38 protein-coding genes (1 of these 38 running past the window's edge) are annotated in these 57671 nt (G+C 58.0%); 19 read left to right on the top strand and 19 right to left on the bottom strand.

What is annotated here, in order from left to right; translation table 11 throughout:
- Positions 1-231 precede the first annotated feature (231 nt).
- Complete coding sequence (locus tag FJD38_RS21695; protein WP_122783900.1) at positions 232-1545, bottom strand: MFS transporter; 1314 nt, start codon at positions 1543-1545, stop codon at positions 232-234.
- Between the two features lie 159 nt (positions 1546-1704).
- Between FJD38_RS21695 and FJD38_RS21700 the strand changes: the two genes are divergently transcribed.
- The 5 genes from FJD38_RS21700 (at position 1705) to FJD38_RS21720 (ending at position 6236) form a co-directional block, all read left to right on the top strand.
- Positions 1705-2820, top strand: coding sequence for a sugar diacid recognition domain-containing protein (locus FJD38_RS21700; RefSeq protein ID WP_146387458.1), 1116 nt, complete (start codon positions 1705-1707; stop codon positions 2818-2820).
- 78 nt (positions 2821-2898) lie between these two features.
- Positions 2899-4035, top strand: a complete 1137-nt coding sequence (locus FJD38_RS21705) for a glycerate kinase (RefSeq protein WP_122783902.1) — start codon at positions 2899-2901, stop codon at positions 4033-4035.
- Positions 4036-4128: 93 nt separating this feature from the next.
- Complete coding sequence (pssA, locus tag FJD38_RS21710) at positions 4129-5472, top strand: CDP-diacylglycerol--serine O-phosphatidyltransferase (protein WP_146387460.1); 1344 nt, start codon at positions 4129-4131, stop codon at positions 5470-5472.
- 203 nt (positions 5473-5675) lie between these two features.
- A complete protein-coding gene (locus tag FJD38_RS21715; RefSeq protein ID WP_122783904.1) occupies positions 5676-5930 on the top strand; it encodes an HP1242/YdcH family protein in 255 nt (84 codons plus the stop codon).
- Positions 5931-5939: 9 nt separating this feature from the next.
- Positions 5940-6236: a putative quinol monooxygenase gene (locus FJD38_RS21720; RefSeq protein ID WP_146387462.1), complete on the top strand. Its 297-nt coding sequence runs from the start codon at positions 5940-5942 to the stop codon at positions 6234-6236.
- Positions 6237-6341: 105 nt separating this feature from the next.
- Here FJD38_RS21720 and FJD38_RS21725 read toward each other — a convergent pair whose 3' ends face one another.
- Positions 6342-7964 carry an acyl-CoA synthetase gene (locus FJD38_RS21725; protein WP_146387464.1) on the bottom strand — a complete coding sequence of 541 codons (1623 nt, stop codon included), beginning with the start codon at positions 7962-7964 and terminating at the stop codon, positions 6342-6344.
- Positions 7965-8379: 415 nt separating this feature from the next.
- On the opposite strand from FJD38_RS21725, the gene FJD38_RS21730 reads away from it, so the two are divergent.
- Positions 8380-19893: an autotransporter-associated beta strand repeat-containing protein gene (locus FJD38_RS21730; RefSeq protein WP_146387466.1), complete on the top strand. Its 11514-nt coding sequence runs from the start codon at positions 8380-8382 to the stop codon at positions 19891-19893.
- 154 nt (positions 19894-20047) lie between these two features.
- Here the strand turns inward: FJD38_RS21730 and FJD38_RS21735 are convergent, their stop codons facing one another.
- Positions 20048-20905, bottom strand: coding sequence for an SDR family oxidoreductase (locus tag FJD38_RS21735; RefSeq protein ID WP_146387468.1), 858 nt, complete (start codon positions 20903-20905; stop codon positions 20048-20050).
- Positions 20906-21203: 298 nt separating this feature from the next.
- On the opposite strand from FJD38_RS21735, the gene FJD38_RS21740 reads away from it, so the two are divergent.
- The 3 genes from FJD38_RS21740 (at position 21204) to FJD38_RS24615 (ending at position 22516) form a co-directional block, all read left to right on the top strand.
- Complete coding sequence (locus FJD38_RS21740) at positions 21204-22049, top strand: site-specific integrase (RefSeq protein ID WP_146387470.1); 846 nt, start codon at positions 21204-21206, stop codon at positions 22047-22049.
- Positions 22050-22115: 66 nt separating this feature from the next.
- Positions 22116-22346, top strand: coding sequence for a PLD nuclease N-terminal domain-containing protein (locus tag FJD38_RS21745; protein WP_122786043.1), 231 nt, complete (start codon positions 22116-22118; stop codon positions 22344-22346).
- Positions 22346-22516, top strand: coding sequence for a hypothetical protein (locus FJD38_RS24615; protein WP_167654297.1), 171 nt, complete (start codon positions 22346-22348; stop codon positions 22514-22516). The genes FJD38_RS21745 and FJD38_RS24615 overlap by 1 nt, the downstream gene beginning before the upstream one ends.
- Positions 22517-22525: 9 nt before the next feature.
- Here FJD38_RS24615 and FJD38_RS21750 read toward each other — a convergent pair whose 3' ends face one another.
- A complete protein-coding gene (locus FJD38_RS21750) occupies positions 22526-22975 on the bottom strand; it encodes a GNAT family N-acetyltransferase (protein ID WP_146387472.1) in 450 nt (149 codons plus the stop codon).
- A 345-nt stretch (positions 22976-23320) separates the two neighbouring features.
- Here FJD38_RS21750 and FJD38_RS21755 point away from each other — a divergent pair, with 345 nt between their 5' ends.
- Positions 23321-24868, top strand: a complete 1548-nt coding sequence (locus FJD38_RS21755) for a TerC family protein (protein ID WP_122786041.1) — start codon at positions 23321-23323, stop codon at positions 24866-24868.
- A 55-nt stretch (positions 24869-24923) separates the two neighbouring features.
- Here FJD38_RS21755 and FJD38_RS21760 read toward each other — a convergent pair whose 3' ends face one another.
- Positions 24924-27344, bottom strand: coding sequence for a glucose/quinate/shikimate family membrane-bound PQQ-dependent dehydrogenase (locus FJD38_RS21760; protein ID WP_146387474.1), 2421 nt, complete (start codon positions 27342-27344; stop codon positions 24924-24926).
- Between the two features lie 463 nt (positions 27345-27807).
- Here FJD38_RS21760 and FJD38_RS21765 point away from each other — a divergent pair, with 463 nt between their 5' ends.
- The gene (locus FJD38_RS21765) at positions 27808-28296 is read left to right on the top strand and encodes a hypothetical protein (protein ID WP_146387476.1); all 489 of its coding nucleotides are present in this window, start codon (positions 27808-27810) and stop codon (positions 28294-28296) included.
- A gap of 2 nt (positions 28297-28298) precedes the next feature.
- On the opposite strand, the gene FJD38_RS21770 is transcribed toward FJD38_RS21765, so the two are convergent.
- Positions 28299-28502, bottom strand: a complete 204-nt coding sequence (locus FJD38_RS21770) for a hypothetical protein (protein ID WP_146387478.1) — start codon at positions 28500-28502, stop codon at positions 28299-28301.
- 428 nt (positions 28503-28930) lie between these two features.
- Here FJD38_RS21770 and FJD38_RS21775 point away from each other — a divergent pair, with 428 nt between their 5' ends.
- Positions 28931-29437, top strand: coding sequence for a GNAT family N-acetyltransferase (locus FJD38_RS21775; RefSeq protein WP_146387480.1), 507 nt, complete (start codon positions 28931-28933; stop codon positions 29435-29437).
- A 253-nt stretch (positions 29438-29690) separates the two neighbouring features.
- Here the strand turns inward: FJD38_RS21775 and FJD38_RS21780 are convergent, their stop codons facing one another.
- The 11 genes from FJD38_RS21780 to FJD38_RS21830 all read right to left on the bottom strand — a co-directional run bounded on the left by FJD38_RS21780 (position 29691) and on the right by FJD38_RS21830 (position 42730).
- On the bottom strand, positions 29691-30806 hold the full coding sequence (locus FJD38_RS21780; RefSeq protein ID WP_146387482.1) for an aromatic ring-hydroxylating dioxygenase subunit alpha: 1116 nt from the start codon (positions 30804-30806) through the stop codon (positions 29691-29693).
- Between the two features lie 245 nt (positions 30807-31051).
- Positions 31052-33463, bottom strand: a complete 2412-nt coding sequence (locus tag FJD38_RS21785; protein ID WP_122786000.1) for a glucose/quinate/shikimate family membrane-bound PQQ-dependent dehydrogenase — start codon at positions 33461-33463, stop codon at positions 31052-31054.
- A gap of 281 nt (positions 33464-33744) precedes the next feature.
- Positions 33745-35025 (bottom strand): C4-dicarboxylate TRAP transporter large permease protein DctM, encoded by a 1281-nt coding sequence (gene dctM, locus FJD38_RS21790; RefSeq protein ID WP_146387484.1) that lies wholly within the window; start codon positions 35023-35025, stop codon positions 33745-33747.
- The gene (locus FJD38_RS21795) at positions 35022-35660 is read right to left on the bottom strand and encodes a TRAP transporter small permease (protein ID WP_122785998.1); all 639 of its coding nucleotides are present in this window, start codon (positions 35658-35660) and stop codon (positions 35022-35024) included. The genes dctM and FJD38_RS21795 overlap by 4 nt, the downstream gene beginning before the upstream one ends.
- A 116-nt stretch (positions 35661-35776) precedes the next feature.
- On the bottom strand, positions 35777-36769 hold the full coding sequence (locus tag FJD38_RS21800; protein WP_122785997.1) for a TRAP transporter substrate-binding protein: 993 nt from the start codon (positions 36767-36769) through the stop codon (positions 35777-35779).
- Between the two features lie 63 nt (positions 36770-36832).
- Complete coding sequence (locus tag FJD38_RS21805) at positions 36833-37660, bottom strand: HpcH/HpaI aldolase/citrate lyase family protein (RefSeq protein ID WP_146387486.1); 828 nt, start codon at positions 37658-37660, stop codon at positions 36833-36835.
- A gap of 35 nt (positions 37661-37695) precedes the next feature.
- On the bottom strand, positions 37696-38904 hold the full coding sequence (locus FJD38_RS21810) for a CaiB/BaiF CoA transferase family protein (RefSeq protein WP_146387488.1): 1209 nt from the start codon (positions 38902-38904) through the stop codon (positions 37696-37698).
- Positions 38901-40283 carry an MmgE/PrpD family protein gene (locus tag FJD38_RS21815; protein WP_146387490.1) on the bottom strand — a complete coding sequence of 461 codons (1383 nt, stop codon included), beginning with the start codon at positions 40281-40283 and terminating at the stop codon, positions 38901-38903. Before FJD38_RS21815 ends, FJD38_RS21810 begins: the two co-directional genes overlap by 4 nt.
- The gene (locus FJD38_RS21820; RefSeq protein ID WP_146387492.1) at positions 40280-40672 is read right to left on the bottom strand and encodes a VOC family protein; all 393 of its coding nucleotides are present in this window, start codon (positions 40670-40672) and stop codon (positions 40280-40282) included. Before FJD38_RS21820 ends, FJD38_RS21815 begins: the two co-directional genes overlap by 4 nt.
- Positions 40673-40716: 44 nt before the next feature.
- A complete protein-coding gene (locus FJD38_RS21825) occupies positions 40717-41880 on the bottom strand; it encodes an acyl-CoA dehydrogenase family protein (protein ID WP_146387494.1) in 1164 nt (387 codons plus the stop codon).
- Positions 41881-41902: 22 nt separating this feature from the next.
- Positions 41903-42730 (bottom strand): HTD2 family dehydratase, encoded by an 828-nt coding sequence (locus tag FJD38_RS21830; protein WP_146387496.1) that lies wholly within the window; start codon positions 42728-42730, stop codon positions 41903-41905.
- Positions 42731-42873: 143 nt separating this feature from the next.
- On the opposite strand from FJD38_RS21830, the gene FJD38_RS21835 reads away from it, so the two are divergent.
- A complete protein-coding gene (locus FJD38_RS21835) occupies positions 42874-43785 on the top strand; it encodes a LysR family transcriptional regulator (protein ID WP_146387498.1) in 912 nt (303 codons plus the stop codon).
- Between the two features lie 251 nt (positions 43786-44036).
- Positions 44037-44558 (top strand): superoxide dismutase family protein, encoded by a 522-nt coding sequence (sodC, locus tag FJD38_RS21840; protein WP_146387500.1) that lies wholly within the window; start codon positions 44037-44039, stop codon positions 44556-44558.
- Positions 44559-44724: 166 nt separating this feature from the next.
- On the opposite strand, the gene nirD is transcribed toward sodC, so the two are convergent.
- Positions 44725-45084, bottom strand: coding sequence for a nitrite reductase small subunit NirD (gene nirD, locus FJD38_RS21845; RefSeq protein WP_122785988.1), 360 nt, complete (start codon positions 45082-45084; stop codon positions 44725-44727).
- A complete protein-coding gene (gene nirB, locus FJD38_RS21850) occupies positions 45084-47636 on the bottom strand; it encodes a nitrite reductase large subunit NirB (protein ID WP_146387502.1) in 2553 nt (850 codons plus the stop codon). Before nirB ends, nirD begins: the two co-directional genes overlap by 1 nt.
- Positions 47637-48264: 628 nt before the next feature.
- On the opposite strand from nirB, the gene FJD38_RS21855 reads away from it, so the two are divergent.
- The 5 genes from FJD38_RS21855 to FJD38_RS21875 all read left to right on the top strand — a co-directional run.
- Positions 48265-52410 carry a bifunctional nitrate reductase/sulfite reductase flavoprotein subunit alpha gene (locus FJD38_RS21855; protein WP_146387504.1) on the top strand — a complete coding sequence of 1382 codons (4146 nt, stop codon included), beginning with the start codon at positions 48265-48267 and terminating at the stop codon, positions 52408-52410.
- A gap of 261 nt (positions 52411-52671) precedes the next feature.
- Positions 52672-53865: a CmpA/NrtA family ABC transporter substrate-binding protein gene (locus FJD38_RS21860; RefSeq protein ID WP_122785985.1), complete on the top strand. Its 1194-nt coding sequence runs from the start codon at positions 52672-52674 to the stop codon at positions 53863-53865.
- A 15-nt stretch (positions 53866-53880) separates the two neighbouring features.
- Positions 53881-54456 (top strand): ANTAR domain-containing response regulator, encoded by a 576-nt coding sequence (locus tag FJD38_RS21865; RefSeq protein ID WP_122785984.1) that lies wholly within the window; start codon positions 53881-53883, stop codon positions 54454-54456.
- A gap of 349 nt (positions 54457-54805) precedes the next feature.
- Complete coding sequence (locus tag FJD38_RS21870) at positions 54806-56020, top strand: nitrate/nitrite transporter (protein WP_146387506.1); 1215 nt, start codon at positions 54806-54808, stop codon at positions 56018-56020.
- Positions 56021-56030: 10 nt separating this feature from the next.
- A protein-coding gene (locus tag FJD38_RS21875) for a bifunctional protein-serine/threonine kinase/phosphatase (protein ID WP_146387508.1) crosses the window boundary here: on the top strand, positions 56031-57671 show its 5' portion. Its footprint extends 27 nt past the window's final position; 1641 of the gene's 1668 nt are visible here — the first part of the coding sequence; its start codon is at positions 56031-56033; its stop codon lies beyond the right edge, outside the window.

Consider the following 57671-nt stretch of genomic DNA (forward strand, 5'->3'; position numbering starts at 1 on the left):
CCCGCGTACGGCCCTCGCTGCGCTCAGGTGTCCCTCGCTCCGGTCCCGCTCCGTGGGCACGCTGCGACGGGCCATCCATGGCCCGATCGCAGCTCTCCCGGCATCCATGCCGGTCGACCCACTCCGCGAAACCTCCACTCGGCCTCCCGAAGGGGCGGCAGATCAAGATCAAAAGCAAGATCAAAAGCCAAGATCAAGATCACAAGCAAGATCAAGATCACAAGCGCGCTGTTAGGCGTTACTCATTCCTCGTGTCATCCGTAATGCCAATACGCTGCCAGCGACGATTACCGCCGCAAGGACGTACAAGGCCACATCCGTCGAGCCCGTTGCGTCTTTGACCCATCCCACCAAATACGGACTAAGAAATCCAGCCATCTGGCCCATCGAGTTGATCAACGCCAAGCCACCTGCCGCAGCTCCCGCACTGAGCATCGCGGTCGGCACCGGCCAGAACATCGGCAAACCGGTAAGAGCACCCATCGTGGCGATGGTCAGGCCAAGAATCGCAATGGCTGGCTGTGTCGCAAAGTTCACAGCAATCACCAACCCAATCGCACCCATCAACATGGGCACTACCAAATGCCAACGACGCTCTTTACGCAAGTCCGCCGAACGCCCCACCAGTAACATGAAGACAGCCGCCAGCAGGTAAGGAATCGCACTGATCCAGCCAATTACCAGCGTGTCGCTGAAGCCCAGGTTCTTGATGATCGATGGCAGCCAGAAGTTGATCGCGTAGACGCCACTCTGGATGCAGAAGTAAATCAGGCCAAAGGCCCAGATTGCCGGGTTCTTGAACACAGCCAGCAGGGAATCGGTCGCCGTAGAGGGTTTGTTGGCAGCATCCAGATCATGGTCGGCTTGCAACACGGCACGTTCATGGGCTCCCAGCCATTTGGCATTGGCAAAGCTGTCGCTCAGCAAGAAAATCGCCAGGGCGCCCAGTATGACCGTGGGAATGCCTTGCAGCAGAAACATCCACTGCCAACCCGCGAGCCCACCCTGGCCTGCGGCGAAGTGGCTGAGAATCCAACCCGAGAAAGGCCCGCCAATCAAGCCGGAAACCGGGATGGCGCACATGAACAAGGCCATGATGCGGCCACGGCGAAAGGTCGGAAACCACTGCGAGAGATACAAGACTACGCCCGGGAAGAATCCCGCCTCAGCAGCACCGGTTAAAAAACGCAGGGTGTAAAAACCGGTCGGTGTGGTCACGAACATCAGGCAGGTCGACAGCGCGCCCCAGCCGATCATCATTACGGCAATCCAGCGCCGTGGGCCAAAACGGGTCAGGGCCAGGTTGCTCGGCACGCCGCAGAGCACGTAGCCGATAAAGAAAATTCCGGCACCCAGACCGTAAACTGTCTCGCTGAATTTCAGCGCATCCAGCATTTGTAGTTTGGCAAAGCCAACGTTGACCCGGTCAAGGTAGTTGAACAGGTAGCAGATGAAGATAAAGGGAATCAGGCGCAGTGTAATGCGCTTGTAGATGGCGTTTTTATCGTCATCGCTGATCAGCGAAGCGGTGGCGCTCTGTGACATTGTATGTCTCTCTTTATTATGTTTTTTCACGATCCGGGGTTAACGTTGATCGCGGCCTGAGTTTCGACCACCTTAAGGCCGCTGTCTTTGTGCCTGAGCACAGGGAATATCTGCTAGCGCTGTGCCCATGAACAAAATTTCCAAAGGATTGTCGTCCCCATGTTTGAGTTGGATCATGATTTGGCGCAGGACATTGTCGATCGCGCGATGGCCATTCTGCCTTACAACGTCAACGTTATGGACAGCCAGGGGCTGATTCTGGGCAGTGGCGAGCCTGAGCGTATCAACACCCGGCACGAAGGGGCGCAGTTGGTGCTGGCCAATGGACGAGTGGTGGAAATCGACGCACAGACAGCCACCTGCCTGAAGGGGGTTCAGCCCGGAATCAATTTGCCGCTGTTGCTGGATGAGCGCCTGGTCGGTGTACTGGGGCTGACCGGTGAGCCGGAAATGCTTCGCACCTACGCTCAGCTGGTACGCATGACCGCCGAAATGCTGGTCAGGCAACGTTACCAGCAAGCCGAACAGCAGTGGCGCCGTCAGCGTTGCGACGACCTGGTGGCATTACTGCTCAGTGAAGGCGGCGATTCCCCGCGCCTGATCGATGAAGCCCAGCAGTTAGGATTAAAACCGCAGTTGTCGCGTATCCCTTATCTGTTCGAGTTGGGCAAAGGCCAAGGCGCTGAAGCCTTGAGTGGCTGGTTGCAATCGCGCTACCCGGACAGTTGGTGCGTGACCCCGGCGACCGGCTCGCTGCTGTGGTGCCGGCCTGCAACGGTTGCGCTGGATGATCAGCGCCTGCTGGAAAAACTGGATGCTCAGGGCTGGAAGGTGCTGCGCATTGCGGCGGGGGGCCAGGCGGATGCACTCAAGGGCTTGCGTCGCTGCTATCGCCGGGTCGCGGACTTGCTTGCTTATGGGCGCGACGTGCTGCCCCAGACCCGCGTGCTGGAGCTTGATCGCTACCGCTTGCCGGTGATGCTATGGCGCCACCGTCATGATGATGCACTTGAAGAACTGCTGGGGCCGTTGCACAAGGTTGTGGCTAAAGACACTAATGGTCAATTGATTGCCACACTTCGCAGTTGGTGTGAGCACGATGGCCAGAGCCAGCTATGCGCTGACGCACTGGGTATTCACCGCAACAGCCTGCGTTACCGCATGGAACGCATCGCTGAATTGAGTTCAGTGGACCCGCTGAGCCTGAACGGCATGCTGGCGCTGTATTTGGGCGTGCAATTGTTGCCTTGTCAGAATGAACAACAAACACTGTGATTGCTTGTGCGGCTGACTGGCGTGTTTGCAGCCCGTTGATGGCAGCATGGTTGGCATAAGACCTGGAGATGCGCCCCTATGAAAATCGTGATTGCCCCCGACTCGTTCAAAGACAGCCTGAGTGCCGAAAAAGTCGCCGATGCCATCGCTGCCGGCCTGGCAGATGCGCTGCCCCATGCGCATCTGGTGAGCTGCCCGATGGCCGATGGCGGCGAAGGCACCGTGGAGGCCATCGTTGCCGCGGGCAATGGCCAGTTGCGCCGCAATCACGTTCAGGGCCCGCTGGGCGAATCGGTCGAGGCTCATTGGGGCTGGTTGCCGGACAGCCATACGGCCATTATCGAGATGGCTGAAGCCAGCGGCTTGCAACGCGTACCGGTGTCGCAACGGGATGCACGCATCAGCAGCACCTTCGGCACTGGTGAACTGATCCGGGCAGCCCTTGATGCGGGAGCGCAGCGCATTATTCTGGCCATCGGCGGCAGCGCCACCAATGACGCGGGCGCGGGGGCTTTGCAGGCACTGGGGCTGGGTCTGTTCGACGCTGAACGGCAACCTTTGGCACCCGGAGGGCTGGCGCTTTCCAGGCTGGCACACATCGAGCTTTCGGGGCTTGACCTGCGCTTGGCGGACGTTCGATTTGAAATTGCCGCTGACGTTAACAACCCTCTGTGTGGTGAGCACGGCGCTTCTGCCATCTTTGGCCCGCAAAAGGGCGCAACACCTGAGCACGTTCGCTTGCTGGATCAGGCGCTGGGACACTTTGCCGATCATTGCGCGACTGTATTACCCAAGGATGTGCGTGATGAACCCGGCTCGGGAGCCGCAGGCGGGCTTGGTTTTGCGGCCAAGGCGTTTTTTGGCGCAGAGTTTCGCGCCGGAGTTGAAGTGGTGGCGGAATTGGTAGGGCTGGCAGAAGCGGTTAAAGACGCCGATCTGGTGATTACCGGTGAAGGCCGTTTCGATGCGCAGACATTACGCGGCAAAACCCCCTTTGGTGTGGCGCGCATTGCTCAGGCTCAGGGTGTGCCGGTCGTTGTGCTGGCTGGCACGTTGGGCGAGGGGTATCAAACACTCTATGCGCACGGCATCAACGCCGCATTCGCCGTGACCAGCGGGCCAATGAGCCTCGAAGACGCCTGTGCCAACGCAGCACAACTGCTCACCGACAGGGCGCGCGACATTGCGCGGCTGATGGCTATTTACGCGGTTTGATGCGCGCCGGCCGCCGCCTTCGCGGCGGCTACAGCTTCAAAGCTCAATCGTGTAAGCTTTGCGGTTCTTCGCATTCGACCCTTAGCGAGCCCTATGCCGTCGCTCTTCAAACGTTCTTTGCTGCCTAAACTGCGCAGTTTTCCTTTGTCCGCCGATGCAATCAGCATCTTGCCCAGCGCGGCGCAATTTCGTCAGTGCCTGCTCGAACACATCGCCAGTGCACGTCAGCGCATCACGCTGGTGGCCTTGTACCTGCAGCAGGACGAAGCCGGACAGGAAATTCTCGATGCCTTGCACGCTGCCAAAGCCGCACGTCCAGAACTGGAAATCGTGGTGGTGGTGGATTGGCTACGGGCCCAGCGCGGCTTGATCGGTGCAGGCAAACAGCCGGGCAATGCCGCTTGGTACCAGGCCCAGACCGCCGCTCACAGCAGCGAAGTGCCTATTTATGGCGTGCCGGTTCAAACCCGCGAGCTGTTCGGCGTTTTGCACCTCAAAGGTTTTATTGTTGATGACTGTGTGATCTACAGCGGCGCGAGCCTGAACAACGTGTACTTGCACAAGTTCGATAAATACCGCTTCGACCGTTATCACCTGCTGCACAACAAACCTCTGGCGGATGCCATGCAGCGCTTTGTGGTGGAGGACTTGATTACCACCAAGGCGGTGCATCGTCTGGATGTGCCTCAGTTACCGTCTACCCGCAGCTTGCGCAGCGCCATTGGTGATTTGCGCAGCAGCCTGAAAAAGGCCGTTTACGACACCCGCGAAGCGACAACCGCGCATTTTGGCCTGTCGGTGAGTCCGCTGCTGGGGGTGGGCAAAAATAACCCGCTGAGCCGGGTGATTTGCGAGTTGATTGCCAGCAGCCAACAGCAATTGACCATTTGCACGCCGTACTTCAACTTGCCATTGCCCGTGACCCGTGAAATCAATCGGGCGCTGGAGCGCGGCGTGAAGATTGATATTGTGGTCGGTGACAAGACGGCCAATGATTTTTACATTCCGCCCAGCGAACCTTTCAAGGTGATTGCGGCACTCCCGTATCTGTACGAGTTGAGTCTGCGTCGGTTTGCCAAAAAGCATCAGCGCATGATCGATAGCGGTTTACTGAACCTGCATTTATGGCGCGAGGGCGATAACACCTTCCACCTTAAAGGCATGTGGGTCGATGACCGTTACACGCTGCTAACGGGCAACAACCTCAATCCGCGAGCGTTCCGCCTGGATCTTGAAAACGGGCTACTGATTGATGACCCGCGCCGCGAATGGCTGGAGCCTCGACGTCAAGAGCTGGAGTCGATTTTTGCCAATACCCGCCGCATCGAGAGTTACAAGATTCTGGAGACGCTGGAGGAGTACCCGGCGAGCGTCGCCAAGTTTCTGCGCAGGGTGAGCCGAGTGAGAATTGAGCGGTTGTTGTACCGCATTTTGTGAGTCCCCCGCCCAGTGCTAAAGCGAACATTTTGCGCTCTTTGGGATGGATGTTTGACGAGGGCCTGACGGTGAATATTCACCCGTGACTTTCGAGGTGGTCGGTTGCGTGCTATTGCTTAGGGAAGTTTTATTGCGACACAACCTTGCTCGGGGTTCATCACACCAGCCCTGGGCGACCACCGAAACTTCCACGAGGTGCCGATATGCCTGTCAAACACGATTTGCTCAAAGACCTGAGTGTGACCCCTGAGTTGGCCAGCAAGCTGCGCAACGAAAACCCTCATCTGGATCGCTTGTTTGCGGAATACAAGGACAAGGATGACCAGATTGTTGCCGCTGAAAAAGACAATGCGCTGGGCATATCCGATGAGGCATTGCTCAAGCTCAAAGAGCAAAGGCTTTTGATCAAAGATAAGATCGCCAGCTATTTTTCGGAATCAAGTGCCAGCAAGGTCTAGGAAGTCGATATGTCCAAAGTCATCAAGATTGTCGCCACATTGCGCGCCAAGTCCGGCTTTCGTGCCGAGGTTGAAAAGGCGCTGCGTGCCTGTGTGCAAGGTTCACGGGCTGAGGCAGGCTGCATTGCCTACGCCCTGCATGTCGATATTGACGATCCAGACCGCTTTGTCTTTATCGAGGCGTGGGCGAACAGGGAGGCCATAGAGCAGCATAAAACCACGGCGCACTATCTAAAGATGGCTGGGGCGGTCAAAGAACTGCTCGCGCATCGTGAAGTGCTGTTACTGGAAGAGCTGGAGGACTGAGTTCGTTCTGCCCGCACGCCCGACGGCGGCCCGTAAAGGCCGTCGTTTTTATTGGCGGGTTGAACATGTGCAGGATGTGTATGGATGACGGATTGAACGTGTGTTCTATAAAGCCTTGGCCATATCCCGCAGCACGAACTTCTGAATCTTGCCGGTCGAGGTTTTGGGCAACAACGTGAACACCACCGTGCGCGGTACTTTGAACCCGGCCAGGTGCTCGCGGCAAAACGCGATGATCTCGCTCTCACGCACGTGTTGGTGATCGGCCTTCAGGGTAATAAATGCACAGGGTGTCTCGCCCCAACGCTCATCCGGCCGGGCAACGACCGCCGCTTCCATCACCCCCGAATGTCGATACAACACGCCTTCGACTTCGATCGTTGAGATGTTCTCGCCCCCAGAGATGATGATGTCTTTGAGTCGGTCGCGGATTTCGATATAGCCATCCGGGTGGCACACGGCCAGATCCCCGGTATGAAACCATCCCCCCTCAAAAGCTTCGGCCGTGGCGCTTGGGTTTTTCAGGTAACCCTTCATCACGGTGTTGCCCCGCATGAAGATCTCACCCATGGTTTCGCCATCACGAGGTGTCGGCGCCAAGGTTTTAGGATCGGCCACCATCACGCCCTCCAGCGTCGGGTAACGCACACCTTGACGCGATTTGATTTGAGCGCGCTCAACCAGTGACTGCTTGTCCCATTTGTCATGCCAGGCACATATGGTCACCGGGCCATAGACCTCGGTAAGGCCATAGACGTGGGTCACATGGATGCCCATTTCTTCCACCGCACCAATGACTTTGGCGGGAGGGGCCGCTCCGGCGACCATAGCCCTGACCGGGTGATCGATGGCGGCTTTGGCCGACTCAGGCATATTGACCAGAGCATTGAGCACTATTGGGGCACCGCACAGGTGGGTGACCTGATGCTCTCGGATAAGCGTCAGGATTTTTTGCGGATCTACCCGGCGCAAAAAGACGTGTACACCCGCCAGCGCGGTAATGATCCACGGGTAGCACCAGCCATTGCAGTGGAACATCGGCAGCGTCCACAGGTACACCGGGTGGTTGCCGATGGCCCAGACCATCTGGTTGCCCAGCGAATTGAGATACGCCCCACGATGGTGATACACCACGCCCTTGGGGTTGCCTGTGGTGCCTGAGGTGTAATTGAGCGTGATCGCTTGCCATTCATCAGTCGGCCACTGCCAGTCAAACTCAGGGTCGCCCTCTGCCAGCAGCGCCTCGTAATCCAACCTGCTGACCGGTTGGCCTTCGCCATACTCCGGGTCGTCGACGTCGATAATCAGCGGCGGATGGTCAAGCATGGCCACTGCGGCGTGGATCACATCATGGAACTCACGGTCGGCAATCAACACTTTTGCTTCGCCGTGGGCCAACATAAATGCAATGGTTTCGGCGTCGAGCCGCACGTTCAAGGCGTTGAGCACAGCGCCGGTCATTGGCACGGCAAAATGCGCTTCGAGCATGGCCGGGATATTCGGTAGCATCACCGCCACGGTATCGCCTTTGCCTACGCCGCGACCGGTCAGGGCACTGGCCAATTGACGGCAGCGATTATAAGTTTGCACCCATGTTCGGCGAATCGAGCCATGAATGACGGCAGGGTAGTCGGGGTAGACGCTGGCCGTGCGCTCGATAAAGCTGAGCGGCGACAGGGCAATATGATTGACAGCACTTGGCTCGAGGCCTTGCTCAAAGATCGACATAGGGAGTTGTTCCGGTGGCTGATTGTTAGCTCTATGGCTGCCCGCAGTGCCGATGGCGCACAGGTCAGTTTTATGTCCGGCCCTATTTATAGCCCACCCTGTATTTGACAGGGAAGTACGACCTTAGATGCACAAGGCTCACTCAGGCTAGCCCAGTTGGCCACGGGTCCATTCGGCGTCAGCGACAACATTGAGCCCAATGTTTTCGGCTAAACGAACAATTTACAACGACCTCAGAATCAGCAAGTGCTCTATCTTGCGGATTTCAAGAGGGGCCGTCTAAAACAGCAAAATAAATGGCTAAGTGCCATTATTTTTAGGCTCTGATTGTACTATTGTTGGGCAATGTTCCAGCCGGCTCTGCGTCCGGGGCGCTTGGGCGCAGCAACGTTCAAATAACAAGGAAGTTATCGCAATGAACCGTGTATATGCGCTGGTTTGGAATGCCTCTTTGGGCTGCTGGGCGGTCACTCACGAATTCAGTAAACGCTGCCGCAAAGGCTCGCGTTGTTCGGGTAAGTTGGCATTGGCTGCCATATTGCTCGGACCGGTATTCAGTTCGATGGCATTTGCAACCTGCAGCACGGCTGGATCGACAGTCACTTGCACGGGCGTGCCACCGCAGCCATTGATTCCCAATGACTTTGCCAGTACTGACGACAATCTGACAGTCAACGTCAACAGCGGCGCGCAGATGGATGCGACGCTCGGCGGCCATGCCATAGACCTGACTGGGATTAACATCACTCTGAACAACTTCGGCATCATCGACCCCGCAGTCCTGGGTCCGGTGGCGGTATTGAGTGGCGGTGCGTTCATCGGTACTGGCGCGACCAGCACCGTCAATGTTCTCAATCAGACTGGCGCTATTATGCGCGGAACCGGGATGCTCCTCGGGCTCAACTTGACAAGCATCAACGGCCTGGCGATCGGCGTGAACAACGCCGCGTCCGGTACCACTACCATCACCAACAACGGCACCATTACGTCGACTGGGCTCTCGATGGGCGGCATGACTCTGGCCGACACGCCTGTGGTGGGGATCTATGGTGGCTCGCAGATCAACATGACCAACAGCAGAACCGGCGTGATCAACGGCCGGATCGCGTTCGAGACGTCGGCGGCAGGCAACACCTTCACCAACGCCGGTGAGATTACCGGCGGCGTGTCGATGGGCGCGGCGAGCACCAATACCTTCATCGCAGTGACCGGCTCAAAGGTGCTAAGAGGAGACGGTGTACAGACCAGCGTTGGTCTCGGCGGACTGAACGGCGTCAACCTGACCTTTGCACCGACCGGCACGGTGGATGGCGGGGCCGGGGGGACCAACAGCCTGATCCTGCAAAACCAGGTGGGCGTTGGCGGAGGTACTACGGGGGACGGTACCGCCTCAAGCGCTACCTACGTGAACTTCAACAACCTGATCCTCAACAGCGGTAACTGGACATTGCAGGGGCCGTTGGTGAGTGGCTCGACCACGCTTAACGGCGGTATCGCCCGGTTCAATAACAATGCAACCTTCGGCAGCGGTGTGCTGACTTCCAACGGCGGGATCATTGAAGCCAGCAATGCCGGTTTGAACGTGAGTAACGGAATTGATCTCGGCGCTGGTGGTATAACGGTGCAAGGCAGCAACGCCACCACACTGAGCGGGGTGATCTCCGGCAGCGGCGGCTTGACCAAGACCGGTAGTAACGGCAGCCTCACCGTCAGCGGTGCCAACACCTATCTGGGCAACACTACGCTCAGTGGCGGTACCGTGCAGGTCAGCAACAATAAGGCGTTCAGTACCGGCACCCTCAACATCACCAGCGCGACGACATTGAGCGCGCCGGGAATCATCAATCTGGACAACGCTATCAGCCTCGGTGGAACCTTGACGGCCAGTGGCACTGGTGCACTGACTCTCGGCGGCTTGATCAGCGGCAGCAGCAGCCTGACCAAATGGGGTACTGGCAACCTCACCGTCAGCGGCGCTAACACCGGTTACACCGGCACCACTATCCTGAGCACCGGCAGCTTGGTGGTGACCAATAACAACTCGCTGGGCACTGGCGCGCTGAGCACGGCGGCCGGCACCACTCTCGACGCCAGCGCCCCGGTTGCGCTGGCCAACGCAGTCTCGCTCGGTGGTTACCTGAACGTCGGCGGTAGCGCCAATGTGACCCTCGGCGGCATTGTCAGCGGCAGCGGCGGGTTGTTCAAAAACGGCGCGGCCAATTTCACCCTCAACGGCGCCAACACCTTCTCCAGTGGTACGGCGCTGAATGCCGGCACGCTGATCGTCGGCAGCAACACCGCGCTGGGAACTGGTGCGCTAAGCGCGGTGGCGGGCACCACCCTCGACGCCAGCACCACGGTTGCGCTGGCCAACGCAGTCTCGCTCGGTGGCAACCTGAACGTCGGCGGTAGCGCGAACGTGACCCTCGGCGGCATCGTCAGCGGCAGCGGCGGACTGACCAAAAATGGCGCGGCCAATCTCACGCTCAATGGCACCAACACCTACAGTGGCGATACCACGCTGAATGCTGGCAGCCTGACCGTTGGCACTGGCGCCGCACTCGGCACTGGCGCACTCACTGTGGCGGGGGCGGGTACGCTCAACAGCAGATCCGCCGTGACCCTGAACAACAACATGATTCTCAACGCCAACCTCACCGCTGGCGGCGCCAACGCGTTGACCCTGGGCGGGGTGATCAGTGGCGTCAACGGCTTGATCAAGACCGGGGCCTCAAGCCTGACCCTCAACGGCAATAACACCTACACCGGCATCACCGCGCTTAACGCCGGTTCGCTGGTGGCCGGTTCCAGCACCGCCCTCGGTACTGGCGCACTCAATGCGTCGAACGGCACCTCGCTGGATGCCAGCATCGCCGCCACACTGGGCAACAATGTCAACCTCAGCGGCACCCTGACTTTGGGCGCAACCCAGGCGTTGACCCTCGGCGGCGTGGTCGCTGGCATCGGTGGGCTGACCAAGAACGGCGCTGCTGATCTGACCCTCAATGGCGCGAACACCTATTTTGGTAACACCGTGCTGAACACCGGCAAACTCATCGTCGGCAGCAACACTGCGTTGGGCTCCGGGACCTTGAACGCGGCCGCCAGCACCACGCTGGACGCCAACACCGCAGTCAGCCTGAACAATACCTTGGCACTGGCAGGTGGGTTGAACGTCGACGGTACGGCGGACATATCCTTGACCGGTTTGGTCAGTGGCGCTGGCAGTCTGGTGAAGAACGGCACGGCCAATCTGATGCTCAACGCGGCCAACAACTACCTCGCAGGCACCAGACTCAACGCCGGCACCCTGACCGTCGGCAACAGTTCGGCATTGGGCTCCGGTGCGCTGACCGTCGCTGGCGCCTCGACCCTGGATAGCAACTCGCCGCTGGTCAGCCTCAGCAACGCGGTTGCCTTGAATTCGGCACTGACCGTTGGCGGCACGCAGAATCTCACACTCGGCGGTGTCACTAGCGGCACTGGCCAGTTGATCAAAAACGGCGCGGCAAACCTGACCCTCAACGCCAACAATAGCTTCAGTGGCGGCACCACACTCAACGGCGGCACGCTGACTCTGGGCAATGCCAACGGCCTGGGCAGCGGCGCCTTGATCGTCGACAGAGTGGCGACGCTGGATAACAGCGCTTCATTCGGCATCGGTAACAGCATTACGCTGAACGCCGGTCTGACGGTCGCCGGCAACAACGATCTGAGCTTGAACGGCATCATCGACGGTGCCGGCAGCCTGACCAAAAACGGTTGGTCAGACTTGACGTTGGCAGGTAACAACACTTTCACCGGCGCACTGAACATCCTGTCCGGCAGCGTTACCACCCTCAACAGCAACGCGCTGGGCAATACCTACAGCGTCAACATCAACGCCGGTGCCGGGCTGAACCTGGGCAGCAACGCCAGCCTCGGTGCACTGACCGGCAGCGGCAGTGTACAACTGACCGCCAGCAACACCTTGAGTGTCGGGAGCGGCAGCATCACCAGTAACTTCGACGGCGATCTCAGCGGTAGCGGCGGCCTGGTCAAAGTCGGCACCGGCACCTTGAACCTCACGGGTATCAACGGCATCACCGGCAACACCGCGATCAATGGCGGCACCGTCGGTCTCAGTGGTTCGCTGGCCAGCGCGCAGGTCAACGTCAACAGCGGCGGCACCCTGACCGGCACCGGTTCGGCGCTCGGCTCCGTCAACGTCAATAGCGACGGGCATCTGGCGTTGTCGTCGGGCAACCAACTGTCGGCGGGTTCGCTGACCCTCGCAGCCGGCAGCAACGTCGATGTGGCGTTGGGCACACCATCGACCACCTCCTTGATGAACGTCGGCGGCAACCTCACCCTTAACGGCAATCTCAACGTCAGCGATGCTGGCGGTTTCGGCGTCGGTGTGTATCGTCTGTTCAACTACACCGGGGCCCTGACCAATTTGGGGCTGGATGTCGCCAGCGTGCCGTTCGGTTATGGCCTGGGCGATCTGGTGGTGCAGACCGGCGTGGCCAATCAGATCAACATCCAAGTGTCGGCGCCGAGCGGCAACATTCGTTATTGGGACGGCAGCCAGCCCCTTGCCAACGGCGTGGTCGATGGTGGCAATGGCGCGTGGAACGCAGTCGGTACCAACTGGACCGACGCCAACGGTCTGGTGAATCAACCTTGGGCGGGTGACTTCGCAGTGTTCCAGGTCACCGCCGGCACCGTGACGGTGAACGGCACGCAAGTGTTCACCGGCATGCAATTCCTTACCGACGGCTACAACGTGGTCAACGGTGCGGCGAGTCAACTCACCGCCGTCAACGGCACCGGCGGCACTTCCGCTTTGCGCGTTGATCCAGGCGTGACGGCGACCATCAATGCCAACATCAATGGCAGTGGCATTCTCAATAAACTCGACAGCGGCACGCTGGTGCTAGGCGGTGCCAACGCTTACACCGGCGGCACGCAATTGGACGGCGGCAAAATCATCGTCGGCAGCAACACAGCGCTCGGCACCGGCACCTTGACGGTGAATGCCGGCACGCAGCTGGACAGCAATGCGGCGGTGACACTGGCTAATGCGGCAACGCTGAACGGCAATCTCACCGTATTCGGCAGCAATTCGCTGATCCTCAACGGCGTCATTGGCGGTACTGGCGGCCTGATCAAAAACGGCGTGGCAAACCTGACCCTCGGTGGCAACAACGCCTTCCTCGGCCCGGTCGTGCTGAACTCAGGCGGGCTAATTCTGGCGTCGAACTCGGCGCTGGGCTCCGGCACCTTGAATGCGGCGGGCGGCACCGCGCTGGATGCGAGCAAGGCAGTTTCGTTCAATAACGCGGTCAATCTGGCCGGCAACCTTGGCATCGTTGGCACGGCTGATCTGACCCTCACCGGCACGGTCAATGGTGCAGGCAGCCTGAGCAAAAACGGCGCGTCGAACCTGACCCTCGGCGGCTACAACAACTTCCTCGGGGGCACCACCCTCAACGCGGGCACCCTGACCGCCGGCAGCAACTCGGCGCTGGGCCTGGGCAACCTCACCGTAGCCGGCGCCTCGGCGCTGGACAGCAGCAGCGCGCTGAGCCTGGGCAATAACGTCGTGATCAACGCCAATCTGAGCAACACAGGCACTAACAACCTGACCCTCGCGGGAGTGGTCAGCGGTGCGGGAGGTCTGATCAAGAACGGCACGTCGAACCTGACGCTCAACGGCATCAATACTTACATGGGCGGCACCACGCTGAATGCCGGCACGCTGACACTCGGCACCGGCGCTTCACTGGGCAGCGGCGCGTTGACCGTGGCCGGTGCCTCGGCCCTCAACAACACAGCGCCACTGGTACTGGCCAATAACCTCAACGTCAATGCCAATCTGGCGCTGACCGGTAACAATAACCTGACCCTCGGCGGCATCATTGCTGGCGCTGGCACGCTGACCAAGTACGGTCTGGCCGACGTGACGCTGAGTGGCAACAACACGTACACCGGCACGTTCGATGCGCTCGCTGGCAGCCTGACCACGCTGAGCAGCGGGGCACTGGGCAATAACGCCACCGTCGCTCTCTCCGCTGGCGCGGCGCTCAATCTGGGTGCTTCGAGCAGCCTCGCCAGCCTCACTGGCAGCGGCACGGCGTTGATCGGTACCGGCAACACCCTGAGCCTGGGTGGCAACAATATCAGCAGCACCTTTGCCGGGAACCTGCGCGGCGACGGTGGACTGACCAAACTAGGTAACGGCACCCTGACGCTCAGCGGCATCAGCCACCTCACCGGCGACACCCTCGTCAATGCCGGCAAGCTGCAGCTCAACGGCTCACTGGCCAGCGGCAATGTGCTGGTCAACAACGGCGGCACCCTAGGTGGCAGCGGCACGTTGACGGGTGCAGTGACCGTGGCGGATGGCGGTCAGCTGGCGGGTGTTACAGGCAGCACTCTGTCGGTGGACTCACTGATATTCAACGCCAACTCCACATTCGACGTGGGCCTGGGCACACCGATGTCCGGTGGTGGTAATGGGCTGGTCAACGTCGGCGGCAACTTGACACTCGACGGCACACTTAACGTCAGTGACATTGGCGGATTCGGCAGCGGTGTGTATCGCCTGATGAACTACACCGGCGGCCTGACCGACAACGGCATGCTGATTGGCACCGTGCCGGGCAGCGTGACGCCGGGCTATCTAACCCTGCAAACCGCTCTGGCGAATCAGATCAACCTGTTGGTGAGCGTACCGGGCGTTACCGTGCAATTCTGGGACGGCAACCAACCGGTCGCTAACGGTTCAGTTGAAGGCGGCAGCGGCGCATGGGGCACCGGCAGCACCAACTGGACTGACGTCAACGGCACCACCAACCAAGCCTGGACCAACAACTTCGCGGTGTTTCAGGGAGCGGCTGGCACCGTGACCGTCAACGGTGCGCAAACCTTTACCGGCATGCAATTCGTCACCGACGGCTACACAGTGGTCAACGGCACAGCGGGGCAACTGACGGCCGTCAACGGCAGCGGCGGCACTGCCGCTCTGCGCGTGGATCCGGGCGTGACTGCGACTATCGACGCCACTATCAATGGCAGCGGAACCCTCAACAAACTCGACGCTGGTACTTTGGTGCTCGGCGGCGCCAATGCCTACACCGGCGGCACGCAACTGGACGGCGGCAAAATCATCGTCGGCAGCGATACCGCGCTGGGTACCGGTGCGTTGACGGCGAATGCCGGCACGCAACTGGACAGCAACGCGACGGTAACGCTGGCTAACGCGGCGACACTCAACGGCAACTTGACCGTGGTTGGCAGTAATGCACTGACCCTCCACGGTGTGATTGACGGTACTGGCGGCCTGATCAAAAACGGCTCGGCCAACTTGACACTTAGTGGCAACAACAACTTCCTCGGTGGCATCACTCTCAATGCCGGCACTCTGACCCCCGGCAGCAACTCGGCGCTGGGCCTTGGCAATCTGACCGTGGCGGGCGCCTCAGCGCTGGACAGTAACAGCCCGTTGAGCCTGGGCAATAACGTGGTGCTCAATGCCAACCTGAGCAATACGGGCAGCAATAACCTGATACTCACGGGCGTCGTCAGCGGCGCGGGTGGATTGATCAAAAATGGCGCGTCGAATCTGACGCTCAACGGCATCAACACGTTCAGCGGTGGCACCACTCTGAACGCCGGTACGCTAACCCTTGGCACGGGCACGTCTCTGGGCAGCGGCGCGCTGACCGTGGCCGGCGCTTCGACCCTCGACAACGCAGCGCCATTGATGCTTGCCAATAATTTCAACGCCACTGCCAACCTGGCCTTGGCCGGTAACAATAACCTGACCCTCGGTGGTGTAATTGCCGGCGCCGGCACGCTGACAAAAAACGGCGCGGCCAACCTGACCCTCAGCGGCAATAATATTTTTCTCGGTGGCATTACTCTCAACGGCGGCACCCTGACTGCCAGCAACAACTCAGCGCTGGGCCTGGGCAAGCTGACTGTGGCGGGCGCCGCGGTACTGGACAGCAACAGCCCGTTGAGCCTGGGCAATAACGTGGTGCTTAATGCCAACCTGAGCAATACGGGCAGCAACAATCTAGCCCTCGCGGGTGTCGTCAGCGGTGCGGGCGGGCTGATCAAGAACGGCGCGTCAAACTTGAAGCTCAACGGTATCAACACGTTCAGCGGCGGCACTACTCTGAACGCCGGTACGCTGACCCTTGGCACGGGCGCGTCTCTAGGCAGCGGTGCGCTGACCGTGGCCGGTGCTTCGACCCTCGACAATACCTCGCCACTGAGCCTGGCCAACAACCTTAACGTCAATGCCAATCTGGCCTTGGCCGGTAACAATAACCTGACCCTTGGCGGTGTAATTGCCGGGGCAGGCACGCTGACAAAAAATGGCCTGGCCGATGTGAACCTGAGCGCCAACAACACCTTCAGCGGCACGTTTGATGTGCTGGCCGGTAGCCTGAGCACGCTGAGTGGCGGGACACTGGGCAATAACGCCACCGTCAATCTCGGCAATGGCGCGGCACTAAAGTTGGGTACCACGGGCAACCTCGCCAGCCTCACTGGCAGTGGGACTGCGCTGGTCGGCGCTGGCAAGACCTTGAGCCTCGGGGGCAACTCCAGCAGCACGTTTGGAGGAACGCTCAGGGGAGATGGCGGCCTCACAAAACTCGGCAACGGCACCTTGACTCTCAACGGTATCAGCGACCTGACCGGTGATACTCAGGTCAACGTCGGCACTCTACAGGTCAACGGCTCGCTGGCCAGCGCCAATGTGCGGATCAACAGTGGCGGTACGCTGGGCGGAAGCGGTGCCTTGAGGGGAGCCGTGACGGTGGCCGATGGCGGTCATTTAGCGGGCGTTACCGGCAGCACGCTGTCGATGGATTCGCTGGTGTTCAATGCCAACTCCAACTTCGACGTGAGCCTCGGCAACCCGGTGTCCGGTGGCGGCAATGCGCTGGTCAATGTCGCCGACAACCTGACCCTCGACGGCACGCTCAACGTCCGTGACATCGGCGGTTTTGGCAGCGGCGTGTATCGCCTGATGAACTACACCGGCGGTCTGACCGACAACGGCATGCTGATCGGCACGGTGCCGGGCAGCGTGACGCGGGGTGATTTGATGCTGCAAACCGCTCAGGCCAATCAGGTCAACCTGTTGGTCACCACGCCAGGTGTCACCGTGCAATTCTGGGACGGTAATCAACGGGTCGCGAACGGCTCGGTCGATGGCGGCAGTGGTATCTGGGATTCCAGCAGCACCAACTGGACCGACGTCAACGGCACGACTAATCAGGGGCGGACCCACAGTTTTGCGGTGTTCCAAGGGGCGGCTGGCACGGTCACCGTCAACGGCGCACATAACATCACCGGTATGCAATTCGCCACCGATGGCTACCGCTTGGTGAACGGCGCGGTGGGTTCGCTAAGCCTGGTCAACGGTGAACTGGGCAATGCCACGGTGCGGGTTGATCCGAATGCTACGGCGACCGTTGGTACCGCACTCAATGGCAGTGCCACCCTCGGCAAATATGACAGGGGTACGTTGGTGCTCAACGCGGCCAACGGTTACACCGGTGGGACGGCGCTCAACGGCGGCAAAATCGTGGTCGGCAATAACGCCGCGCTCGGTACCGGCGCGCTAACCGCCGCGGACAGCACTGAGTTGGACAGCAACGCCGCGGTGGCTCTGGGCAATAATGTGGTGCTCAACGGCGCATTGAATGTCACCGGCTCGAATGCCTTGACCCTGGGCGGCGTGGTCAGTGGCACGGGGAGCCTGATCAAGAATGGCGCGTCCAGCCTGACCCTCAATGGCAATAACAGCTACAGCGGCGGCACCCTGCTCAATGGTGGCACTTTGGTGCTGGGCAATAACGCCGCGCTGGGCAGCGGTGCCTTGGTATTAAAAAGCGGCACGACGCTGGACAGCAACAACACCGCGAGCCTTGTCAACGCGGTCGACCTCAACGACAGTCTGACTCTGGCAGGCAGCCATGACCTGACCCTCAGCGGTGTCATCAGTGGCAACGGTAACTTGAACAAACAGGGTGCCAGCGCGCTGACCCTGAGCGGCAACAATACATTCAACGGGGCGCTGAACGTGCTCAATGGCAGCTTGAACCTGATCGGCAATACCGGCCTGGGCAACGCCGACCTGAGCGTGGGCAGTGGCGCCTCGGTCAGCATCAGCGGCCTCAACAATCTCGACGGCCTCAGTGGCTCGGGTGCGTTGACGCTGGCATCCGGCAGTGCTCTGCAGATGGGTGAAGGCGGGAGCAGTAGCGTCTATGAGGGATCGATCAGCGGCGATGGTCATCTGATCAAGGCCGGTATCGGCAAGCAGGAGCTCAATGGTAATTCGACGGTCGGCGGCGGCACCCGAGTATTGGCGGGCAGCCTGATCGTCGGCAGTGCGGCGGGTTCCAGCGCTAGCCTGGCCAGCGATATCGATGTTGCCCAAGGCGCCATGCTGGGCGGCCATGGCACCGTCATTGGCGATATCAACATGGCCAGTGGTGCGACCCTCAACCCGGGCAACTCCATCGGTACCCTGAAGGTCAACGGAGACCTGAACTTCAACAAAGGGTCGACGCTGGTCATTGAAGCCAACCCAGACGGCCGTTCCGATCGGGTGATCGCCTCCGGCTCCGTCGCGCTGGACGGTGCGAACCTCAGCGTCCTGGCCAGCACCGGCAGCTGGGCGCCAAACACCCCGTACAACATCATCCAGGCCAACAGCCTGACCGGCACCTTTGGCAGCGTCAGCAGCAACCTGGCGTTCCTCATGCCTTTGGTGTCGTACGCCAGCAATGGCGTGACCCTGAACCTCGCGCGCAATGACGTCGCGTTCGCTTCCGTGGCGCAAACCTACAACCAGCGTGCGGTGGCCGGAGCGCTGGACAGCGCAAGTACGGGCGCCGTGCATGACGCGGTCGCGGCACTCAGCGCCGATCAGGCGCGCGCGGCCTACAACAGTCTGTCGGGAGAGATCCACCCCAGTACCCGTGGCGCGTTGTTCGATGACAGCCGCTATGTGCGCGATGCGATCGGCACGCGCCTGCGCAACGCCCAGGTCCAGTCCCAGAGCGAAGGCGTACTGCACGTCGACGCTGACAGCAACATGACCTTCTGGGTAACTGGCTACGGCAGCTGGGGCGACAGCGACGGCAACAGCAACGTCGCCGACCTCGACCACAACAGCCAAGGCATGCTGATGGGCGTCGACATGCCGTTGAATGATACTTGGCGCGCTGGCGTGGCGGCGGGCTACGGCAACACTGATCTGGACGCCAATGCCCGCAACTCTTCAGCCAAAATCAACAGCACGTCGTTGACCGCCTACCTGGGTGGCCAGTGGGATGCCTTGCATTTGCGTACTGGCGTCTCCCATGCCTGGAACAAGGTCGAGAGCAGTCGTCATGTGCAAGTCGGCAGTTTGCAGGAACACGTCAAGGCCGATTACGATGCCAGCACTCAACAAGTGTTCGCAGAACTGGGCTATGACGTGCAGGTGGGTAACCTGACGCTTGAGCCTTTTGCCGGCTTGTCCCATGTCAAAGTCGACAGTGACCGCTTCCGCGAACATGGCGGCAGCACGTCGCTGAGCAGCGACAGCGAGAAGGACAGGGCGACCTATTCCAGCCTCGGTCTGCGCGCCAGGACGGCGTCGGCTGAAGTGGCCGGTGTACCCCTGAGCGTACAAAGCAGTCTGGCATGGCAGCGGGTGCTTGATGAGCCCGGTGAGAAGAGTCGCCTAAGTCTGAATGGCTATGACAGTTTCACCGTCAAAGGCGTGCCGCTTGCGCAGGATACCGCTCTGGTGCAACTGGGTGTCAGCGCCAAACTGGCTCCGCAAGCAAGCCTGGACCTTGGCTACTCGGGGCAGATAGGCGATGGCTACAGCGACCACGGTGTGCGTCTGGGGCTCAACATCGCGTTCTAAATACCGGGCCTGCGAGGTGCAATGCCTCGCAGGCTGGGACACGCTCCTGAATTCACCGCCCGGAACCCTAAAGAGTGCACGGCATCGTTCAGCAAGCGTTTCGAGAATGAATGAGCCCCGCCAAGACGGGTGGAGCTCACTTAAGGTGTGCGGCTTACAGAATAGGCTTGCCACCGGTCACACCAATTCTGGAGCCGGAGATATAACTGGACTCATCAGAGGCCAGCATCACATAGACCGGCGCCACTTCTACTGGCTGCCCCGGACGCCCCATCGGGGTTTGGCCACCGAAGTCTTTGACTTCATCTTCCGGCATGGTTGCCACGATCAAGGGTGTCCAGATAGGGCCGGGGGCCACGCTGTTGACGCGAATCCCTTTGTCCCCCAGCAGTTGAGCCAGCCCGCCAGTGAAATTGGCGATGGCGCCTTTGGTGGTGGCATAGGGCAAAAGGGTGGGCTTGGGCATATCCGAATTAATGGAACTGGTGTTAATAATCGAACTGCCGGGGCGCAAATGCGGTAACGCCGCTTTGCAGATTCTGAAGATGGCAGTGATGTTGATGTCAAACGTTCTGACCCATTCCTCATCCGTGATCTCCTCAAGTGAGAAGTGGGTCATTTGAAAGGCCGCGTTGTTGACCAGCACATCAATGCGTCCGAATTGCGCCACGGTTTTGGCGACAATGGATTCACATTGCTCCTTTTGAGCGAGATCACCGGGCAGTAACAGACACTGACGACCGGCTTCCTTGACCCAGCGAGCAGTCTCTTGAGCGTCCTCGTGTTCATCCAGATAGGCAATCGCAACATCGGCGCCTTCACGAGCATATGCAATGGCAACGGCACGGCCGATCCCGCTGTCGCCACCGGTGATCAATGCGATTTTGTTATTCAGTCGACCCGATCCCTTGTAGCTCTGCTCACCACAGTCCGGGTGCGGCTCCATTTTGCGCTGTGAACCGGGTACAGATTGCGCTTGCGGTGCGAACGGGGGCGTAGGGTAGTGCTTCATGGCGTGGCTCCTGATTAACTTCAGAGGTTGCCTAAGGTGTGAATGCACGCACTCGCAAAAGTTTAAAAAAAATGAAGAGGGATGGATGGGCGGCGCTCTAGATCATGCCTTCTGAAGCAAAATCGAATTATGCAGCCGTGCATATGGGGTATATTACGACCTGTTTCAGCCCGCACCGAGATTGCTTTTGTCGACTATTGACCTCGCTACCCCACCTGCTACCGGCCTCCAGCTCAATCAGGTTAGGCCGCCGGTATCGCTCTATCTTGAGAGGCTCGCGCCGTCTAGCCGTCAGACAATGCGCTACATCCTGCAAGACGCGGCTGATCGCTTGGGAGTGGAAGACGTTTCAATAGATGAGTTCCCCTGGCAGGAGCTGCAACCGGGGCATATCACAGCACTGGTCGCTGCATTGCGTGAAGACGGTTATGCGCCCAACACATCATCGCTGTACGTCAATGCCATCCGTGGCGTAATGAATCAGGCATGGCAACAAAGCCTGATTACGCAGGACCACCTGCTCAAGATTCGTGCCGTGAAGGCGAGCGGGGGTTCGCGGTTGGTCAAGGGCCGCAATCTGCGGCGCACCCTGATACGCGAGCTGATGGACGTGTGCGCCGCTGACCCACGACCACAAGGGCTAAGAGATGCGGCGATCATGGCGATCTTGTACGGATCGGGAATGCGCAAGTCAGAGTCGGTGAACATGGATCTGTGGCAAGTCAATGTCGTGGAACGCAGTCTGCAAGTCCTCGGCAAGGGTAATAAAGAGCTGATCAAGTTCGCTCCGGCCTGGGCTTTTGAAAAGCTTGAGGCGTGGCTGGCGTTTCGCCGCGAGCAACTGCCACAAGGCGTCAGTGACGATGTGTTCTTGTTTAACCGGATTCGGCGTGGCAATCACATCACCCGTGAGCGACTGACCAAGCACGCGATTTACTACATTGCCAAGCAGCGAGGCAGGCAAATCGGGGTCGATATCATGCCCCATGACTTTCGACGCTCGTTTATCACCCGGGTTATCGAGGAATACGACGTGTCGATTGCACAAAAACTCGCTCACCATGCCAACATCGCGACAACAGTCGCTTATGACATGCGCGACGATAATGAGCGTCGAAATGTGACTGATCGGTTCCAGTTATAACTAAATAAAATATGGAACCCTTGCGGCATCGCCTACCCTAAAGACTAACAACACGGGAGGTGATGTATGGAAACTCAATATATCTGGGTAGCGTCGGCCATCATTTTGCTGCTGGTGGAATTTTGGGCAATTAATTCTGTACTTAAAAGCGGTGGCCACGCCACAAGCCGGCTCATGTGGCTCGCAATTATTATCTTTGTCCCGCTGTTTGGGATGCTGGCGTGGCTTATTGGCGGCCCTCGAGTCCATAACAGCACGTCGTTGCATCACAGAGCACATCGCTCAAGAAGTCATTAATGAGCAAGCCATCAGAAAATCCTGAAACACAGGATAAGCCACCGGGTGAGGTTGAGCGCGCCAATGACGCTCTTCGCTCACCTGAAGTGGCTGACGGTAAAAAAACCAGAGCGGGCGATACAACCGCTCAGTCGACCGCTCGTCAACAACAGTCAAAGCCCGATAAGTAATCACTGAAGTCAAAGCTGTTTGACCATGATGATCGTGCGCTCTGCGCCAAAATACTCATCGCGCTCTACTGAATAGCCCAATGACCGGTAAAAACCCTCAGCGGTGATCGAAGAGGGCACTTTCAACGCCGTTACCCCATTGTGTGCAGCCTCGGCCTCTAGCATCGACATCAATTTGCTGCCGATGCCCGAACCTTGCAGCCCCGGATCGACGAATACGCTGCGAACCACTTGCCGGTCTAGACTTGCAGTGCCGACAACGAGGCCCTTGTGCGTGGCCACGTAGACCTGACGGTGGCTCAACAAAGCAAGGATATGCGCCGCAGTGAAGTTCTGCTGAACCAACGCGATGACCTCTGACGGGTAATCCTGTGCATTAGAGACCTGCAGCGCTGCAAGAATAAGCGCACTGATTGGCTCGGCATCTTCAACGCGGGCGACTCGCAACTGAACTTTCATAGCGTCTGCATCCTGATGAATAGATTTAACCGCTCAATCACAGGCCACTGGCATTAAAAGCTGGTGATGCTGCAGTTGGTTAAATTTTGTAATAAGTCTGCCACGCTTTCTAAACTCAAAGCGCTGTAGGATTGCCTCCCCAAATTTCCGAAAGGTTTATATGAACACGCTCCTGGAGCCTCCCAGTCGCTATTCCCTGCCAGCATCCCGTCTGTGCGCAGCCACTGTTTTTCAATTCGAAGCACCCACCACTCTTTTATTGAAGCTCGGCACCTTGTCTGCAGCTTTGTGCGTCCGTGCGCGTTACGCGCACTCCCTGACTTTGCGAGTGTGTGAATAAATTTTATGGAATGGATTGCAGACCCCACGGCCTGGCTAGGCTTGTTGACGTTGATCGTTTTGGAATTGGTTCTCGGTATCGACAACCTGGTGTTTATTGCCATTCTGGCGGACAAACTGCCACCTGAGCAGCGCGACCGTGCGCGTGTCATCGGATTGACTCTGGCACTGCTGATGCGACTGGGCCTTCTGGCCAGTATCTCGTGGATGGTGACACTCACCGAGCCTCTGTTTGAAGTGTTTGAGAAGTCGTTCTCGGGACGCGACCTGATCATGCTGTTTGGTGGTCTGTTCCTGTTGTTCAAAGCCACGATGGAACTGCATGAACGACTCGAAGGTCATGTCGCTGAAAAAGTCTCGAACCCCGTGTATGCGATGTTCTGGCCAATTGTGGCGCAGATCGTGGTGCTCGATGCCGTGTTCTCGCTGGACGCCGTGATTACGGCCGTGGGTATGGTTGAGCACTTGGCGGTCATGATGATCGCTGTGGTGATTTCCATTGGCCTGATGATCATTGCCAGCAAGCCGCTGACCAAATTCGTCAACAGCCATCCCACTGTGATCATGCTCTGCCTGGGCTTCTTGATGATGATCGGCTTCAGCCTGACGGCTGAAGGCTTGGGCTTCCATATCCCGAAAGGCTATTTGTACGCTGCGATTGGCTTCTCGATTCTTATCGAATTGTTTAACCAGATTGCCCGTTCACGACGCAAAAAAAGCCTGCAAGGGCTGCGCCCCATGCGTGAGCGTACGGCTCATGCGGTGCTGCGCATGATGGGCGGTCGCACAATGGATGTGGACGAAGTGGGAGAAGAAATCGCCGACATGCTCGAAGGCGGGGAGAGCGAGGAGGTGTTCCATCGTCGCGAGCGCGTCATGATCAGTGGTGTTCTGCAACTGGCGGAACGCCCCATACGCTCGATCATGACGCCGCGTTCGGACATTGATCATATAGATTTGTCTGACTCGCCTGAGACGATTCGCACTACATTAATGCACTCGTCGTACTCAAGATTACCGTTGATCAGGGCAGGGCGCATCGATGAACCTTTGGGCTTTGTTCACAAGAAGGAACTGTTAAAGGAGCTGCTGGCAGGTCACGAACCCGACCTCGAAGCGATGGCACGTACGGCTATCAATTTGCTCGACAGCTTCTCGATCCTTAATGCATTGGAACAAATGCGCAAAGAGTCGACCCACATTGCGTTTGTGGTCAACGAATTCGGCGATTTCACCGGCCTTGTCAGCATGACTGACATACTTGAGTCGATTGCTGGCGAACTGCCAGATGCCAGCGAAATTGAAGGCCCGAACATCGTGCCGCAGGAGGGTGGATTTCTGGTCAGTGGTGCCTTGAACCTGAGCCAGATCGGCCTACACACCGGTTTCCCGGCCAAGGCCACGGATGACTACCAGACACTGGGCGGGATGGTCATGAGCTTGCTGGACCGTCTGCCCATGATTGGGGATACGTTGTCGTGGGAAGGCTGGACATTGAAGGTCGTAGAAGTGGAAGAGCGCCGAGTGACGCGCGTGTTGTTGACTCAAACGTAACAACCACCCAAAAAAAGACCCGCTCAATCAGCGGGTCTTTTTTTTTGCGTTAAATTTACTCTTTATCAGGCAGTGCGTAAGCGATCACGTAATCACCGCGATCAGCGGACTGGCGAGCGCCACCCGCGGTGATGACAATGTATTGCTTGCCTGTTTTAGGCGACACAAACGTCATCGGGCCACCTTGGCTACCAACGGGCAGGCGTGCTTTCCATGCCTCTTGACCATTGGCCGAGTTAAACGCACGCAAGTAATAATCCTGCGTGCCGGCGATAAAGATCAAACCGCCTTGAGTCGACAGCGTGCCGCCCAGAGTTGGCATACCGATCGGCAGTTGCAGGCCCATTTTGATCCCCAGAGGGCCGGTGTCCTGTACGGTGCCAACCGGTACTTGCCACGCAACTTTCTGGGTTTTCATGTCGATAGCCGTCAGCGTGCCGAAGGGCGGTGCCTGGCAAGGAATGCCGGCGATCGACAGAAAGCGGTTCTTGTTCACAGCATAAGGTGTGCCTTTGAGCGGTACAGCGCCCATGCCCGTGTTCAAGGCCTCACCACCGGAGTTGGCGATGGCATTTTTTTGCTGAGGCACCATCTGTACCCACAGGCCCAGACGCATATCGTTGACGAAGATAAAGCCGTGCACCGGATCGGTCGACAGACTGCCCCAGTTCATACCGCCCAGCGACCCCGGGAAACTCAAGGACACATCGGTACCCGGTGCGGTGTACAAACCGTCGTAACGCATTTTCTTGAACGAGATTCGGCACAGCATCTGATCGAACGGAGTAGCGCCCCACATATCCGATTCAGTCAGGGTTTGAGCGCCAATCTGCGGCATACCGACCGATTTCGGCTGAGTCGGCGAGTAAGGTTCGTTCGGGATGTTGGACGCTTTGACCGGAACTTCTTCAACTTGTGTCAACGGCTGGCCAGTGTGGCGATCCAGAACATAAATCTGACCGGCCTTGGTACCAATGACGAGCGCCGGCACCTTGCTGCCGTCAGGCTTGGCGAAGTCGATCAGGCTCGGCTGCATAGGCAGGTCAAAGTCCCACAAATCATTGTGGACAGTCTGATACACCCACTTTTCATCACCCGTAGTGGCGTTGAGTGCCAACACCGAAGCGCCGTACTTGTGGTTCAGATCAGTACGTTCCACCCCGTAAATATCGGTAGACGAGCTGCCCATAGGCAGGAAAATCGTGTTCATCAGCGGGTCATAAGACATCGGCGCCCAGCTGTTGGGCGTGCTGCGAACGTAAGTCTGACCCTCAGCAGGAGCTTGTTTGTCTTGCGGATTACCCGGATCAAATGCCCAGCGCATCGCGCCAGTGATTACGTCAAACCCGCGAATAACGCCGCCCGGCATATCGGTCTGAACGTTATCGGCCACACGGCCGCCAACCACCACTGTGGTACCCGCCATCAGCGGTGCAGACGACAGCTGGTAGAAAGAATCCGGCACATTGCCCAAGCCAGCCTTTAGATCCACCTGACCATGGTTGCCGAAATCTTCACAGAACTTGCCGGTGTCAGCATCGACTGCGATCAGACGTGCATCGATGGTGTTGGTCAAAAGACGACGCTGACAAGCTGCACCTGGCTCAACCGAGACCGCTACGGCCGGCGTGCTGCCATCGGTTGGCTGAGCAATCGGCGCGCTTGCATCAAAATAAGCCAGCCCACGGCAACGCTGCCATACCGCTGACTTGGCATTGACGTTGTTCTTCCACAGCTCTTTACCGGTATCGGCATCCAGTGCGATCAGGTTGTTGTGCGGGGTGCAGATAAACACCTTGTCGCCCACTTGCAGTGGCGTCATCTGATCTTCAGCGCCATTGCCATCACTGATTGCGACGTCGCCGGTGTGGTAAGTCCAGGCTGGAACCAGTTTGGAAACGTTGTCACGGTTGATCTGATCCAGTGCAGCGAAGCGGCTGCCGCCTTCATCATTACCGTAATGCTCCCAGTTCTTCTGGGCCTTAGCCGGGTCAACCTTGGTAAGACCCGGGCCATCACCGGTCGGCGACACCGAAGCGTGAGGCTGAAACATGCCCCAGAAACCCGCAGCAATGGCCACGGCCAGCACCGCACTTAGAGCGTAACCACCGTTACCGGTTTGACCGTTGGCTTTGCGTAATGTCGGGTAGACCAGAGCGACGACAAGGCTAAGCACAGCTAATGCGAACAGCCGCGAAACCAGCGGCCAGAAGACCAGGCCTGCATCCAGCAGGGCCCAGACAATGGAGGCGATCATGACCGCTGCAAATAGCCATGCACCCAGCAGACGCTGCTTGAACAGCAGAACGGATGAAACAATCATCCCAATGCCGGCTAACAGAAAATAGAGGCTACCGCCCAGCGTGGCGAGATAACCGCCACCGGCTACAAAGAGTAATCCGAAGACCAGCACACCGAAGGCGGCGACCCAAACGGGCCAGCGGCTGACAGAGGCCGAAGGTTGTGACTTATTCATGTGGCGGGACCCTACTGAAGCAAAAAAACGGTGAGGGAGGAGGGCGAGAGCCCTTCAGCTATAGCGAACTGCGGCATCTGGAGGTCATAGGCAACGCCTGAAGCCAAAGGCTCAAAGCGAAGACCGGCAGGCACATTTAGCTATGTACTAAACAGTTAGTTTTGCGACTCTATCAAAAACCCAGCCCTGCGACAAATTGTCAGTGTTCAACAGGTAAAAATAGGGTGACTGGTACACGTGGGTGCGGAGATGCCCGAGGCTCGCCACTATGCATCGGATAACCTGAATTGCGGGCCTCAAATATAACTAAACTAAACAGACATTTAGTATAGTTATAGCCGAATAGAATATCAAAAGGGCAACATACTGCAAAATCGCCAAGGATTGAAGCCTTTACTCCTCGCTCCTGCGTATTCTCACTTACAGGTAGACTGCTTATTTTTGAGATTAGGAGCAAGGAAACATGGACTTTGAGCCTTTGCCAAGCACTTGGGTTATCGAGGAAGCACGGGCTTTTTTGAGGGCTGCGCAGATCTTAGAGAAAACAGCCTCTGATGGTGATACAGCTCTGTATTGGCCAGCAGTTATGAACTCAGCGCTCGCTTCGGAGCTGCTTCTTAAATCATTCCTTGTAGAGGCTGATCCTAGTTTCCCAAGAAGCGAATATGATCCTGAGGGGCATCTACGTTTGATCGCTGGCTTGCCCGGAAATAGGCACGGTTTGATCGATCTATACAACGCGATTCCCATGGAGCTGGCCAACCATCTTCGTGAAACCTCTGAGCGATTGGCTCCAGGCTTTCAACTGGAAAAATGGATCACGGCGTCTTCGAAGTTATTCGTTGGCACTCGATATCCATATGAAGGTAATTCCGTTCAAGCTATCGACCTCGATGTGTTGAAGCTCGCGCCACACTTGGACAAGGTGCTGGATGAAATGACGCGTCGGTAAATTTAATCGTGAGTGACTTGAGACGTTTTCGTCAGCGTTAACGAACCGTCAGGCTGTTTCTCAACAGTCAGCGTGTCACCAATGACAAGGCCGACTTCGCTGAGCAGATCATCGGGCAACGGTACGATCATGTCGCCAGTGCCATCGGCAGCGTCTTGGCAGGCCACAGTCCAGCATTGGTTTTCAGTACCTGGTGCAGGGTTCATGATCTTGATCCCAAGATGGTCAGAGGTCGATAATGCCTGTCTGCCTGTTGAAAAGCAGCCTCCACTGACCCTGACGCCCCAATACGAAGGTTCGCATAATGTATATTATGTTAAATAATGGATTATCCGTAAGCGTTGCTTTTTCACCCACTGGCGAACCTTAACCCTACACGGTTTCAAATGCTTGCTCCTTGCTTGGCATTTTCTGATCGCTAACTACTATCAGATAACACCTTGTCTCAGACTGCGACCACCTCATGCGCCCCCGACTCTTGGCGGCTTTGACGAAATCAAGTTGGGTCTTACAGGTTTTTCTCGTCCCTCTGGAACCAAGCAACCTTTGATAGCGTGGACAACTCTCAACAGACTGAGCGCAACTTCTCCACCTAAAACATTGACATGACCTACCGCTAATCAGGAGGTGCGGGGTGAACGATCTAGCCATTAGGAACGCGTCGATCACAGATGCAGTTCTGCTGTGCAACGCTGAACGCGAAACCGCTCGGACGCCTGGGCTGCTGATATCCCGTCCGAGTGAATTCAGCAGCAAATCCTTTGAGGAAAAAATCGACGTATTAACTCGTGAGGGTTTGTACGTGGTCGCAGAGCGAAGCGGCTTGGTGGTTGGTCATGCGCTACTGGAGCCTAATAGGCTTGAGTCACTCGCCCACGTATATAGCCTGACTATCGTTGTGCACCCCAACAATCTCGGGCAAGGTGTGGGCCAAGCACTGATGACGGTGCTTCTGGAATGGGCCAGAGCCCGGCCCGGCCTGCTTAAGATCGAGCTACGTGTGCGTGAAACTAATTCGCATGCTCGGCGCCTTTACGAAAAATTTGGATTTGTTGAGGAAGGACGGTTAGAAAAACGAATTCTCCTGCCAGACGGCACTTTTATTGCCGATATCACTATGGCTTGGTTTGCCCCTGATTGAAGTTTTCTAAGTAATGTGTGTTAACCGGACGCTTACCGCTGAAACGCGTTGGGCGTTGTAGGCACTTCCTCGCGTTAAAATAGGCTCCGCCAGGTTTAGCTACCCTGCCCCTGATTGAGAAATCTGCCGGCTGCCTTTATGGGTTCATTAATACCAGTGCAAGAATACGCTTCACCCTCCTCCTCTTTTTCCTTATTCCCAATTTCCGCCTATGAGAGTTCGTGGAAAAAGCCCAAATGGCCTTGGCGCACATTCATTCGTGTTCGCGGGTGATATCCACTAACGGAATAGGCTCAATCGCCCAAGCGCGAACATTACGGCGTTCGGGGCACGGTACTGCGCAAGCCTTTCGTCCCGTGAACGTTCGCGCAAGACGTTCTTCATCGATACGCCAGCCGCGCTGTTCAAGTATTTGTACATTTTTGCGAAAGGCAATCTGCAGTGCATCAGACTTCAGCGAAACCTCTTGCTGAAATGAGTCCGGTACACGCTCGGGACGCACTTTTTTTAGCACGTCATGATCTTGTTCAAAAATACGGAGGTTGCTGCCAATGAACTTGCGATCAAGCAGGCTCGAACGCAGAAACGTTCTGCCCATCATCCACCAGGTTCGTGTGCGGTTTGCGTCAATCGGGACATGCGCGGAGACGATGTAGATCCGCCAGCCGTTCGGTAACTGGAGTTCCAGCGTTGTACACGGGCCGGACAAATGAAAACCCGGAACAGTGACCACGCTGACAAACTCACTTGATGACTTGCGCCTCAGCAGACCTTTGCGTACCGGCCTGCGCATGAGCATTTGCGCACGGCCACTCCACCTATCGCTTTCGACATCGAATGAGTCAATCTCGGGATGATCCGGATCACCGAAGGTTGAGCCATGTACAAAAGATGCGTGCGCGAAATCGAGGCCATTTTCGATAATTCGATCCCAACTGGCCTCCCAGTCAAAATGCCCGGCAACTGTTCGGATGGCAGGATCGTCGACCCAGTCGAGCGTGGGTAAAGGCGGACGTTGCGCTTCGGGGAGGTCACCCAAAAAAGCCCAGACCCAACCGTATCGTTCCAACGTCGGGTACGCATCGACCCGGGCTTTCGCCGGAATTCGCATGTCTGGCTGCGCGGGAATGAGCGTACAGATGCCGTCAGGCCCAAACCGCCAGCCGTGATAGGGGCACTGCACGCTGTTGCCTACCTTAATGCCAGCCGATAACGAACCGCCTCGATGCACGCAAACATCCGATAGCAAGTGAGCAACACCCGCGTCATCGCGGAACGCTACGAAAGGTTGCCCAAGTAATCGGACTGGCTTCAGTCCGTCAGTCAGCTGTGACGATGGGAGAACGACATACCAGAGGTTAGTAAGCATGGGGTGTGCGCCCTGTCAGGTTGTAGGCATGACTATAGTTACAGCTGAATGATGGGCCAACCCCTGCTCAGGCTGAGAAAAAACTTAACATCGCCTTTTGCGCCCATTCAGAAACACCCTGGGACTTCACACCAGCTACTGAAGATTATCGTGAGGCCAATAAAAAAGACCCCAAAGCGGCCAGTTGTGGTTCACACAACTGGCCGCTCAGAGGTCTCTAGTTTTTAGCAGAGATTGGGGCTACATCATTTCCCTTTTGAATCGGGCAACGCGTAAGCGATCAGAGAGTCGCCCATCTTCGTACCGAACGAGCCATGGCCGCCGGCCATGATCACAACGTACTGTTTACCGTTCGACTCATAGGTCATCGGTGTCGCCTGACCACCAGCTGGCAAACGGGCCTGCCAAAGCAGATCGCCATTGGTGACGTCATAGGCGCGCAGGTAGTTGTCCTGAGTGCCCGCGATAAACATGAGGTTGCCGGCAGTCGAAATCGGGCCGCCCAACATTGGCACGCCAATCTTCATCGGCGGCAACTGGATACCCTTAAGGCTGTCCCGCGCCGTACCAATACGCTTACGCCACACGACCTCGTGGGTTTTCAGATCCACACCGGCAACGTAACCCCATGCCGGCGCTTTGCAGGGCAGACCCAGCGGCGAGAGAAATGCATTGATCTCAACGCCATACGGCACGCCATACTGAGGTTGAATGCCCATTTCAGTGCCAGAACCGGTCGCACCTTCTTCAGGCCACAGCGGGTTATTAGGCCCACGTGGAATCAGTTTGGATACGAAAGGCAGCGCCATCGGATTCATTAGCGCTATCTGGCGATCAGAGTTGACGGAAATACCGCCCCATTCAAATACACCCAGATTACCTGGGAAAACCAGCGTGCCATTTTCCGAAGGAGGCGTGTACTGGCCGTTATAGTTGAGCCGCTTGAAGATCACTCGACACATCAACTGGTCAAACATTGTGGCGCCCCACATGTTCTTGTCGGTCAATGTCTGAATCGGGGTCAAGTTCAGTGCGGAACGAGGCTGTGTCGGACTGACCCAGTCACCAGGAGCTGCTTCACCCTCAGGCACTGGCATTTCAGTGACAGGTACAATCGGCTTGCCGTCACGACGATCGAAAACGAACATGTTGCCCGCTTTAGTAGGCACATACACCGCAGGAACGGTGTCACCCGCCGGCGTTTTCACATCCGCCAAGGTCGGTTGCGCCGGTACATCCATATCCCACAGGTCATGGTGGGTAGTCTGGAAGCTCCACGCCAACTTACCGGTTGAAGCATTCAACGCCACAATCGCACTGGCATAACGCTCCATCACAGGGGTACGGTTACCGCCCCAGATGTCTGGCGTAGGGTTGCCGGTCGGGATGTAGACCATATCGATCTTGGCATCGTACGCCAGTGGAGGCCAAGCGTTAGGCGAGTTGTTGACCAGTGTCTGGCCAGGGCCAGGAATTGCGTTTGGATCTTCTGCGCCCGTATCGAACACCCATTTCAGAGCGCCGGTGTTGACGTCGTAACCGCGAATCGCGCCAGAAGGCTCATGTACGGAAAAGTTATCGGTGGTAGAGCCGGCAATCACAACCGTTGTGCCAGACACCACGGGTGGAGACGTCGGCATCAAAGCGCCCGGATAGGTATAGGGCTGCATTTTTTTGAGGTCTAGCTCGCCATTTTCAGCGAAGTCTGAACAGCGCTCGCCATTGTCGGCATTGATTGCGAACAGACGACCATCGTTGACCGGCAGCAGCACTTTACGAGGGCAACTGGTTTGGACCGGAGCGACGTCTTTCAAGCTGGTCGCAAATTCCTCCGTGTTGGCCTGGTCGTAATATGCAACACCACGGCAAGTCAGATGCTGAAACGAAGGGTCGGATACGAGTTGCGGATCAAATGTCCACTTTTCCTTGCCGGTCGCTGGATCAAGCGCCACCAGTTTTTGGTGGGTAGTGCAGATATACATGTTGTCGCCGATCTTGATCGGCGTCACTTCGTTAGTGGTTTCACCCGAGTCATTATCAGTTTTGAACTCACCGGTGTGGAAAGTCCACGCGACCTCCAGATCTTTCACATTGCTGTCGTTGATCTGGCTAAGTGGCGAATAACGGGTTCCTGCCTGGCTTCTGCCATAGGCAGGCCAGTCGCCTGGGGCAATGCCGTCAACCGGTTGGGCTTGCGCAGGTTGGGCCGAAGTCAGACTGCCGTTGATCTCCTGAGGGTCGTTGAAGATCGAGTAGACCAACACAGCGATCGCGAAAGCCAGGGTGGCCGACAAAAACACTTTGCTGGCTTTCAAACGCGCATCAATACCACGCGTCACTGCCGGAATCAGCAGCCAGATGCCCAGCACGCCGAGAATATCGAAGCGAGGCACTAATGCCCAGAAATCCGAGCCGGTCTCCCATAGTCCCCATAGAACGGTCGCCAGCATCAGCAATCCGTAAAGCCAGATCGCCGCTGCGGATCGTCGCCAAAGCAAGACTGCACAAATGAGCAGCCCAATGCCGGCGATGATGTAATACAAAGAACCACCCAGTGATGCCAGCCATATTCCGCCTATTAATAAAACAAGCGAAAAAATGGCAGTTATCACTGCAGTGAAAATTCTTAATCCTGAACCTTGCGCTTGCGCACTCACAAATTTTTCCTCTAAAACCTAATACAGTTAGCTCCCTCTCAATATTACCCAGATCAAAAAGTTGTGAATATTAGACCATTGGCGCCTAGTGCCGGGGGCTCAGTGTTGTCGAGGTACCGCCCCATGAAAACGAGACAACCTATTTTTTCGTCTGCATGCAGCGGCGCCCTCCTCCTTTTTTCTCGGTCACCGTGTTCGAGGGCACTGCTCATTTCGCGAATGAAAATCACGTTGCTCAACAATCAACTGCCACAGATTGGGTCGCTCCCCCTGCGTTGTAATTACATCCCCAACCAGTTCGGCAACGCCAGGGAAACAAACGGCACGTAGGTCACCAGCACCAGGAAGGCCAGCATCACCATCAGCCAAGGCGAAACCGCGCGCACCACGCGGGTGAGCGGCATGCCCGTGACCGCTGAGGTGACAAACAGATTGAGCCCGGTTGGTGGTGTGATCAGTCCGATTTCCATATTCACCACCATGATGATGCCCAGGTGGATCGGGTCGATGCCCAGTTGCATTGCGATCGGAAACAGGATGGGTGCAAGAATCAAGATGATCGCGGACGGCTCCATAAAGGTGCCCGCAACCAGCAATACGATATTGACCACCAGCAGGAATTCAATCGGCGTAAAGCCCTGCTCGACCACCCAGGCAGTGATCGACTGCGGGATCTGCTCGGTGGTCAGTACGTGGGCGAACAGCATGGCGTTGGCGATGATGAACATCAGGACCACGCTCAGCTTGCCCGCTTCGATAATCACCTTCGGGCATTCACGAACGGTCATGTCCTTGTAGATGAAGATGGCCACAAAAGCGGCATAGACTGCGGCCACGGCGGCGGCTTCGGTGGGTGTGAACATGCCCGAATAAATACCGCCAAGGATGATCACTATCAACATCAGGCCCCAACCGGCCCGACGGCCTGCGGTCATGATTTCCTTGAACGAGGCCCGCGGCAACGAGGGCATGTCTTTCACGCGGGCCATGATGTAGATGGTGACCATCAACACAAGACCCAGCAGCAGGCCCGGAACGACGCCCGCCATGAATAGCTTGCCGACCGAGGTTTCGGTTGCGGTGGCGTAAACCACCATGACAATCGAGGGTGGAATCAGGATGCCCAGAGTACCCGCGTTGCACACAATACCGGCGGCAAAGTCTTGCTTGTAGCCAGAGCGCACCATACCGGCGATAACGATCGAGCCGACCGCTGCCACTGTGGCTGGCGACGAACCGCTCAATGCCGCAAACAGCATGCAGGCAAGGATCGCTGCGATGGCCAGGCCACCCTTGATATGACCGACGCAGGCGTTGGCGAAGTCGATCAGGCGACGGGCTACGCCACCGCTGGTCATGAACGCGCCGGACAACAGAAAGAAAGGAATGGCCAGCAGCGTGTAATGCTCGCTGGTTTCGAACAGCTTGATCGCCAGGGAACGAACCGAGTCGTTACTGAAGAACAGGATGGTCATGGCCCCGGACAGCCCCAGGGAAATCGCCACCGGAATACCGACAAACATCAGCACGAACAGGGCGACAAAAAGGAAGGCAATGGTCATTTTTCGGTCCCCGACTGGTCGTTTTCCGCCAGTTTGACGGCGTCATCCACTTCACTGTGCAAGCCCAGCCCCTGCTGTTTGCCTTGCACGATACGGATGAAAATCTGCAGGAAGCGCACGAACATCAGCGCAAAACCGATGGGCACGATCATTACGATCTGCCATTGGGCAATGCCAAACCGGTCCAGGTCTTCAGCGCTGGTCCCAACCTCATACAAAGTAGCCACCCACTGCTCACTCGAATACGCCATCAGGGCGCAGTAGCCCAGGCAAATGAACACTGCAAGCATGGCCACACGTCGTTGGTTGGCAGGATTGAACTGGCGCACCAGCAAGTCGACACCAATGTGCGCGCCAATCCGCACGCCCCAGGCCAACCCCACAAAAATCAGCCAGCCAAACATGGCCTTGGTCAGCGCTACGCTCCAGGTCATCTCTTGGGCGATGTATAGAATTTTGTCGCCAATGCCGAGCATGGCGTCGTTGGCGAAGGGCAGCGAATCCCCTAGAAAGTAGAAAACGCCATAAAGGTTGTTGAACACCACGTACGCGAAAGTGACCAGGGTCATGCCTGCAAGCAGGAACGCCACCAGCATTTCTTCCGCGCGATTCCAGACACGAACAACTGCGTGCATGGGTTTCTCCCTTGATAGAGCGGTCGCTAAGCGACGTGTGGGACCGATGAAGTCAGGGCTGCCGTTAACGTAACCGTTGACGACCCCGCACGGAGTCGCCAACAGCAATCGGGGCCTTAGCTACTTTTGTTGGCCTGTTCGGCGGCCTGGATCACATCAGGACCAATGGCGCCTTCGAACTTTTTCCACACCGGGCGCATGGCTTCACGCCACATCTCGCGCTGCTCAGGGGTAAGGGTGATGATTTCGCTATTGCCGGAATCGGCAATCTTCTGACGGGAGGCCTGATTCAGCTTCTCGGCCTGTTTGTTTACCTCCACCGTGACTTCGGCCATGACCTCATCCAGCGTGGTGCGGATTTCCGGCGGCAGGCTGTTCCAGAACTTGGTGTTGGTGATCACCATGTAATCGATGGCGCCATGATTGGACTCAGTGAAGAACTTCTGCACTTCATACACATTCTGGCTCTCGTAGTTCGACCAGGTGTTTTCGGTGCCATTGACCACGCCGGTCTGCAAACCCTGATAGACCTCGGCAAAGCTCATCTTGCGCGGCGCGGCGCGCAAGGCTTTGAACTGCTCATCCAGCACGGCAGATGCCTGTACCCGGAATTTCAGGCCGCGAGCATCCTTGGGTTCATGCAGGGCCTTGTTGGCAGACAACTGTTTCATGCCGTTGTGCCAATAACCAAGACCGGTAAGGCCCTTGCCTTCCATGGACTTGAGCAAGGCCTGACCTTGCGGGCTCTGCTGAAAACGGTCGACCGCATCGATGTCGTCGAACAGGAATGGCAGATCAAAGATCTGGATCGGTTTGGAGTAGTGCTCGAACTTGGCCAGCGACGGCGCCAGCAGTTGCACGTCTCCCAGCAACAACGCTTCCATTTCCTTGCCGTCACCGAACAGCGAAGAGTTTGGATAAACCTCGACCTTGACCTGCCCTGGCAGGCGCTCCTCGGCCAGCTTTTTGAACATCAGCGCGCCCTGGCCCTTGGGGGTGTGTTCGGCGACAACGTGGGCGAACTTGATGCTGATGGGATCGGCCGCGCTCGCAAAACCTGCGAATAACGGAAGTGCGCAGACCAACGCCTTGAGGGTGTGCTTGAACATGGGTACATACCTCTTGTTGTTATAAGTTTGGTAGTGCCGGGTATTGCTTTAGTGGTGCTTGAATCAGGCTGACGCAGAACCGGCCCGCCTTAATATTCGCCGTGCATGTTCGATCACCGGAGCATCGACCATCTGCCCGTCAACCACGAAAACCCCGTTAGCCGACTCAACTGCAGACAGAATCCGTCGCGCCCGGTCCAGCTCTTCATGACCGGGCATGTAAGTGTCGTGTATCAGCGCAACCTGACTGGGGTGGATGCACAGCAGGCCGCCAAACCCCATGTCCCTGGCATCGGCCGCCATTTGGGTCATGCCTTCGATGTTTTTGATGTCTGCAAATACGCTGTCCAGTGGCGGCGCCAGCTCTACCAGTCGGCTGTGCAGCAAAATGGCGTAGCGGGCCTGATCGAAAATTCGCTGCGCTGCGGCGCTGGTGCTGCTCAAGCCCATGTCCAAACCAAGATCCAGTGCACCGAAAGTCAATCGCTCGATTCCGGCTGCCCGGGCAATGGCCGGTAACTCAAGCAAGCCCCTGGCACTTTCGATGATTGGCCAAACGGGTTTGGCGCACGCCGCAGCCAGCGCAACCTGCGCTGCACTTTCTGCCTTGGGCAGCACGACCGCCACGACACCAGGCTGGCGACGGCATAAGTCCAGATCGGCCGCCTGTTGCTCATGCTGCGGCGCATTGATACGCACCAGCACCCGAGCCTGTGGATTGGCATCAAGAAAGGCATCAAGATTGGCCCGAGCCTGGACCTTGAGGTTTTCTGCGACGGCGTCCTCAAGGTCGACGATGACCGCATCGGCGCCGCTTTCCAGCGCCTTGGCAATCCGCTCGGGGCGGGTGGCCGGTACAAACAGCGCTGAACGAATGGTCGTTTTGTTCATGAAAGTGCTCCGTGCCGAGGTGCGAGGCGCAAGCCTCACACCACTCCTTGTTGATGCAGACGCTGGATGTCCGTTGCCCCGTAGCCCAGTTCATTGAGCAGGCTGTCGGTGTGCTCGCCCAAGTGCGGCACGGCATCCATTCGTGGTTCAAAAGCGACGTTGCGACCCGGTGGCAGCAGTGCTGGCAGCTTGCCAGCCGGACTGTCCACCTCACGCCAGCGGTCACGGGCCTGAAGTTGCGGGTGTGCCCAAACCCCTGCCATGTCGTTGACATGGGCGTTGGCAATCGACGCCGCATCAAGCCTTGCGATGACTTCATCGGCGCTCATGCGGGAAAATTCCTCAACGATGATGGCCCGCAGTTCAGCTCGGTTTTGCGAACGCCGCGCATTTGCATTAAAGCGTAAATCGCCTGCCAATTCTGGCTGTAGCAACACCTTGTCGCAGAACTGCTGCCATTCACGTTCGTTCTGCAAGCCAAGCATCACCGTGCCACCATCCCCCGCAGGAAACGGCCCATAGGGGTAGATTGTGGCGTGGGCGGCACCGGCTCGCGGAGGTGGGGCGGCACCGTCATAGGCGTAATACATCGGGTAGTTCATCCACTCCACCAGGCTTTCCAGCATCGACACATCAATGCGGCTGCCCTCCCCGGTCTTGTCACGCAACAGCAGTGCCGAGAGCACACCGGTGTAGGCGTACATACCCGCCGCAATATCGGCAATCGAGCAGCCGGCTTTGGCCATGTCGTTTTCGCCCGGCCCGCCGGTAACGGATAAAAAGCCGCCTTCGCTCTGGATCAACAGGTCGTAGGCCTTTTTCTGCTCGTAAGGCCCGCCCTCCCCGTAGCCAGAAATATCGCAGACGATCAACCTGGGGAAGCGTTCATGCAGGGCTTCAAAAGACAGCCCCATGCGCTGGGCGGCTCCCGGCGCCAGGTTCTGCACCAAAACATCTGCCGTGGCCAGCAGCTTGTCGAGCACCTCTCCCGCGTCCGGCTGTTTGACGTTCAGGGTCAGGCTTTCCTTGGAACGGTTGGTCCAGACGAAGTGTGAGGCCAGGCCATTGACCCGCTCGTCATAGTCACGGGCAAAGTCACCGGAGCCCGGGCGTTCAATCTTGATCACACGCGCCCCCAGATCGGCCAGTTGACGGGTGCAAAACGGCGCCGCGATGGCGTGCTCCAGGCTGACAACGGTAATGCCGTCCAGTGGGCGGGGCTTCTTGGTTGTGGTGTCGTTCATGATGCTGCCCTCGCAGAAGTTGCGACGCCGGTCAGCACGCCCATATCGTCCAAATGGCGCAAGTGCCAGACCAGCTCGATAAGTCCGGTCGCCTGCTCATCGTTGCAAGCACCCGAGAACGCCAGCAGGCGGCGAAACTTGTCTTCAAGCTCGGCGCGTCTCAGGGTATTGCCCGGGTCGCCCTTGGGTTCATCGATGCTGCCGTACACCGTCCGGCCCTTTAACGTGGTCACTTCAACACGGCCCAGCCAGCGCTGCGGATAGGCAGCGTCGACGTGCTCGTCGAGTACCATGTGCACCTTGTTGCGCAGGTCGCCAATGCGCGAGTCGGTCAGCGCATGCTGATGGAACTCGGGCAATCCGGCCTTGCCGTAAACGGCGATCAGACCTAGCACTGTCCCCATGGAGAACTTGGCCTGGTGGACCGTCTGTGGCTCCTGCACGCGGCCCAACACGTCGATGGCTCCCTGATGGACCCGCGTGATCACGCTGGCAATGTCTTCGGCCCGCAGGTTCTCGCGCTGCATCACCGCCAGCAGGGCATCCGCCGCCGGGTGCGTGTGACGGCACGAGGCGTGAAACTTGAACGAAGTTTCAATCAGTGCCCAGCGGCTACCCAGACGGTCAGACAGGCAATCCGGGGTGGCATCGCTGGACATTCCGGCAGCCATGCCCTGCTCACCCTCAAGAATGTTTTTCGCGCCGCTCAGCCCTTCTGCGGTCAGGTAGGCGGCCAACAGACCGTCCGCTGCCGCCTTGGCGGTGTGCAGCTGTTTGGAATCTGCTGCATCGCGCAAAAACTCCCACAGCCCCGCCGCTTGGGTGCCCGCAGTGCCGAGTAGATGGGTGAACTGCTCCTGATTGAAATCCATCAACTTGCCCACGCCAACGGCTGCTGCCAGGGTGCCGACCGTGGCCGTGGTGTGAAAGATGCGGTAGTGCGAACGGCCGAGAAACTCACCTATACGAATACCGGCTTCGTAACCGGCCACTGCCGCAACGATCAGTTCGCGGCCGGACTTACCCAGGTCCTGGGCAGCGGCCAGAACTGCCGGAAAGACTACCGTCGCCGGATGCAGCACGGAGCTGTTGTGCAGGTCGTCTTGCTCCACCAGGTGCGAGCTGGCACCGTTAACCAGCGCAGCGAAATACGCGGAGCTGGTCTTGCCGCTGACCAGGATTGCGGCCGGGCCACTGGCCGGGCCCATCATTGCCGCATAGCGCTCGAACAACGGGATCGGATGTGAACCCTGGCTGGCCAGGGCCGAGCCCAACCAGTCAAGAAACAGATCTTCAGTACGGCTGATAACGGCTTCAGGCAACTGCTCGTAGTGCAGGCTGGCCAAAAACTCAGTGAGCGCTTGAGTGTGCTGGCTCATGAAGCGGTCTCCATGGAATTCGAGAGTTCGATCAAATTGAGGTCCGGATCAAGCAAGTAGATCGAGCGGATCGGTCCTCGGGCCCCCGTACGCATGACCGGACCTTCCAGAATGCTCACCCCAAGCGCTTGCAAGTGCTCGATTACGTCGTCCAGTCGGTCGTTGACGATGAAACACAGGTCGGCTGACCCCGGCAGCGGATGCGTCGCCTTGGGTTCGAACTCGGCGCCTGCCTGGTGCAGGTTGATTTTCTGCTGGCCGAACGACAGGGCATGGCGCCCCTGACCAAACACTACCGGTTGCATGCCCAGCACACGGCTGTAGAAGTCCAGACTTTTGGGTATATCGCGCACCGTCAGTACCAGATGGTCGAGATGGCTGATCTGCATGTGCAATCTCCGTTAAGGCATCGGATGTGAATCCGCATGAATACCTAGAATGAACGCGGCAGTTCGAGCAGGTGCTCGGCCACGTATGACAGGATCAGGTTGGTGGAGATAGGCGCTACCTGGTACAGACGGGTCTCGCGGAACTTGCGCTCGACGTCGTACTCATTGGCAAAACCGAAACCGCCGTGGGTCTGCAGGCACGCATTGGCCGCTTCCCAACTGGCTTTAGCCGCCAGGTACTTGGCCATGTTGGCCGCTGCGCCAGCGCTGCGCCCACTGTCGTACTCCTCGCAGGCACGCCAGCGCATCAAATCGGCGGCTTCAAGCTCGATGTGGGCTTCGGCAATCGGGAACTGCACACCCTGGTTCTGTCCGATCGGGCGACCGAACACCACCCGCTCGCGGGCGTACTGTGCGGACTTCTCATTGAACCAGCGGCCGTCACCAATGCACTCGGCGGCGATCAGCGTACGTTCGGCATTGAGCCCATCGAGTATGTAGCGAAACCCCTTGCCCTCTTGACCGATCAAGCTGCTGGCAGGGATTTTCAGGTTGTCGAAAAACAGCTCGTTGGTTTCGTGATTGACCATGTTGGCAATGGGCTGCACGGTCAGACCATTACCGATGGCTTCGCGCAAGTCGACCAGAAAGATCGACATGCCATCGACTTTTTTCTTCACCTGCGCCAAGGGTGTAGTGCGAGCCAGCAGGATCATCAGGTCCGAGTGCTGAACCCGAGAGATCCAGACCTTCTGGCCGTTGATCACGTACTCATCGCCCTGACGCACTGCAGTGGTCTTGATTTTGGTGGTGTCGGTACCGGTGGATGGCTCGGTCACGCCCATGGACTGCAGGCGCAGCTCGCCGCTGGCAAGCTTGGGCAGGTAGTAGTTTTTCTGCTCTTCACTGCCGTGGCGCAGCAAGGTAAACATGTTGTACATCTGGCCATGCACAGTGCCGGAGTTACCGCCGCAGTGGTTGACCTCTTCCAGGATCACCGAAGCCTCTGCCAGCCCCAGGCCTGAGCCACCGTATTGTTCGGGGATCATCGCCGACAACCAGCCAGCCTTTGTCATGGCGCCAACGAACGCTTCGGGAAAGCCCTTTTCTTCGTCAATCTTGCGCCAGTACTCCGCCGGGAACTCGGCACACAGGGCGCGCACACCCTCGCGAATAGCGTTGTAGTCTTCGTTCAGATACGGATTCATTGCAGATCCTTATTGTCATTATTCAGTCAAAGATCACTTCGCCCTTCTGGGCCACGCCCTCGGCATTGCCCACCCACAACTCAGCCCTGCCCGCAGCCAAAACACGACCGCTCACCTCAAAGGGATGGGGCGCAATCAACGGGCGAACGCCGCGATAGGCGAAGCGCCGCAGGCGTGCAGCAGGATTGGCTCGGCAGAAAGCGCGCAGACTGAGCGTGGCCATAAGTGGGCCGTGAACCACCAACCCCGGGTAGCCTTCGATTTCGGTAGCGTAGGGCCAGTCGTAATGGATGCGGTGACCATTGAAGGTCACGGCTGAGTAGCGGAACAACAAAGTGGGGGTTGGCGTGACGGATTCCTGCCAGGTGCCCTCGGGCAACGGGTCGCCGCTTGCGAGCTTGGGAGGGGTGGGTTCGCGGTAAACGATGTCCTGCTCTTCACGAATCGCCAATAGCCCGTCCTGCAGGTAGTCATGCTGGACGGTGACAAACAATAGTGAGCCGGTCTTGCCGTGCTTTTGCTGAACATCGGTAATGGTCGAAACCCGCGTGGCTTGAGCGTCCACCTTGAGCGGCGCGTGGAACTCGATACGGCCGCCGGCCCACATGCGGTTGCGGTTGTCGGCAGGTGGCAGAAAGCCTCCGCGGGCAGGATGACCATCGCCGCCCAAACCGCTGCCTTGCACCGCGGGCTGGAAGAAACACCACTGCCACAGCGCCGGCAAGGGTTCACCGGCCTGGGGCGCTTGCTCACCCAGAGTGGCCGCTATGCGGGTGACCAGGTTCAGGCTCAGGTGATCATGGATTTCTTCAGTGCGCCCGACCCAGGCGGACAGTGCGTTATCGCTCATCGGTGATTGCCCCGTGGCTTGTTATTTTGGACATGATTGCCAAAAGCATAGCGATCTGTGAATCTGCGTTTCGGTAAGGGGGCGTTCGGTTTTGGTTAACGCTGGAATTCTGCAGCTGCATTCATGCCCAAGGAAAATCAGCCATGCACTTTGATCTCGTCGACCTGCGCCTGTTTATCCATATTGCCGAATCCCCCAGCATGACTCAGGGTGCACGCAAGGCATTCATTTCCCCGGCTGCGGCCAGTGCCCGCATCAAAAGCCTTGAAGAAAACCTCACCAGCCGCCTGCTCTACCGGGACAGCCGGGGCGTTGAGCTCACGCCTGCGGGCGAACTGTTTTTGCACCATGCGCGCGTGATCATGCGCCAGGTGGACTACATGAAAAGCGAGTTCACCGAGTACGGCACCGAGTCCTCAGGGCATATCAGGATCTTTGCCAACACCACGGCGGCCACTGAGTTCTTGCCCGAAATCCTCGCCGGTTTTCTCGCCGAGCGTCCGGGGGTAACCGTTGACCTGCAGGAGCGATTGAGTCGCGACATCGTGCGTGGCGTGATGGATGGTTCTACAGACATGGGCATCATTGCCGGCCCGGTCGAGGCCGACAGCTTGCAGGTCATACACTTCAGTACCGACCAGCTGGTACTGGTGACGCCCCTCGATCATCCCCTGGCCCGGCGCAAATCGATCAAGCTGGCAGAAACCCTGGCTTATCCGCACATAGGCCTGCACGAAGGCACCACCCTGCTGCGGTTTTTGAGTGAACAGGTAGCCCTGCACGGCAATACGCTGAACATGCGCATCAAGGTCTACAGTTTCGAAGCGATGTGCCGGATGGTTGAAGCGGGTGTGGGCCTGGCCATCCTTCCTGAGTCTTCGGCACGCCGACATCAACAAACCATGGGCCTGTCAGTCATCGAGCTCGACGAGCCCTGGCGCGTACGGGAGCGAAGTGTGCTGGTGCGCGATTTACAGGCACTACCGAAGGTGACCCGTACCTTGATCGACATTTTATTGGCGCAAAACCAAGGTTCGGTTCAAGCAAAAAAATGAACGTTGGCCTTTGATCCGCCGGAGCACCCTGCTCCCCGTGGTTTTTGTCAAACGCGTACAGCGATACCTGCCGTTAAAGGCTCTCGTAACAAATGGTCGTCATTCATATAAAACTTCTGAATGCCCACCTACTCTCATGTTTACGCTGACGAGTCATCGTGTGTCGTCACGAGCCACTTCATCAGTAGTTAATTGCTTACAGCCCAAGTGTTCGCCTCTCACAAATCGCTCATACAATTCAGGAATCGACTATGAAACGCTCTCTGTGGTTTGGTTTGATCGGTACCCTCGTAGCGGGTACGGCCCACGCGGCAACTCAAGATGTACCCATGAATCTGGTGAGCGCCGACGGTGCGCCTCAAGCCATCGGCTCGATAACGATCAGTGAAACCCCCTATGGCCTGCTGTTCACGCCGAATCTAAAATCACTGCCGGTGGGAGTGCATGGTTTCCATGTGCACGAAAACGGCAGTTGCGAACCAGGCGTGAAGGATGGCGTCAAAGGTGCCGCGCTAGCAGCCGGTGGGCATTTCGATCCGCAGAAAACCGGTAAGCATCTTGGGCCGTATGCTGACGGGCACCTGGGTGATTTACCGGCGGTGTACGTCACCGCCGACGGCATGGCTACCTACCCGGTGCTAGCTCCGCGGCTCAAGAGCCTCTCAGAGATCAAAGGCCACGCGCTGATGATCCATGCCGGTGGTGATAACCATTCGGATATGCCCAAGCCGTTGGGCGGTGGTGGCGACCGTGTGGCGTGCGGCGTGATCTGATTCCCACAAGGAGATCCAGGCGCTCATGCAACCTGTGCGCCTATCGCCTTGATCGATCTACCTTTCGGCACGGCAGACATTTAGGCCAAAATGGCAATTCCCAGCTTGATGTCTGCCACCGTCAGCGCCGGTGGCTTTGGCCTTACCTACGAGACACCACGTTACCTCACCCCAAATCAATCTCTACCAAATCCCCCACCATCCTGACCGGCCAACTGCGCAGTGGCTGCTCAGGAAACTCCAAACAGCTGCCATCACCCAGCCGGTAGTGCTGCTTATACAGTGGCGAAGCGATCACCAACTGCCCCGCCAAACAGCCGACAATCCCCCTCCCTATCACGTTCGCACCAGACACAGGGTCGCGATTTTCCAAGGCATACAGCTGTTTGCCAGCCTCTTGCGCGGGCAGATAGAACAGCGCTACCTGCACCCCATCAACGAGCGATACCACACCGGAATTTGCGACCAAATCGCCATACCCGCAGGCTGGACGCCAGAGTTGTTGGTTCATGGTTAGGCTGCTCATCAGATCATCTCCTCTACAGGAATAAGGTTGAGTTCTTCGACGCTGATCGGGCGAATTTGGCCGCGTTCTTTGACGAAGTTAATGTCCGGGTCGCCTGCCTTGTCGTTGACGAAGGTGCGGAAACGTTTGAGTTTTTCCGGGTCCTGCAAGGTGTTTGCCCATTCGCACTCGAAACGATCGACTACCAACTGCATCTGCGCCTCCAGTTCGGCGCCTAAACCCAAACTATCGTCGATGATTACCGCTTTCAGGTAATCCAACCCTCCTTCCAGGCTTTCGCGCCATACCGAAGTGCGCTGCAGTTTGTCGGCGGTGCGGATGTAGAGCATCAGGAAGCGGTCGATGTAACGGATTAGGGTTTCGCTATCAAGGTCAGTAGCGAACAGATCGGCGTGCCGTGGCCGCATACCACCGTTGCCGCTGATGTAGAGGTTCCAGCCCTTTTCGGTAGCGATGACACCAACGTCTTTGCTCTGAGCCTCGGCGCACTCACGGGCGCATCCGGAGACGGCGAACTTGAGCTTGTGCGGCGAGCGCAGGCCCTTGTAGCGGTCCTCGATCAATAGCGCCATTTTCACGCTGTCCTGTACACCGTAACGGCACCACGTACTGCCCACGCAGGATTTCACCGTGCGAGTCGACTTACCATAAGCGTGGCCGGTTTCGAAACCGGCTACGATCAGTTCGCTCCAGATATCCGGCAATTCGTGCAGTTGCGCACCAAAAAGGTCGATGCGCTGGCCCCCGGTGATCTTGGTATAGAGGTTGTATTTCTTCGCTACCGCGCCAATGGCGATGAGACCGTTCGGGGTGATCTCTCCTGCAGGAATACGCGGCACCACCGAGTAGGTGCCGTTCTTCTGCATATTGGCCATAAAGCTGTCGTTAGTGTCTTGCAGCGGCACCAGCCATGGTTCTTGAATCTGCCGGTTCCAGCATGAGGCAAGGATAGAGCCCACGACCGGTTTGCAGATAACGCAGCCCAGGTGACCTTTACCGTGGCGGGCCAGCAATTCGTCAAATGACTCGATGCCTTCCACTCGTACCAAGGAATACAGATCTTGGCGGGTATAAGCGAAATGCTCGCACAAGCTCTTGTCGACGCTGACACCACGGGCAGTCAGTTCATGTTCGAAAACTTGTTTGAGCAAGCCCGCACAACCACCGCAACCGGTGCCCGCTTTAGTCTGTGCCTTGATGCCAGCGAGGTCACTGCAACCAGCATCGATGGCGCAGCAGATCGCGCCCTTGTTCACGTTATGGCAAGAGCACACGGTGGCGGTGGCAGGCAGCGCGTCCACGCCAACAGCTGGAGCAGCGTCACTCAAAGGCAGAATCAGCGACGACGGATCGTTCGGCAGTGCGAGGCCGTTTTGCACGTACTGGAGCAGCGTGTCGTAGTAGCTGTTGTCGCCCACTAACATCGCGCCAAGGGCTTGTTTGCCATCGGCAGAGACCACCAATCGACGGTAACTGCCGCAGGCTTCGTCGATAAAGCGGTAGCTGCGCGAGCCAGCGATAGCGCCATGTGCGTCACCGATGGAGCCGACATCCACGCCGAGTAGTTTTAGTTTCGTGGACATATCGGTGCCGATAAAAGGCTCTGCCTCTTCACCGCATAATTGCGCGGCGACGCTGCGAGCCATTTGATAACCCGGCGCTACCAAACCAAAGATGCTGCCATTCCACGCTGCGCATTCACCAATGGCGTAGATGTTCGTGTCACTGCTGCGGCACTGGCTGTCGATGGCGATACCGCCGCGCACACCCAGTTCCAACTCACACTGCCGGGCCAGCGCGTCTTGCGGGCGGATACCGGCGGAGAACACGATCAGATCGGTTTCCAGAAATTCGTCATTGGCGAAGTTCATACGGTAGCGATACTCGCTGCCGGGGGTGATTGACTGGGTGCCACGAGACACATGCACGCTCACCCCCAATGCTTCGATACGGGCCTTCAGCGCCTGCCCACCATGGTCATCCAGCTGCACAGGCATCAGGCGCGATGCGAACTCCACCACATGGGCTTCGAGCCCCAGACACTTGAGGGCATTGGCCGCTTCCAGCCCGAGCAATCCCCCACCTACCACCACGCCGCGGCGCGCATTTTTTGCCGCAGCCTGGATAGTGTCAAGATCGCCCAGGGTGCGATAGACCAAGCGTGAATCGCCGACAGCACCTTCAATCGGCGGCACAAAGGGGAAGGAGCCAGTGGCCATGACCAACTGGTCGTAAGGCACGCAGCCATTGGCGGTGATCACCTCACGGCGTGCACGGTCGATTTCCAGCACAGGTACGCCCAAATGAAGGGTTACGCCTGGAGTCTGGTACAGCGCTGCTTCGCCGAGGGCGAGAGATTCGGCATCACGGCCGCCGAAGTATTCGGACAGATGCACGCGGTCATAAGCACGCAGCGGCTCTTCGCTAAACACATGAATCTGAAAGCGGCCGAGAGCACCGCGTTCCACCAGTTGCTCCACGAAGTGATGGCCAACCATACCGTTGCCAATAACCACCAGTTGTTGAATATCAGTCGCCCATTTACTGTTCATAAGTGCACCCGCCAAAGCCGCTCCATTTTTTCGAAGGCAAAAAAAAACGCCTGGAACCAAAAGGTTCCAGGCGCCTTTGCCTGTTCGTGCCGCCGGCCCTTGAGCCTGTCGCAGTCATTGTCACCCGGGCCTGTGTTGGCCAACACGATCGCCATTGATCGACGGGGCGTCTCACGTGCGCAGTCGCAGTGAGCTGTTTAGGTATATGCAGTGGCTGTGCCAGAAATTAAATACTGGCTTGCAGAGTCCGACATTGAAGGGGGTAACCGCATTACAGCGAGATTGACGAGCCCTCATTACAGTTCCAAAACAGTGCGGATTTTTATCTGGCGCCCCAAGACAAGGCGACATCAACGGAAAAAAAGTACGGCGTAAGGTCTTTACGTAAGGGGGTCGAACCAGCAAAACCTCGCAGCTGAAGCACATCCCACAAAGCACCGCAGTCGCGCCGACACTTATTGGCCCAGCCATTGCTAAGCATAAGCACAGGCTATCAACGACGATGGCTCAATCATTCAGGCAAAGACACACGACAAAGGCGCCGTGCAACTCCCGTTGAAAGACGAGGAGCAGCATGGCGCCTTTTTACGTTTCTGGGTCTTCATGAGATCCCTGGCGAGGTAGCAAGATGGCGGATAACAGCACCGGTAAAACCGTGCGCAGCGTGTGTCCTTACTGTGGGGTTGGCTGCGGAATTGTGATGCAGGTGCAAGACAACCTCATCGTCAAAGTATCCGGAGACAAACAACACCCAAGCAACTTTGGTCGCCTGTGCACGAAGGGCAGTACGTGCAACCAGACCGTGGCCAATGCAGGGCGCATGGAGCATGCCTTTATGCGCCAGGAGCGCAATCGCGACCCGGCTCGGGTGAGCATTGATCAGGCCATCAACGCCACTGCCAGCCGCTTGCGCGGCATTATTGATGAGCACGGGCCAGACGCCGTTGCCCTGTATGTCAGCGGTCAAATGTCGTTGGAAGCGCAGTACCTGGCCAACAAGCTGACCAAGGGTTTTATCCGCAGCAGTCATATTGAATCGAACTCTCGGCTGTGCATGGCCAGCGCCGGCAGCGGCTATAAACAGTCACTGGGTGCCGACGGTCCGCCCGGCTCTTACAGCGACTTTGAACATGCCGATGTGTTTGTTGTGATCGGCGCCAATATGGCCGACTGTCACCCTATCCTTTTTCTACGCATGCTGGACCGGATGAAAGCCGGGGCCAAGTTGATCGTTATCGACCCACGGCGCACCGCCACTGCGGACAAAGCCAATCTGTACCTGCAAATCGCCCCCGGCACCGACTTGGCGCTGCTCAATGGCTTGCTCCATCTGCTGGTGATAAATGGCCACACCGACCCCGCATTTATTGCGGCCTTTACTGAAGGCTGGGAATTGATGCCGAGCTTTCTGGAGGATTACACACCCGAGAAAGTCGCCACCATCACCGGCCTCGAGGAAGTCGATATTCGTCAAACCGCACAGTGGATTGGCGAAGCAGAAAACTGGATGAGCTGTTGGACCATGGGCCTCAACCAAAGCGTGCAAGGTACCTGGCACACCAATGCCCTGTGCAATCTGCACCTGGCCACCGGCGCCATCTGTCGCTCCGGCAGCGGGCCGTTCTCGCTCACCGGCCAACCCAATGCCATGGGCGGCCGCGAGATGGGCTATATGGGGCCCGGTCTACCAGGGCAACGCTCAGCTTTGGTGCCACAAGATCGCGCTTTTATCGAACAGTTGTGGGCCATACCGCCTGGCAGCCTGCGCAGCGAAGGGGGTGACGGCACCTTGGCTATGTTTGACGCCATGGCCGCTGGCGATATCAAAGCCTGCTGGATTATTTGCACCAACCCGGTGGCCAGCGTGCCGAACCGCCAGACAGTGATCGCCGCGCTGCAAAAGGCCGAACTGGTGATAAGCCAGGACGCTTATTTGGACACGGAAACCAACCGCTACGCCGACATCCTATTGCCTGGTGCCTTATGGGCCGAAGCCGAAGGTGTGATGATTAACTCCGAGCGCAACCTCACACTCATGCAGCAAGCTGTGTTGCCACCGGGTGACACCTTGGCCGATTGGCAAATAATCGCCCGCGTCGCCTGCGCCATGGGTTACAGCGAGGCCTTCAGCTATGAAAGCGCCACCGAGGTTTTCGAAGAAATCAAACGCTGTTGGAACCCGAAAACCGGTTATGACATTCGTGGCGCCAGCTATGCACGTCTTCGCGAACAACCGCTGCAATGGCCCATTGCCGACAATCAAGGGGCGACGCGCAACCCTTTGCGCTACTTGAATAACGACACCAGCCAAACACTGAGCCTGAACGCCGACGGCAGCCAACCGGCACTGGTATTCGCAACCGATAGCGGCAAGGCGCAATTCTTTGCCCGCCCCCATCTACTGCCCGCGGAGCTGCCCGACCATGACTTCCCTCTGGTGCTTAACACTGGCCGCTTGCAGCACCAATGGCACACGCTGACCAAGACTGGAAAGGTGCCGACCCTGAACAAACTGAACCCGGGACCTTTTGTGGAAGTTCACCCCAGCGACGCAGCACGCCTGGGCATTTCAGAAGGTATCCGTGTGACCATTCGCTCCCGTCGTGGCGTGGCCAAACTGCCAGCAGTGATCACCGACCGCGTGCGCCCAGGCAACTGCTTTGCGCCCTTTCATTGGAATGATGTGTTTGGCGAAGAGCTCGCCATCAACGCCCTGACCAGCGATGCCGTGGACCCCGTTTCTCTGCAGCCCGCATTCAAGTTCTGCGCTGTCAGCCTGCAAGTCGTCACCCCTCAACCCGCCCCGACAGTTTCAGCTAGCGAGCTGGTTGAGGCCTGTGAAGACACCACAGATTCCGAGGAGCTGCACTCGATGCAGATTAACGCCCTGGCTCGCTTGCTCAACCTCGACACACAGGCGCAGCTGCAGCTTGAGGCCAATGAACAGCTGTATATGCAGGGCTACTTACTGGGGCTGCGCAGTGCCAAAGGGCGAGCGAGCGGCGTGCCGACGTTGCCAGCCAGCGCCCCATTACCGACCAGCAAACGCCTGATGTTGGACGGTATGTTGGCAGGGTTGTTTGCCCGTTCAGATAGCAGCCATGAGATGCCTGCCCAATCGGGCCAGTTGGTTAACCCTGCCCTGGCCGAAATCACTGGCCAGCAATGGCTAGTGCTCTGGGCTTCGCAAACCGGCAATAGCGAGACTTTGGCCCAAACCTGCGCGCAGCGTCTGCGCAACAATGGCCAGCGCGCGCGTCTGCTGCCCATGGACAGTGCGCAATTGGACGACCTGCGTACCAGCTCTGGTGTTCTGTTGGTCACAAGCACTTTCGGCGATGGCGACCCACCGGACAATGCCAGCAATTTCTGGAGCAGCCTCGAAAGCGCAGACGCTCAGGCCTTGGCCAATAGCCGCTTCAGCGTGCTGGCCCTGGGGGACTCCAGCTACGACCAGTTCTGCGGCTTTGGTCGCAAGCTTGATGAGCGTTTGGCCGCCCTCGGTGGCGAACGTTTGCAACCACGCCAAGAGTGCGAGCCGGACTATCTGGAAGCGGCGGACAGCTGGCTTAGTCGCGTTTGCGCCTCCTTGCCCACCAGCACCACCGCGGCGGTAGAAATGCCGTCCACCTTGCGCCCCGCACGAGTGGAAAGCAGCTGCTACGACCGCCAAAACCCTTTGCTGACCCAACAGTTGGATAATCGCATCCTTAATTGCAAAGGTGCAGAAAAAGAAACCCGCCATATCGCCTTCGACCTGCGTGGCCACGACTTCCCCTATCAGGCCGGCGATGCCTTGGGCGTGTGGCCGAGCAACTGCCCTGAACAGGTCAATGCACTGCTGGCTGCTCTGAAGCTGGATGGCGATTGCAGCGTCGAACTTAAAGACCAGCCCGCCATGTCCTTGCGCCAAGCCCTGGAAGCGCATCTGGAAATCGCCCGCATCTCCCCGCAGCAACTGCAATGGGTCAGCGAGCGTTCCGCCAGCCCATTGCTCAAAGAGTTGCTGCTGGGTGAAAGCCCGGCCCGGCTCAAGGATTGGCTGTGGGGCCGGCAGCTGCTCGATTTGCTGCTGGAGTTCCCCGCCCCCCTCAGCGTTACCGAACTGCTCAACCTGCTCAAGCCCCTGCAACCACGGCTGTACTCCATCTCATCGAGCCCAAAAGTATGCCCGGATGAAGTGCATATCACGGTCTCCACCGTACGTTACCTGCACAACAAACAGCAGCGTGGCGGTGTGTGCTCTACCTTCCTCGCTGATCGCGCAGGGCAACAAGGTGCACGAATCTTCCTGCATCGATCGACGCACTTCCGTCCGCCTAATGACCCGCAAGTGCCACTGATCATGATCGGCCCTGGCACCGGCATAGCCCCCTTCCGCGCCTTTCTGCAAGAACGTGAAGCTCAGGGCGGCGGTAAAAACTGGCTTTTCTTCGGTGAGCAACGGGCCCGTAGCGACTTTTACTACCGTGAAGAACTGCGCGCCTGGCAACGCAGCGGTGTGCTCAGCCGCATGGACACCGCCTTCTCCCGCGACCAGGCGGAGAAAATCTACGTACAACAACGCATGCTTGAAGAAGGTGCTCTGCTATGGAGCTGGTTGGAACAGGGCGCTTACGTATGCGTGTGTGGCGATGCCAGCCGCATGGCCAAAGATGTCGATGCCGCGCTGAAAAAAATCGTGCAAACCCACGGCAAAATGAGCAGCGGCGCCGCGACCTTGTATGTCAGTGGTATGAGTAAAGACCGACGCTATTTGCGCGATGTTTATTGAGGTGGTTGGCAGTGGCGGCCTGAGGCAAAAGTGAGCGCAGCCCAAGCCCGGCAAATGAACGCAGTCAACTGCGGGAGGGGCTTTGCCGCAACACTCATGCTCTTTTGCAGAACCCGGCACACCAATTGCTATCCTTTGCCACAAAGGTCGTCTGGCAAGACAAGGGCGGCCCGCACTGACAATGGCGTCGTGCTCGACCGGCTTCTATAGCGCGGAAGGTACGGCGTTTTTTTTTGATCTAACGTTTTCAGGAACAACCGTATGAGCGATGGACTGCTTTTGCACCCTCTGGCTTGGGTGGCGGGCAGCGATGCCCTGGAAAAGAATGTGCTGAATATCGGCTATATGCCCCTCAGCGACTGCGCCTCGCTGGTAGTCGCCGCCACTCAGGGCTTTGCACAGCCTTACGGGCTGACCCTGAACCTGCAACGTCAAACGTCCTGGGCGGGAATCAGCGACAAACTGCTGAGCGGTGAGCTGGATGTTGCCCATAGCCTGTACGGCATGATTTACGCCATTCAGCTGGGCATTAGCGGCGCCGCCGCTACCGATATGGCGGTATTGATGGGGCTCAATCAGAACGGCCAAAGTATCAACCTGTCGCAGCCGCTAAAAGACGCCGGGGTGACCAGCACCAGTGCACTGAAACAACGAGTGCACCAAAGTGGGACAAAACTCACCTTCGCTCAGACCTTCCCCACCGGCACCCACGCCATGTGGCTTTATTATTGGCTGGCCAGCCAGGGCATTCACCCGCTGCAGGATGTGAACAGCGTTGTAGTACCGCCCCCGCAAATGCTCGCGCACCTGGAAGCAGGGCGTATTGATGGTTTTTGCGTGGGTGAGCCGTGGTGCGCAAATGCTGTGGACCAAGCCCAGGGCTTTACCCTGGCCACCAGCCAGAGCATTTGGCCTGACCACCCGGAAAAGGTGCTGGCCTGCACCCGTGAATTTGTAGAGCAAAATCCCAATACAGCTCGCGCCCTGGTAATGGCAATACTGGAAGCTAGCCGCTTTATTGAAGAAAGCCGTGAGAATCGCCTCAGCACTGCGAAATTGCTTAGCAGCACTGAGTATCTGGATGCGCCGCTGGCCAGTATCGAACCACGCCTGCTGGGAGATTACAGCGATGGCCTCGGTAACCGCTGGCAAGACGAGCATGCCCTGCGGTTCCACAACAAGGGTGCGGCGAACTTCCCCTACCTCTCAGATGGCATGTGGTTTATCACCCAATTCCGTCGCTGGGGTCTGCTGCGCGAAGACCCAGATTACCTGGCAGTAGCGCAGCAGGTGCAACAGCTTGAACTGTATGGCGCGGCAGCCAGTGCCCTGGATATTCAACTACCGGGCACGCCCATGCGCAGCAGTCGTTTGCTCGATGGTTGTGTGTGGGATGGCTCCGACCCTGCAGCTTACGCACGCAGTTTTGCCCTGCATGCCCTTAATGATTACTGACAGGAGCTGGCCACCATGCTGCGTATCCTGCTAATCAATGACACCTCGAAAAAAGTCGGACGCCTGCGCGCTGCCTTGAGCGAGGCGGGATTTGAAGTCATCGACGAATCCGGTCTGACCATCGACCTGCCCGCGCGAGTGGAAGCAGTGCGTCCGGATGTCGTGCTGATCGACACCGAGTCCCCCAGCCGCGATGTGATGGAACAGGTGGTGCTGGTGACCCGCGACCAGCCCCATCCCATCGTCATGTTTACCGACGAGCATGACCCCGGCGTGATGCGTCAGGCGATCAAGTCTGGGGTTAGCGCCTATATAGTCGAAGGCATTCATGCCCAGCGTCTGCAGCCGATCATGGATGTGGCCATGGCGCGCTTCGAAAGCGACCAGGTGCTGCGCTCGCAATTGCAGGCCCGCGATCAGCAGCTTGCCGAGCGCAAGCGGGTGGAGTTGGCCAAAGGCATGCTGATGAAAATGAAAGACTGCAACGAAGAGCAGGCCTATACGCTGATGCGCCGTCAGGCCATGAGCAAACAACAGAAACTGATCCAGGTGGCCGAGCAGATTATTGCCATGAATGAGTTATTGGGCTGAAGTGCGTGCGCTTAACGCTCCACAAAGCAGCACGGTTGCACCATAGAGGGTTAGGCCAAGCCTCCAATCGACTGACCAACCCGCTAACACCACAGTGAACACCCCGCTCTTGAGCCGCGCAAGCCAAGCAGCAGGAAACTGGCACACATAGTGCTCAGGTATTACTGCAGGTAGCCAACGACGGTTACCCCGCCACGACAAAGACGTCGCACTTCCCATCGCGAAAGCGAAATGGGGACTGCGGCGTTTTTGCGTTTTTGGCCTCGGAAACAGGCCGGTGGAGTGGCCGTACTTAACGACCAACCGCCTTACAACCTTCGTTGACTCTATTGCAGATGAGGTGCTGGAAATGAATACGAACAGTTTCTGGAAAGCAGGCCACACCCCCACGCTGTTTGCCGCCTTTTTGTATTTCGACCTGAGTTTTATGGTGTGGTACCTGCTCGGTCCGATGGCTGTGCAGATTGCCACCGACTTGCAACTGACCACACAACAGCGCGGTTTTATGGTGGCCACGCCGATTCTGGCCGGTGCGTTGCTGCGGTTTTTGATGGGAATGCTGGCGGACCAACTGTCGCCTAAAACCGCCGGTATTTTTGGCCAGATCATTGTGATCAGTGCACTGCTGGTGGCTTGGAAGTTGGGCGTTCACAGTTATGAACAAGTGTTGCTGCTGGGCCTGTTCCTCGGCATGGCCGGCGCCTCCTTCGCCGTAGCCCTGCCCCTGGCTTCACAGTGGTACCCCGCCGAGCACCAAGGCAAGGCCATGGGCATTGCGGGGGCAGGCAACTCCGGCACCGTAATTGCCGCCCTGGCTGCGCCGATCCTGGCGGCCGCGATTGGTTGGACCAATGTGTTTGGTTTGGCACTGATCCCTCTGGTGCTGTGCCTTATCGTTTTTACCCTGCTAGCGCGCAATGCGCCCAACCGCAGCAAAGCCAAATCCATGGCCGACTACTTCAAGGCTCTGAGTGACCGCGATAGCTGGTGGTTTATGTTTTTCTACAGCGTTACCTTTGGCGGCTTTATCGGCCTGGCCAGCGCCCTGCCTGGCTACTTCCACGACCAGTACGACCTCAACCCGGTCACCGCCGGCTACTACACAGCCGCCTGTGTGCTGGGTGGGAGCCTGATGCGCCCATTAGGCGGCGCGTTTGCAGACCGCTTTGGGGGTATTCGCACCCTGCTGGGCATGTATGCCCTGGCGGCCATTTGCATCGCGGCAGTGGGCTTCCATCTGTCCAGTTCAGTCGCGGCGTTGGCCTTGTTTGTGAGCGCCATGCTGGGCCTGGGTGCCGGTAACGGTGCGGTATTTCAACTGGTGCCACAGCGCTTTCGTAACGAGATTGGTGTCATGACTGGTTTGATCGGCATGGCCGGTGGCATCGGCGGCTTCTTGTTGGCGGCAGGGTTGGGTGCCATCAAGCAAAACACCGGCGACTATCAGATCGGCCTGTGGTTGTTTGCCAGCCTTGGCGTGATTGCCTGGTTTGGTCTGCACGGCGTGAAGAGCCGCTGGAGAACCACTTGGGGTTCGGCCGCTTTCACCGCTGCGCGCGTCTGATTCAGTCGCCATGGCCTTGCAACTGAGCTACGCCCAAAGCAGCGCCCGCGGGCCGCGCGCGCAGAACCAGGACGCCACGCGCCTGGTCACTCCGGCGCCGACGCTAGCCGCCAGCAAGGGGTTTTTGTTTGCCCTTGCCGATGGCGTCAGCCAGTGCGCCGACGGCGGCCTGGCTGCTCGTTCGAGCTTGCAGGCCCTGGCCCACGACTACTACGCCACCCCGCAAACCTGGGGTGTGGCGCAATCTCTGGACCGTTTGCTGCTGGCGCAAAACCGTTGGCTACATGCCAACGGTGGCGGGCAGCCGTTGCTCACCACCCTCAGCGCTTTAGTGCTGCGTGGACGGCGTTTCACCCTCGCCCACATAGGCGATTGCCGGGTATATCGCTGGTTCGCCGGGCAGCTACAGCGCATCAGCGAAGATCATGTGTGGGACCAGCCGGGCATGCAGCACGTACTCAAGCGCGCCATGGGGCTGGAACAGCATTTAGTCGTGGATTACCTGGATGGCGAATTGCGTCAGGGCGAGAGTTTTCTGCTGGTCAGCGATGGCGTGTGGGCAACCCTCAGTGACGCCTCAATTGCCGGTATTCTGCGTGATGAAAGCCAACTGCAGGCCGCGTGCCAAGCGTTGGTTTACGCCGCTCACCAGGCCGGCAGTCAGGACAATGCCAGCGCCTTGTTGGTACGGATTGATGACCTGGGTGAAACTAGCCTGGGCGAGGCCCTTGGCCAAATCGAGCAATGGCCACTGCCACCAACGCTAAAGCCTGGGCAACTCTTTGAAGGCTGGCAGGTGGAGGCGCTGTTAGGGCACAGTCGCCAGTCACTGCTGTATCGGGTACGCGATACCCAGCAGCAACCCTGGCTTCTAAAAACGCTGGCAACCCACTGCGAAAATGACAGCACCGCCGGGCAAGCCTTATTGCAGGAAGAATGGTTCCTGCGCCGGGTTGCCGGGCGTAACTTTCCCGAAGTTCACCACGCCAGCCAGCGTCAGCACCTGTATTACTTGATGCGCGAACATCCAGGCATCACCTTGGCTGAGCATTACCAGTTGCACGGTCACTTCAGCCTCAACCTATGGCTGGAAATCGCCCCGCGCTTGTTACGGGCGCTGGGCATGCTGCACCGACGCAACATCCTGCATCGGGATATCAAACCGCAGAACCTGCTGCTCAGCAGTGATGGTGAATTGCGGGTGCTGGACTTCGGTTTGGCCTATTGCCCAGGCCTCTCAAATCATGTTCCGGGGGAGCTGCCTGGTACACCCAGTTTTATCGCTCCGGAAGCTTATGCAGGCAGCGCACCCAGTGCGGTACAAGATCTGTATAGCGCCGGCGTGACGTTGTATTTCTTGCTGACTGGCCACTATCCCTATGGCGAAATCGAGGCCTTTCAGCGCCCACGGTTTGCCCAGCCGATACCCGCCAATCGCTATCGCCCTGACCTGCCTGAATGGTTGGTGCACAACCTCGATAAAGCCCTGACCAGCAACCCGCTACAGCGCTATGAAACTGCTGAAGAATGGCTACTGGCCTTGCAACAAGGCGAACACCAACCCACCCCCCGGCCAAAACCCCTCTTGGAGCGCGAGCCTCTGAAGGTATGGCGTGGGCTGGCGTTGAGTTCGCTGCTGGTGAATATGCTG

Source organism: Pseudomonas saxonica (assembly GCF_007858365.1).
GTDB classification, from domain to species: Bacteria; Pseudomonadota; Gammaproteobacteria; order Pseudomonadales; family Pseudomonadaceae; genus Aquipseudomonas; species Aquipseudomonas saxonica.

What these genes read in the sequence shown, in the direction of transcription:
- FJD38_RS21815 (WP_146387490.1), bottom strand. Translation starts at nt 40,283, where the DNA reads ATGAGCCAGCACACTCAAGCGCTCACTGAGTTTTTGGCCAGCCTGCAC.
- FJD38_RS21810 (WP_146387488.1), bottom strand. Translation starts at nt 38,904, where the DNA reads ATGAACGACACCACAACCAAGAAGCCCCGCCCACTGGACGGCATTACC.
- FJD38_RS21870 (WP_146387506.1), top strand. Translation starts at nt 54,806, where the DNA reads ATGAATACGAACAGTTTCTGGAAAGCAGGCCACACCCCCACGCTGTTT.
- FJD38_RS21805 (WP_146387486.1), bottom strand. Translation starts at nt 37,660, where the DNA reads ATGAACAAAACGACCATTCGTTCAGCGCTGTTTGTACCGGCCACCCGC.
- FJD38_RS21705 (WP_122783902.1), top strand. Translation starts at nt 2,899, where the DNA reads ATGAAAATCGTGATTGCCCCCGACTCGTTCAAAGACAGCCTGAGTGCC.
- pssA (WP_146387460.1), top strand. Translation starts at nt 4,129, where the DNA reads ATGCCGTCGCTCTTCAAACGTTCTTTGCTGCCTAAACTGCGCAGTTTT.
- FJD38_RS21730 (WP_146387466.1), top strand. Translation starts at nt 8,380, where the DNA reads ATGAACCGTGTATATGCGCTGGTTTGGAATGCCTCTTTGGGCTGCTGG.
- FJD38_RS21770 (WP_146387478.1), bottom strand. Translation starts at nt 28,502, where the DNA reads ATGAACCCTGCACCAGGTACTGAAAACCAATGCTGGACTGTGGCCTGC.
- FJD38_RS21740 (WP_146387470.1), top strand. Translation starts at nt 21,204, where the DNA reads ATGCGCTACATCCTGCAAGACGCGGCTGATCGCTTGGGAGTGGAAGAC.
- FJD38_RS21825 (WP_146387494.1), bottom strand. Translation starts at nt 41,880, where the DNA reads ATGAATCCGTATCTGAACGAAGACTACAACGCTATTCGCGAGGGTGTG.
- FJD38_RS21780 (WP_146387482.1), bottom strand. Translation starts at nt 30,806, where the DNA reads ATGCTTACTAACCTCTGGTATGTCGTTCTCCCATCGTCACAGCTGACT.
- FJD38_RS21755 (WP_122786041.1), top strand. Translation starts at nt 23,321, where the DNA reads ATGGAATGGATTGCAGACCCCACGGCCTGGCTAGGCTTGTTGACGTTG.
- nirD (WP_122785988.1), bottom strand. Translation starts at nt 45,084, where the DNA reads ATGAGCAGCCTAACCATGAACCAACAACTCTGGCGTCCAGCCTGCGGG.
- FJD38_RS21745 (WP_122786043.1), top strand. Translation starts at nt 22,116, where the DNA reads ATGGAAACTCAATATATCTGGGTAGCGTCGGCCATCATTTTGCTGCTG.
- nirB (WP_146387502.1), bottom strand. Translation starts at nt 47,636, where the DNA reads ATGAACAGTAAATGGGCGACTGATATTCAACAACTGGTGGTTATTGGC.
- FJD38_RS21835 (WP_146387498.1), top strand. Translation starts at nt 42,874, where the DNA reads ATGCACTTTGATCTCGTCGACCTGCGCCTGTTTATCCATATTGCCGAA.
- sodC (WP_146387500.1), top strand. Translation starts at nt 44,037, where the DNA reads ATGAAACGCTCTCTGTGGTTTGGTTTGATCGGTACCCTCGTAGCGGGT.
- FJD38_RS21795 (WP_122785998.1), bottom strand. Translation starts at nt 35,660, where the DNA reads ATGCACGCAGTTGTTCGTGTCTGGAATCGCGCGGAAGAAATGCTGGTG.
- FJD38_RS21820 (WP_146387492.1), bottom strand. Translation starts at nt 40,672, where the DNA reads ATGCAGATCAGCCATCTCGACCATCTGGTACTGACGGTGCGCGATATA.
- FJD38_RS21695 (WP_122783900.1), bottom strand. Translation starts at nt 1,545, where the DNA reads ATGTCACAGAGCGCCACCGCTTCGCTGATCAGCGATGACGATAAAAAC.
- FJD38_RS21830 (WP_146387496.1), bottom strand. Translation starts at nt 42,730, where the DNA reads ATGAGCGATAACGCACTGTCCGCCTGGGTCGGGCGCACTGAAGAAATC.
- FJD38_RS24615 (WP_167654297.1), top strand. Translation starts at nt 22,346, where the DNA reads ATGAGCAAGCCATCAGAAAATCCTGAAACACAGGATAAGCCACCGGGT.
- FJD38_RS21715 (WP_122783904.1), top strand. Translation starts at nt 5,676, where the DNA reads ATGCCTGTCAAACACGATTTGCTCAAAGACCTGAGTGTGACCCCTGAG.
- FJD38_RS21720 (WP_146387462.1), top strand. Translation starts at nt 5,940, where the DNA reads ATGTCCAAAGTCATCAAGATTGTCGCCACATTGCGCGCCAAGTCCGGC.
- FJD38_RS21700 (WP_146387458.1), top strand. Translation starts at nt 1,705, where the DNA reads ATGTTTGAGTTGGATCATGATTTGGCGCAGGACATTGTCGATCGCGCG.
- FJD38_RS21865 (WP_122785984.1), top strand. Translation starts at nt 53,881, where the DNA reads ATGCTGCGTATCCTGCTAATCAATGACACCTCGAAAAAAGTCGGACGC.
- dctM (WP_146387484.1), bottom strand. Translation starts at nt 35,025, where the DNA reads ATGACCATTGCCTTCCTTTTTGTCGCCCTGTTCGTGCTGATGTTTGTC.
- FJD38_RS21765 (WP_146387476.1), top strand. Translation starts at nt 27,808, where the DNA reads ATGGACTTTGAGCCTTTGCCAAGCACTTGGGTTATCGAGGAAGCACGG.
- FJD38_RS21800 (WP_122785997.1), bottom strand. Translation starts at nt 36,769, where the DNA reads ATGTTCAAGCACACCCTCAAGGCGTTGGTCTGCGCACTTCCGTTATTC.
- FJD38_RS21855 (WP_146387504.1), top strand. Translation starts at nt 48,265, where the DNA reads ATGGCGGATAACAGCACCGGTAAAACCGTGCGCAGCGTGTGTCCTTAC.
- FJD38_RS21860 (WP_122785985.1), top strand. Translation starts at nt 52,672, where the DNA reads ATGAGCGATGGACTGCTTTTGCACCCTCTGGCTTGGGTGGCGGGCAGC.
- FJD38_RS21725 (WP_146387464.1), bottom strand. Translation starts at nt 7,964, where the DNA reads ATGTCGATCTTTGAGCAAGGCCTCGAGCCAAGTGCTGTCAATCATATT.
- FJD38_RS21735 (WP_146387468.1), bottom strand. Translation starts at nt 20,905, where the DNA reads ATGAAGCACTACCCTACGCCCCCGTTCGCACCGCAAGCGCAATCTGTA.
- FJD38_RS21760 (WP_146387474.1), bottom strand. Translation starts at nt 27,344, where the DNA reads ATGAATAAGTCACAACCTTCGGCCTCTGTCAGCCGCTGGCCCGTTTGG.
- FJD38_RS21750 (WP_146387472.1), bottom strand. Translation starts at nt 22,975, where the DNA reads ATGAAAGTTCAGTTGCGAGTCGCCCGCGTTGAAGATGCCGAGCCAATC.